Genomic DNA, 56,682 nt, shown 5'->3' on the forward strand with positions numbered 1-56,682 from the left:
GGCGCTATCAAAGGCTTTGCGATTACAACCGGTATCGGTGTCGCAACGTCAATGTTTACCGCTATTGTCGGCACCCGTGCCATCGTGAACCTGCTGTACGGCGGCAAGCGCGTCAAAAAGCTGTCTATCTGAGGAGTGCGTTGTGGCACAGGAATATACTGTTGAACAATTGAACCACGGCCGTAAAGTCTGGGACTTTATGCGCTGGGACTACTGGGCCTTCGGCATTTCAGGTTTCCTGCTGATTCTGTCCATCGTCATTATGGGCGTGAAAGGCTTTAACTGGGGACTCGATTTTACCGGTGGTACGGTAATTGAAATCTCCCTGGAAAAACCGGTCGATATGGACCAGATGCGCGAATCGCTGCAGAAAGCGGGCTTTGAAGAGCCGCTGCTGCAGAACTTCGGCAGCAGCCGCGACATCATGGTACGTATGCCTCCGGTGCACGATGCCAACGGCAGCCAGGAGCTGGGCAGTAAGGTTGTTAGCGTGATTAACGAAACAACCAGCCAGAACGCGGCGGTTAAGCGTATTGAGTTCGTCGGCCCAAGCGTAGGTGCTGACCTGGCGCAGACCGGCGCGATGGCGCTGCTGGTGGCGCTGATCTCCATTTTGGTGTACGTCGGTTTCCGCTTTGAGTGGCGACTGGCGGCCGGTGTGGTTATCGCTCTGGCGCACGACGTGGTGATCACCATGGGCATACTGTCGCTGTTCCACATTGAGATTGACCTGACGATTGTGGCATCCCTGATGTCCGTTATCGGTTACTCACTGAACGACAGTATCGTGGTATCTGACCGTATCCGTGAAAACTTCCGTAAGATCCGTCGCGGTACGCCGTACGAGATCTTTAACGTGTCGTTGACCCAGACGCTGCACCGTACCCTGATCACATCCGGTACCACCCTGATGGTGATCCTGATGCTGTTCCTCTTCGGTGGTCCGGTACTGGAAGGCTTCTCGCTGACCATGTTGATTGGTGTCACCATCGGTACGGCGTCATCTATCTACGTCGCATCCGCTCTGGCACTGAAACTCGGCATGAAGCGCGAGCACCTGCTCCAGCAGAAAGTCGAGAAAGAAGGGGCGGATCAGCCGTCCATTCTGCCGTAAGGCGACGTTTTGCGCGTTATCGAAATCCCGGTCGGTTGACCGGGATTTTTTTTTATCTGCTCCTGACAAACACTCCTGACAGTATGCTGTCAGGAGCCCTGTCGTAGACTCCTTATGAACCCAAACAACAGGCAGGAGAATGTATGAAAAGCGTCATTAACTGGTTTGAAATTCCGGTCTCGAATATGGATCGCGCTATCAAATTTTATGAGCCCGTGATGCAGCTTGCGCTGCGCCGCGAGAAAATGGACTGTGCGGAGCTGGCCGTTTTCCCGCATGAGGATCCGGGTACAGGCGGGGCACTGGCAAAATTTGACGGCGTTACACCGTCTTTGCAGGGCGCTATTATTTACCTGCATACTGACAATCTGGCGGCCACGCTCGATCGCATCGCCTCTGCGGGCGGCGAGTGCGTGTTTGGCCCGCTGGAACTGCCGCATGGCATTGGCACTATCGCCTTGTTTACCGACAGCGAGGGCAACCGCGTCGGGCTCCATCAACCTGCCTGAGAGCGGAATAAGATATGACCCGACGCGCTGACCGTTTGTTTCAGATTGTGCAGATCCTGCGGGGCAGGCGTCTGACAACGGCAGCGCATCTCGCGGACCGGCTTGGCGTGTCCGAGCGCACGGTCTACCGCGATATCCGCGACCTGTCGCTTTCCGGCGTGCCGGTGGAAGGTGAGGCGGGGAGCGGATATCGGCTGATGTCGGGATTTGACCTGCCGCCGCTGATGCTGACAAATAAGGAGTCAGAGGCGCTGATCGTCGCGATTCGCCTGCTCAAAACCTGGGGAGGGGAATCGCTGTCGCGCGAGCTGGAGTCGGCTCAGGAGAAGGTGCTGGCTATCCTGCCCGAGGAGAGTCGTCGAAAGGCGGAGCAGACGCGGATCTACGCCCCGGATTTTTGCATGCAAAGCCACTCCCGTAGCGATTTTGACATGATTCATAAGGCAATTTCCGCTCAGCGTGTGCTGGCGTTGCATTACCGCGACGAAGTTGGGCAACTCTCACAGCGTGAGGTTCAGCCGTTAGGATTGTTCTTCTGGGGGGAGCGTTGGCTGCTGGCGGCGTGGTGCGAACGGCGCGATGACTATCGCTGTTTCCGGCTCGACCGATGTCTCAATATTGTGCAGACGGAGAGGCGGTTTAGCGAGAGTGCGGACAGGTCTCTGGCAGATTTTTTGCGGAAGGTTAAGCAGTAAAAAGCCTGGCGGCGAGGTAAAAGCAAAACGGCAACGTATGTTGCCGTTCTTAGTATTTGTTCCCTCTCCCTGTGGGAGAGGGTCAGGGTGAGGGCAGCAGCCCGCACAGTCCCGCACAGGTTAGAAGTTATAACCCACAACCAGGTAACCACCCCAGCCGGTAGAGCGAACGCTGAAGTCGCCGTTGCCGAAGTTCAGGCTCGCGTCGTCGTTCCACTGACCACCGTTGTGCCAGTAACGCGCAACAACAGAGTAGTGCCAGTGATCGTAGTTCAGCGCCAGGATGTGGCTGGAGGCGATGGAGTCGTTGGTGCGCGCTTTCTTACCGTTCAGGTCGCGGAAGTCGTTGTCGCCCAGATCTGAACCCCAGTCAAAGTTGGTGAAGCCGATATAGCTCAGGTTACCGCCCCACAGCTGGGTAATTGGCACAAAGTATTTCACTTTGAAACGGTAGCCATCCCACTCGTTTTCGTTCGCGGCGCCGTAGTTCTGCCACTGGTACTTAGCATACACGTTCAGAGACAGGCTCATTGGCAGGCCGGTATCGATGTCCGTACCCAGACCCATGTACCAGGTGCTCTGGCGACCAGACTTATTGCGGCCCATGTCGTAGATGTAGTTGTTCGCGAAGTACCACTCTTTGAACGGACCAAACGCCAGGCTGGTACCGGTCAGTTTATCAATAGAGAAGCGTGGTTCAATTTCCATGAACAGTGGGGAACCGTGGTTCCAGATACCTTTCGCGTCGGTGTTACCGCCGAAGAATACCGGTGCATCCATATAGCCGTAGAAATCAAACCAGTCTTTCTTGGCGAACGCTTCGTACTCCAGGTAGGTATCGTTGCGGATCTGTGGTCCGAAACGGGTGTGGTAGCTGCCCACGACGTTAACGCTCTGGTGCCACCAGTCGGAGAGATATTGTGGTTTATCGTTTTCCGCTGCGTTAACAGTGAAAGAGGAGGAAAGTGCCAGCACGGCGCCGGCTGCAAGTAATGTTTTTTTCATAATCATGCCACTGATTGAAATTCCCTTCCGGGAGTGAAAAATGCGCGAATTGCGTTTCTAAATATTTCGTGTTTCTGCGGTGCCTATTATAGGAATCCCTGCTCACAAAAATATGTGTTGTTTCACATATCTCTCACACGCGTAATCGATTGCGTTCACGTTTGCGTACTTTAAACGGGCGGGATTGTAGCGGCAATCATTTATGTTGCCAATCCATACGAAATGTAAATGTTAGCGGAGTGACATTGCACTCCGTTGAAGGAGGGGGTTACTGCGCGGCGGGCTGGATATCGTGGATGCGGATAAAACCTAACTGATCTGGCGTGAGTCCACTCAGCTGAAGCGGGATATCAACATCGCTGGGCGCCAGTATACTCGCGGGAGCAGTGAACAACTGGTTCTTCACATTCACTTCCTGATAGCTCTCGGTTGTGCCCTGGATCTGGCCCCACTCGACGGTGCCACTGAAGGCCGGAAGCGGATCGTTGGATTCTCCCTGGATGCGTAATGTTGCGCGAGTACCATCTGCATTCGCCGCAACGTTCACCAGTGACATTTTAAGCGTGCCAATCTGGCTGTTGAGCCGCGCAGGCGTATTGGCACCAGGCAGCAGATACACCCCGCTGCTGGATTTTGCGTTCAGCGCGTTTTGTTGGGTGATCTTCACCGTTTCTTTATTCAGTTTGTCCATCGCCGTATTGAGCGTGTTGACGCTTTGTTTCATCTGGCGAACTTCGGTTTGCTGTGCACAGGCGCTAAGGGTGAAGAGGCTCCCCACCAGCAAAATCTTCAGGTAACGTCTTGTCATTGCGTTTATTTCCTTGAAATAACGGATCGCCTTAATGGTAGCCAGCCTCAACGTGTCAGACATAGATCCTTTGTCTCAAAAAGCTCTTCCTTTGTTGTCAGGCCAGATCAGGGTAAAATGAAAATTAGTTAACCACATAACAGGGATACCGTATGCATTGCCCATTCTGCTCCGCTGTGGATACCAAAGTCATCGACTCTCGTCTTGTGGGCGAAGGGTCATCCGTACGCCGTCGTCGGCAGTGTCTGGTGTGCAACGAGCGTTTCACGACCTTTGAGGTTGCAGAGCTGGTAATGCCGCGCGTGGTAAAAAGCAACGACGTGCGCGAGCCGTTTAACGAAGAGAAACTGCGCAGCGGGATGCTGAAGGCCCTGGAAAAACGCCCTGTCAGCGCGGATGACGTTGAGATGGCGTTAAACCACATAAAATCTTACCTTCGTGGTTTGGGTGAGCGTGAAGTGCCGAGCAAAATGATCGGCAACCTTGTGATGGAGCAGCTGAAAAAGCTCGATAAGGTCGCCTATATCCGCTTCGCCTCGGTCTACCGCAGCTTCGAAGACATCAAAGAGTTTGGCGAAGAGATCGCCCGCTTACAGGATTAAGCTCATGCAGGATGAGATTTACATGGCGAGAGCCATGAAGCTGGCGCAGCGCGGTCGTTTTACCACCCATCCCAACCCGAACGTCGGGTGCGTTATCGTTAAAGATGGCGAGATCGTAGGGGAAGGATTTCACTATCGTGCCGGCGAGCCGCATGCCGAGGTCCATGCGTTGCGCATGGCCGGTGAGAAGGCGCGCGGTGCCACAGCCTACGTTACGCTGGAGCCCTGCAGCCATCACGGACGCACGCCGCCGTGCTGTGAAGCGCTGATTGCGGCGGGCGTGTCGCGCGTGGTCGCTGCGATGCAGGACCCGAATCCACAGGTTGCCGGGCGCGGCCTGTATCGCCTGCAGCAGGAAGGCATTGACGTCAGCCATGGGCTGATGATGCAGGACGCGGAAGCGATCAACAAAGGCTTTCTGAAGCGCATGCGCACGGGGTTCCCGTATATTCAGCTTAAGCTGGGCGCCTCGCTGGACGGTCGTACGGCGATGGCAAACGGCGAAAGCCAGTGGATCACGTCACCACAGGCAAGGCGCGATGTGCAACGTCTTCGCGCGCAAAGCCATGCTATTCTCACCAGCAGTGAAACCGTTCTGGCTGACGATCCGGCCATGACCGTGCGCTGGGACGAGCTGAATGCGGATACTCAGACGCTTTACCCGCAGGAGAACCTGCGTCAGCCGCTGCGTATTATCATTGATAGCCAGAACCGCGTGACGCCGGAGCACCGTATTGTCCAGCAGCCGGGTGAAACCTGGATTGCCCGCACTAAAGAAGATACACGCGAATGGCCGGAAGGCGTGCGCAGTATTATGGTGCCGGAGCATAACGGTCATCTGGATCTGGTGGTGCTGATGATGCTGCTCGGCAAGCAGCAGGTGAACAGCATCTGGGTTGAAGCGGGGCCAACGCTCGCCGGTGCGCTTTTACAGGCCGGGCTAGTGGATGAGCTGATTGTTTACGTTGCGCCTAAACTGTTAGGTCACGACGCGCGCGGCCTGTTTGTGCTGCCCGGCCTTGAAAAACTGGCCGACGCACCGCAACTCAAATTTAGCGAGATTCGTCCGGTAGGCCCGGATGTCTGCCTCCACCTAACGACAGCGTAATTGCTCCTGAAATAGGGAAGCAGTGCGCAAAGTATTATGATAAAATCCGCCCCCCTGCGGGGCCAAATGAACCCGTAAAGGAAGAGTATGAACATTATTGAAGCTGCTGTAGCTACCCCGGACGCTCGCGTCGCCATCACCATTGCGCGTTTCAACAACTTCATCAACGACAGCCTGCTGGAAGGTGCGATTGACGCCCTGAAACGTATCGGCCAGGTTAAAGATGACAATATTACCGTTGTTTGGGTTCCAGGCGCTTACGAACTGCCGCTGGCGGCGGGCGCGCTGGCGAAAACCGGTAAATACGACGCGGTGATTGCGCTGGGTACCGTTATTCGTGGCGGCACTGCGCACTTCGAATACGTTGCGGGCGGTGCAAGCAACGGTCTGGCACACGTTGCGCAGGATGCTGAAATTCCTGTCGCGTTCGGCGTGCTGACCACCGAAAGTATTGAACAAGCCATCGAACGTGCTGGCACCAAAGCCGGTAACAAAGGTGCAGAAGCTGCACTGACCGCGCTTGAAATGATCAATGTATTGAAAGCCATCAAGGCCTGATTTTTTTGTAAGGGGAATTCCGTGAAACCTGCTGCTCGTCGCCGCGCCCGTGAATGTGCCGTCCAGGCACTTTACTCCTGGCAGTTGTCCCAGAACGACATCTCTGATGTTGAATACCAGTTCCTGTCAGAACAGGACGTGAAAGACGTTGACGTTCTGTACTTCCGTGAACTGCTGTCGGGAGTGGCGACTAATAGCGCGTATCTCGATGGCCTGATGAAGCCATACCTGTCCCGTCTGCTCGAAGAGCTGGGTCAGGTGGAAAAAGCAGTGTTGCGTATCGCGCTGTTTGAGCTGTCTAAACGTGATGATGTGCCGTATAAAGTGGCCATCAACGAAGCGATCGAGCTGGCGAAAACCTTCGGCGCTGAAGACAGCCACAAGTTTGTAAACGGCGTACTTGATAAAGCAGCACCTGCGATCCGTCCCCACAAAAAGTGATCCGCAAACCGGAGTCCTGCATTGCCTGACGGGCAGTGCGGCTCCGGTTTTTTCTTTTATTTGCTGAGGCATAACGTATGGCATGCGGCGAATTCTCCCTGATTGCCCGTTATTTCGACCGTGTCAGAACCTCTCGTCTTGATGTTGAAACCGGCATTGGCGATGACTGTGCACTTCTCAATATTCCCGAAAAACAGACGCTGGCAATCAGCACCGACACTCTGGTGTGCGGCCGTCATTTCTTACCGGATATCGATCCTGCCGATCTGGCGTATAAAGCCCTGGCGGTTAACGTCAGCGATCTGGCGGCGATGGGGGCCGATCCCGCGTGGCTAACGCTGGCTCTGACGCTGCCAGAGGTAGATGAAGCCTGGCTGGAAGCCTTTAGCGATGCGCTTTTTGAGCAGCTTAGCTATTACGATATGCAGCTGATTGGCGGCGACACGACTGCCGGGCCGCTGTCGATGACGCTGGCGATCCACGGCTACGTGCCGCTTGGCCGCGCGCTGAAGCGTTCAGGCGCAAAACCCGGCGACTGGATCTACGTGACCGGTACGCCGGGCGATAGCGCGGCAGGGCTGGCGATCCTTCAAAATCGTTTAACGGTTGAAGATGCTGACGATGCGGCGTATCTGGTGAAACGCCATCTGCGGCCAACGCCGCGTATTTTGCACGGCCAGGCGCTGCGCGAACGGGCAAGCTCGGCTATCGATCTCTCTGACGGGCTGATCTCCGATCTCGGCCATATCCTGAAGGCCAGCGGCGTAGGTGCGCGCGTTGACCTGGATCTCTTCCCGCTGTCTGAGCAGCTGCTTCGCCATGTGGAGCCTGAGCAGGCCCTGCGCTGGGCGCTCTCCGGTGGTGAAGACTATGAGTTGTGCTTCACGGTGCCTGAGCTCAACCGTGGAACGCTGGACGTGGCGTTAGCGCATCTCGGCGCGAAATTCACCTGCATCGGTCAGATCATGCCGGAGAGCGAAGGGCTGAAGTTTGTGAAAGACGGCGCGCCCGTCACGCTGGACTGGAAAGGGTACGATCACTTCGCGTAAGCTTTTGCCGGGTGGCAACTTCGCCTTACCCGGCCTATGTGTTTTGTTCCCTTTCTCTGTGGCAGGGCTTACTTAAACCCCACCACCGGATGCGGCTGATACGGCGTCTCCAGCTCGGCAATCTGCTCTGGCGTCAGCGTGATATCCACCGCATTCAGCAGCTCATCCAGCTGTTCTTCCCGCGACGTTCCAATAATCGGTGCCGCGACCCCGCGCTTGCCCAGCAGCCAAGCCAGCGCTACCTGGGCGCGAGTGGCACCGGTATCGTCGGCAATTCCGGCTAACCGTTCGGCAATTAGCGCATCGCTGGCTTCTGTACCGGAATAAAGATTTTTTCCCACTTCATCCGATACCAGGCGAGCCGTGGTTTCCCCCCATGGACGGGTCAGGCGGCCGCGCGCCAGCGGACTCCACGGGATCACCGCCACGCCCTCCTGATGGCACAGCGGCAGCATCTCGCGTTCTTCTTCACGATAGATCAGATTGTAGTGATCCTGCATGGTGACAAATCGCGCCCAGCCGTGCTGCGCCTGGAGAGCCAGCGCCTGGGCAAACTGCGACGCGTGCATAGACGACGCGCCGATGTAGCGAGCTTTCCCGGCTTTGACCACGTCGTTGAGCGCCTCAAGCGTCTCCTCGACTGGCGTGCTGTAATCCCAGCGGTGAATTTGCAGCAGATCGACGTAATCCATGTTCAGACGTCTGAGGCTGTCATCAATGGAGCGAAGGATCTGGGCGCGAGAAAGTCCCTGAGACAGGTCGCCTGACGGATAGAAGACCTTGGTGGCGACGACGATGTCATCCCGACGGGCAAAATCGCGCAGGGCGCGGCCGACAATCTCCTCGCTGCTGCCGTCGGAGTAGCTGTTGGCGGTGTCAAAGAAGTTAATGCCGCCCTCGATGGCGCGTTTGATAATCGGACGGCTGCTCTCTTCCGGCAGCGTCCAGGCGTGGTTTCCCCGATCGGGCTCGCCAAAGGTCATGCATCCCAGACAAAGTCGGGAAACCTTAAGGTCCGTTTTTCCTAATGTTGTGTATTGCACGGTTCCGCTCCTGCTGTTTAAACACCAGGTTTAAGCATAGCAGGAGCGGAAAAGGGGGAGGGGTCAGTCCAGCCAGGTACGGATTTTGGCTTCGATACCGGCGGCGTCCAGGCCAATAGCCGCACGGGCTTCGTCCTGAGTACCTTGCGGAATGAAGTGATCCGGCAGGCCGAGGTTCAGCACCGGCACGGCTTTACGGTTCGCCATCAGTACCTCGTTCACGCCGCTGCCCGCGCCGCCCATGATGGCGTTTTCTTCCAGCGTGACCAGCACGTCATGCGTCTCAGCCATACTCAGGATCAGAGAGTCGTCGAGCGGCTTCACAAAGCGCATGTCCACCAGGGTGGCATTCAACGCTTCAGCCGCTTTAGCCGCCTCTGGCATCAGCGTGCCGAAGTTCAGGATCGCCACTTTTTCACCGCGACGCTTCACCAGACCTTTACCGATCGGCAGTTTTTCCAGCGGCTGAAGCTCAACGCCCACCGCATTGCCGCGCGGGTAGCGAACGGCGCTTGGGCCATCCTGATAGTGGTAGCCGGTAAACAGCATCTGACGACATTCGTTCTCGTCGCTTGGCGTCATGACAACCATATCCGGAATACAGCGCAGGAACGACAGATCAAACGCGCCCTGGTGCGTCTGGCCGTCGGCACCGACGATGCCCGCACGATCGATAGCAAACAGTACCGGCAGCTTCTGAATCGCCACGTCGTGGATCACCTGATCGTAGGCGCGCTGCAGGAAGGTGGAATAGATAGCGACAACCGGCTTGTAGCCGCCAATGGCCAGGCCCGCTGCAAACGTCACCGCATGCTGCTCGGCAATGGCAACGTCAAAATACTGGTCAGGGTATTTTCTGGAGAACTCCACCATGCCGGAGCCTTCACGCATGGCAGGCGTCACAGCCATCAGCTTGTTGTCTTTGGCTGCGGTTTCGCATAGCCAGTCGCCGAAGATTTTTGAATAGCTCGGCATGCCGCCGCTGCTTTTTGGCAGACAGCCGCTGGACGGGTCGAATTTCGGCACCGCGTGGAAGGTGATCGGATCTTTTTCCGCCGGTTCGTAACCGCGCCCTTTTTTAGTCATGATATGCAGGAACTGCGGGCCTTTCAGGTCGCGCATGTTCTTGAGCGTGGTCACCAGGCCCAGCACGTCGTGACCGTCAACCGGGCCAATATAGTTAAAGCCCAGCTCTTCAAACAGGGTGCCCGGCACGACCATGCCTTTGATGTGTTCTTCGGTACGCTTGAGCAGCTCTTTAATCGGCGGTACGCCGGAGAAGACTTTCTTGCCGCCTTCGCGCAGCGAGGAGTAAAGCTTGCCGGAGAGCAGCTGCGCCAGATGGTTGTTCAGCGCGCCGACGTTCTCGGAAATCGACATTTCGTTATCGTTAAGGATAACCAGCATGTCCGGCTTGATGTCGCCCGCGTGGTTCATGGCTTCGAAGGCCATCCCTGCGGTGATGGCGCCGTCGCCAATCACGCAGACGGTGCGGCGCTGCTTGTTCTCTTTCTCGGCGGCAACGGCAATCCCGATGCCCGCAGAAATGGAGGTGGAAGAGTGGCCGACGCTCAGCACGTCATACTCGCTCTCACCGCGCCACGGGAACGGGTGCAGGCCGCCTTTCTGACGAATGGTGCCAATTTTATCGCGACGTCCGGTCAGAATTTTGTGCGGATAAGCCTGGTGCCCCACGTCCCAGATCAGCTGATCGAACGGCGTGTTATAGACGTAGTGCAGCGCCACGGTCAGCTCTACCGTGCCAAGCCCGGAGGCGAAATGGCCGCTGGAGCGGCTTACGCTGTCGAGCAGGTAGCGACGCAGCTCGTCGCACAGCTTCGGCAGGCTCTCTTTCGGCAACAGACGTAACTCCTGGGTGGAGTCAACTAACGCCAGTGTCGGGTATTTGGCAATATCAAAACTCATCAAAGGCTCATCGAGATATATAGTTTATTTATTACGCTGGATTATATAGTCCGCTAGCGCTTCCAGTGCCGAGATATCCAGCGATTGCGCGGCCAGTTCATTTAGCGACTGGCGGGCGTCGTCAATCAGATCCCGGGCTTTACGTTGGGCTTGCTCAAGGCCCAGCAGGGCGGGGTAGGTACTTTTGCCAAGCTGCTGGTCCGCACCCTGACGTTTACCCAATGTTGCAGTATCGCCCACCACATCCAGAATGTCATCCTGAACCTGGAATGCCAGACCGATACTTTCTGCGTATCTGTCCAGAATCGGCAGGGCTTTGCGCCCTTGTTCACCCGCGCTCAGCGCGCCCAGGCGAACGGCGGAACGAATCAACGCCCCTGTTTTATGGCGATGAATACGCTCCAGCTGTTCCAGATTAACCTGACGACCTTCCGCTTCAAGATCCAGCGCCTGTCCGCCGCACATGCCGGCCACGCCGCTGGCCATTGCCAGCTCGGAGATCATCGCCAGGCGGTCGCGGTCGGCCACTTCCGCCATCGGTGCATCGCTCAAAATCGAGAATGCCAGCGTTTGCAGGGCATCACCCGCCAGAATGGCATTCGCCTCGCCAAACTTGATATGGCAGGTGGGTTGACCCCGACGCAAATCGTCGTCGTCCATGGCCGGGAGATCGTCGTGGATCAGCGAGTAGGCGTGGATGCACTCCACGGCGGCTGCCGGGGCGTCCAGCGTGTTGTCGCTGATGCCAAACATATTGCCTGTGGCGTACACCAGGAACGGGCGCAGGCGCTTTCCACCCAAGAGTGCGCCATAGTGCATGGCTTCAACCAGTGGAGTGTTCTGAAAAGGCTGTGGCGCAATAAAACGGCGCAGGGCGTCGTTGGCGCGTACGACACGCGCCTGAAGCTCGATGGCAAAATCCATTTACTCGGCGTCCGGTGTGAAAGGCGTGGTTTTCGCGTCTTCGCTGTCGGAAAGCAGGATCTGCACGCGCTGCTCGGCCTGCTGCAGTTTGACCTGCCCCTGGCGCGCCAGCTGCACGCCACGCTCGAATTCATTGAGCGCCTCTTCCAGCGGGAGATCGCCGCTCTCAAGACGGGTAACGATTTGCTCCAGTTCACTCAGCGCAGTTTCGAAACTGGCCGGTGCGTCGTTCTTCTTCGGCATAGTGAATTGACTCTTATATTCTCAGCCCCGACATGGTAACGGACTCAGGGCAATTATCAAATAACGCGCAATGTGCACAGGAGCGGCGCGATGGTGGTATACTTGCGCGCCTGGATGCAGCCACGGGTGTGGGCTGCTGTACTCTTTTCCATTACAAGCCTTAATACGCTTGCCTAAGAAACATTGCCGCCATGAAGTTTATCATTAAATTGTTCCCTGAAATCACCATCAAAAGCCAATCTGTGCGTTTGCGCTTTATTAAAATTCTCACCGGGAACATTCGTAACGTATTAAAGCACTACGACGAAACCCTCGCCGTGGTGCGCCACTGGGACCACGTTGAAGTACGCGCCAAAGACGAAAATAAACGTCAGGATATTCGCGACGCGCTGACCCGTATTCCGGGGATCCACCATATCCTGGAAGTGGAAGATGTTCCGTTCAGCGATATGCACGACATCTTCGAGAAAGCGCTGGTCCAGTACCGCGATCAGATCGAAGGCAAAACCTTCTGCGTGCGCGTGAAGCGTCGCGGCAAGCACGAGTTCAGCTCTATTGAAGTGGAACGTTACGTTGGCGGCGGTTTGAACCAGCACGTTGAAACGGCGCGCGTTCGTCTGACCAACCCGGACGTGACCGTGAACCTGGAGATCGAAAACGATCGCCTGCTGCTGGTGAAAGGGCGCTATGAAGGTATCGGCGGCTTCCCGATCGGCACCCAGGAAGACGTCCTGTCCCTCATCTCCGGCGGCTTCGACTCCGGCGTCTCCAGCTATATGCTGATGCGTCGCGGCTGCCGCGTGCACTACTGCTTCTTCAACCTGGGCGGCGCGGCGCACGAAATCGGCGTTCGTCAGGTCGCGCATTATCTGTGGAACCGCTTCGGCAGTTCCCACCGCGTGCGTTTCGTGGCGATCAACTTTGAGCCGGTCGTGGGTGAAATCCTCGAGAAAGTCGACGACGGCCAGATGGGCGTGGTGCTGAAGCGTATGATGGTGCGTGCGGCGTCCAAAGTTGCCGAGCGCTACGGCGTGCAGGCGCTGGTCACCGGTGAAGCGCTGGGCCAGGTATCCAGCCAGACGCTGACCAACCTGCGTCTTATCGACAACGTGTCTGATACGCTGATCCTGCGTCCGCTGATCTCCCACGACAAAGAGCACATCATCGACCTGGCGCGCGAAATCGGCACCGAAGATTTTGCCCGCACCATGCCGGAATACTGCGGCGTGATCTCAAAAAGCCCAACGGTGAAGGCGGTGAAGGCGAAGATCGAAGCGGAAGAAGAGAACTTCGATTTCAGCATTCTGGAAAAAGTGGTGGAGGAAGCCTCCAACATCGACATCCGCGAGATTGCCCAGCAGACCGAGCAGGAAGTCGTTGAAGTTGAAACCGTGAGCGGTTTCGGCGCTAACGATGCAATTCTGGATATTCGCTCCATTGATGAGCAGGATGACAAGCCGCTGCAGGTTGAAGGCGTCGAAGTGGTTTCTCTGCCGTTCTACAAGCTGAGCACCAAATTTGGCGACCTCGACCAGAGCAAAACCTATCTGCTGTGGTGTGAGCGTGGGGTGATGAGCCGACTGCAGGCGCTGTATCTGCGCGAGCAGGGCTTTGCGAATGTGAAGGTGTATCGCCCGTAGTTTATTGCAGGGCGGGGGCGACCTGTTGCCTCCGCCCCTCTCCCACAGGGTGAGGGAGAACACCTATTCGTAATAATTATAAATCCCCGCAGGCATCACCAGCGATGACGCTACTTCGTACGCTTTCTCGCGCCCGACCAGCAGGTCAATAATCTTTAAGCCAAAATCAATCGCGGTGCCTGGCCCCTGGCTGGTCAGCAGGTTGACGCGCGGATCCCAGACGACGCGTTTATCAACCCAGTGCTCTTCCGGGATCGTATCCTTGAGCCCTGGGAAACCGGTCATGTTGCCGATGGGGAAGATATCGTGCGGAATCAGAACCGTTCCGGCGGCGGCACAGATTGCCGCGACGATGCGGCCGGATAAATGAAACTGACGCACGGTCTCGACCAGCAGCGGACTGTCGCGAAAACATTCCGCGCCTTTTAAGCCGCCGGGCAGAACGATGATGTCGTAATCGCCGTCAGCCACCTGAACAAGGGGGGCATCCGCAAGGATTTTCACCCCGCGCGAGCAGGTGATTGCCAGATTACCGTCGCTGGCGACGCTGGCGGTGGTGACCTTAATGCCGCCGCGCACCATCAAATCAATGGTGGTGACCGCTTCCATCTCTTCGCTACCAGGGGCGAGGCAGATCAGTGCTGACGCGCTCATATTCACTCTCCTTACGTTTAACCAGGTCATACAGACGGGCGTTTTCCGGCACGGCTATACCGTGCGCGCGGGCGCGTTTTAACAGATAGCCGGTGATGTAGTCGATCTCCGTGTGGCGTAATGCCCGAACATCCTGCAGCATCGAGGAGATGTTTTCTGCCGTGCTCTCAATGACCTGCTCGACATAGCAGCGCAAATCGTCGGCCGAGGTATGCAGGCCTTCCCGCCCAACGACCGCCGCGACTTCCGCACACAGCATGGCAACGTCCTGCGGATGATTTTTCAGCTCTCCGTTCGGGCAGTTCCACAGCGCCGTCAGCGGATTGATTACGCAGTTTACCGCCAGCTTGCGCCACAGCTGAGGGCGGATGTTGTTGTGCCAGGCGACGTCCGGCAGCACCTTCTGCAGCACATCGGCAAGATAGCTGTAATCTCCATCCTGAGTTCTGGCGGGCCCGATGTGCGTCACGCCGCTGGCGACATGCACGATGATGTTGCCGTCGCGACGCGCAGCGTGCGTGGTCGTCGCCATCAGCAGGGGCTGCGGGACGTTTTTCAGCTCATCAAGCGTCCCCATGCCGTTATGCAGCAGCAGAATGGGGGAAGTGGAGGGGAGCTGCGCGGCCAGCGTTTTTACCGCGTCTGAGACCTGCCACGCTTTGAGCGTCACCAGTAAAAGGTCGCTTTGCGCCAGGAAGTCAGGATCGTTCGCGGTGAGGGATTCGTTAAAGATGCTTCCGTCTTCACCAATCAGGTTTACACTGCAATAGGGCTGGGGCACGCGCAGCCAGCCCTGAACCTCATGTCCGTGCTTGCACAGCGCGGTCAGCCACAGCTGACCAAGCGCTCCGCATCCGAGCACCGTAATTTTCATTGTTCCTCCTCACCTGCAACTGCGCCAGGTGTTACAGCTTAATTATACAGCTAAGCTTCTGTTGAGTTATGCCTCGTAGCGGGTATTATGCAACGCAACAAAAGTGAAGGGAGAAGAAAAGATGCCATCTTTCGATATTGTTTCCGAAGTTGATATCCAGGAAGTTCGCAACGGCGTTGAGAACGCAACCCGCGAAGTTGAGTCACGTTTCGATTTTCGCGGCGTTGAGGCGTCGTTTGAGCTGAACGACGCAAATAAGACCATTAAGGTGCTGAGCGAGTCTGACTTCCAGGTGAATCAGCTGCTCGACATTCTGCGCGCCAAGCTGTTAAAACGCGGTATCGAAGGGACGTCTCTGGACGTGCCGGAAGAGTTTGTGCACAGCGGTAAAAACTGGTTTGTGGAAGCCAGGCTGAAGCAGGGCATCGAGAGCGCGGTGCAGAAGAAGATCGTTAAGCTCATTAAAGACAGCAAGCTGAAGGTGCAGGCGCAGATCCAGGGCGAAGAAATTCGCGTGACCGGTAAGTCCCGCGATGATCTCCAGTCCGTAATGGCACTGGTGCGCGGCGGCGATCTGGGGCAACCGTTCCAGTTTAAAAACTTCCGCGATTAATATAAAAAAGCCCGGTTTAACCGGGCTTTTTTTCACGCTTTGAGCGCCTGCTCGACTTCGAAGCGGTTGGTCATTTTACTGTCTATTTTGACGTAAGCGCTGCGCTCTTCCGGGACAATGAGCACCTCTGTTACACCCTCTTTTGCTTCAAGACGCTGCTTAAGCGAATCGCTGATTTCCACATTATCCGGGATTTCTACACGCAGGCTGCTCACGTAGCGCGGCTCTTTCATGGTGCTGGCGACCAGCAGCCAGACCGTCGCCAGTAGCGCACCGGCGAGAAACACGGTTTGTGAATCAAACAGGCCGTCCACCCAGCCGCCGAGCGAGCCGCCGATCGCCACGCCGAGAAACTGGCTGGTGGAGTAGATGCCCATCGCGGTGCCTTTATATCCGGCGGGGGACTCTTTGCTGATCAGCGACGGCAGCAGCGCTTCCATCAGGTTAAAGGCCAGGAAAAACAGCTGTACGCCGGCAATCAGTTCCCAGAAGTGCGGACCGGCACCCCAGAGCACAATTTCGGCAATCAGCAGGACCGCCACGCAGCCCACGAAGACGCGCTTCATTTTGCGCTTCACTTCGGCGTAGATGATGAACGGCACGACGGAGACAAACGAAATCAGCATCGTGACCAGATAGATTTTCCAGTGCTCAGCCGCCGGGAAACCCGCTGCGGCAAGCTGGCCGGGCAGAGCGACAAAGGTCGACATCAGCAGGATGTGCAGGCACATAATGCCAAAATTCAGCTTAAGCAGGCGCGGCTCAACAATCACTTTGCTGAAGCAGCCTTTTACCATGCCGGATTCACGGTTCAGAACGTGGTTCTTGCTGTCCGGCACGACCCACAGGGTTAAGGCAATACCGATGGTTGCCAGCACGGCAATCATCCAGAACAGGGCGTGCAGACCCAACGTGTGCGTAATGATGGGGCCCAGCACCATGGCAATCGCAAACGTCACGCCAAAGCTCACGCCGATGAACGCCATCGCTTTGGTGCGGTTTTGCTCGCGGGTTAAGTCTGAGAGTAGCGCCATCACCGCGGCGGCAATCGCGCCGGACCCTTGCAGGGCGCGGCCAAGAATAATCCCCCAGATGGAGTGGGAGAGGGCGGCAATCACGCTTCCGAGCACAAAGACCAGCAGCCCGCCGACGATCAGCGGCTTTCTGCCCACCCGGTCAGAGAGCAGGCCAAAGGGGATCTGGAAGACCGCCTGCGCCAGGCCGTAGATGCCGATCGCGAGCCCAATCAGCGCCTCGCTGGCCCCCTGCAGCGCCATACCGTACGTGGTCAGAACAGGCAGGACCATAAACATGCCAAGCATCCGTAGCGAGAAGACAGTCCCTAAGCCCCAGGTCGCGCGTAGCTCGCCTGGCGTCATTTTATAATCGTTCATTACCACCTCAGTTCAAAAGCAGGCCATAGTGTAGTGCGGGGAAGGGGCGGGGTAAATAAAGGGTTATTTAACAAATATTACATGCGTTATTAGTAGATTCAGTGAATAAAAAAGGGTGCCGAAGCACCCTTTTATTGACCTGTTTGGCTTACCAGACGTAAGTCAGCAGGTTGTGCGAATCCGGCACCATGAAGTCCACGGACATCATCACCGATAGCGAGGTGATGGCCACAATCGAGAACACAAACAGCTTGCGCGCCCAGACTTTGTCATCTTCCACTTTGTAACCGCGCAGCGCCATACCGAGCCACCAGACGCTCACCGCGGCCGCTACCGCCAGATATTTATATCCGGCGTAACCGCCCAGAGAGAGCATCAGCGTTGCCACGGCAAAGGCGATGATGTACAGCGTGATGTGGTTCTTGGCAACTGAAATGCCCTTCACGACCGGCAGAACCGGGATGTTCGCTGCCTGATAATCCTTAAAGCGGAAAATCGCGATGGCATAGGAGTGCGGCATCTGCCACAGGCTAAAGATAGCCAGCAGGATCAGCGCACCGCTGTCGAACTCGTTCGTGACCGCGCAGTAGCCAATCACCGGCGGCGCAGCGCCGGAGAGAGAACCAATCAGCGTGCCGTAGACGGAGTGGCGTTTCATATACAGGCTGTAGACGCCCACATACACCACGAACCCCATCACCCCCAGCCAGCAGGCCAGCGGGTTAGCACCAAACCACAGCAGCATAAAGCCAGCAATACCCAGCAAGGTGGCGTACACCAGCGAGACGGAAGGGGCGATCAGGCCTTTCACCAGCACCCGATTTTTGGTCCTTTCCATCTTCTTGTCGATATCCATGTCGATGTAGTTGTTAAATACACAACCGGACGCAACAACCAGTGACACACCGACCAGCGTGTAGATAAAGAGGGTGTAATCAATGCTGCCCTTAGAGGCCAGCAGGAACCCTCCGATCACGGAGATCAGGTTGCCAAAGATGATGCCTGGTTTCGTTACTTGCAGGTATTGCTTAAACATACTCGCCGCTCTTAGTGAACCATCATGTTGTAGTTGAGGTTCCACATAATCCAGATGGAACCGACTACCAGGATAGCGATGATAATCACGGTAAAGATAAAGGCGGTCATATTCCAGCCTTCATCGGACTTGGTGTTCATGTGCAGGAAGCAAACCAGATGCACCAGAATCTGAATCACCGCGGTCACCAGGATTGCACCCAGAATAACCGGCTTAGACGCAGAACCGCTCATCACCATCCAGAACGGGATCACCGTCAGGATGATCGACAGGATGAAACCTGTCATGTAGGTTTTTACGCTACCGTGGGAAGCGCCATGATCGTTTGAATGACTCATTACATCGCCCCCATCAGATATACAACAGAGAACACACAGATCCACACCACGTCCAGGAAGTGCCAGAACAGGCTCAGGCACAGGATACGGGTACGGTTAGTACTGGTCAGGCCGCGACGGGAAATCTGGAACATCAGTACTGCCATCCAGATCAGACCGGAGGTGACGTGCAGACCGTGGGTACCGACCAGCGCGAAGAACGCTGACAGGAAGCCACTGCGATCCGGGCCGAAGCCTTCCATGATCAGGTGATGGAATTCATAGATTTCCATCCCGATAAATCCAGCACCAAACAGCCAGGTCAACGCCAGCCAGGACACAACCTGGCTCTTGTTGTTTTTGTACATGGCGATAGCCGCCATGCCGTAGGTGATGGAGCTGAATAACAGCAGTGCGGTTTCAACCAGAACGAACGGCAGTTCAAAGATGTCCTTGCCAGCCGGGCCGCCCGCCGTGCCGTTCACCAGAACGGCATAGGTCGCGAACAGACAGCAGAACAGAATGCAGTCGCTCATCAGGTAGATCCAGAAACCGAAGACTTTGGTCGGTCCTGTATCGTGGTGCGCATGCTCATGCGCGTGGGCAGTTGAGTGCGCCAGAGTATCAGTTGCCATTTTTCAGCCCCGCTTTAGAAATCTCGTCGAAATGCTGGTTTTCCAGCTTCTCAACTTCACGGACTGGTACGTAGTAGTCCACGTCCTCGTCAAAGCTCTTCACAATCCAGCTGATTACGATGCCGGCGAAGCCAACAATCGCCATCCACCAGATGTGCCAGATCATTGCGAAACCAAATACCGTTGCGAAGGCGGCAATCACAATGCCCGCACCGCTGTTTTTCGGCATGTGGATCTCTTCGTAATGAGCAGGTTGCTTGTACGCTTCACCTTTTTCTTTCATTTCCCAGAATGCGTCGCGTTCATGAACCTGCGGCACGATGGCAAAGTTATAGAAAGGAGGTGGAGAAGAGGTTGCCCACTCCAGCGTACGGCCACCCCATGGGTCACCGGTCAGGTCACGATTCTGGTCGCGGTCGCGAATAGACACGTAGAACTGAATCAGCTGAGACGCGATACCACAAGCAATCAGCACGGCACCGCCCGCTGCAACCATCAGCATTGGGTGGAACTGCGGATCGATCTGCTGGCTCAGACGACGGGTCATACCCATGAAGCCCAGCACGTACAGCGGCATAAATGCTACGAAGAAGCCGATGATCCAGAACCAGAACGCGCGTTTACCCCATTTTTCGTTCAGCGTGAAGCCGAACGCTTTTGGCCACCAGTAGGTTACGCCAGCGAAGCAGCCGAAGACCACGCCACCGATGATAACGTTATGGAAGTGCGCAATCAGGAACAGGCTGTTGTGCAGAACGAAGTCAGCGCCTGGTACCGCCAGCAGTACGCCGGTCATCCCACCTACGGAGAAGGTCACGATGAAGCCGATAGTCCACAGCATTGCTGAGTGGAACACGATGCGGCCCTGGTACATGGTGAACAGCCAGTTGAAGATCTTCACCCCGGTAGGGATGGCGATAATCATGGTGGTAATACCGAAGAAGGCGTTTACGTTCGCGCCCGCACCCATGGTGAAGAAGTGGTGCAGCCAAACGATGAACGACAGAACGGTAATACACACGGTTGCCCACACCAGAGAGGTGTAACCAAACAGACGTTTACGCGAGAAGGTTGCCGCGATTTCGGAGAACACACCGAACACAGGCAGAACCAGAATGTACACTTCCGGGTGACCCCAGGCCCAAATCAGGTTGATGTACATCATCATGTTGCCACCCATATCATTCGTGAAGAAATGGGTGCCCAGGTAGCGGTCCAGGGTCAGCAGCGCGATGGTGACGGTCAGAATTGGGAAGGAGGCAATAATCAGGATGTTGGCGCACAGAGATGCCCAGGTAAATACCGGCATCTTGAACATGGTCATGCCAGGGGCACGCATCTTGATAATGGTCACGAAGAAGTTGATACCGGTCAGGGTAGTACCGACACCGGAGAGCTGAAGCGCCCAAATCCAGTAGTCGACGCCAACGCCTGGACTGTACTCAATTCCTGACAGCGGCGGGTAAGCCAGCCAGCCGGTCTGCGCGAATTCGCCCACACCCAGTGACAGGTTAACCAGGATAACGCCGACAACCGTGAACCAGAAGCTCAGGTTGTTCAGGAACGGGAACGCCACGTCGCGCGCGCCGATTTGCAGCGGAACGACAACGTTCATCAGACCGATAACCAGCGGCATCGCCACGAAGAAGATCATGATAACGCCGTGGGCGGTAAAGATCTGATCGTAGTGGTGCGGTGGCAGGAAGCCGGCTTCACCCGCAGAAGCGAGTGCCTGCTGGCTACGCATCATGATCGCATCCGCAAAGCCACGAATTAACATGACGATACCGACGATGCAGTACATGATACCGAGTTTTTTGTGGTCAACCGAAGTCAGCCACTCGTTCCACAGGTAGCTCCACTTACCGAAGTAAGTGATCAGGGCCAGTAAGGCCGCGCCACCAATGATAATTGCAGCCACCGTAACCACGATAATCGGTTCATGGTAGGGCACTGCATCCAGTGTCAATTTTCCGAACATTTTCTTCCTCGGCCCCTTAGTGAGCGGTTTCCGCGTGGCTCATGTCCATGCCTTCCATACCTTCGTGCGCGCTGTGCTCGCCTTCAGGCTGGGTCATGTCCATGCTCTTGCCGTGATCCATAAATTTGCCAATAACGTCTTTGAACAAATCTGGTTTCACATTAGAGAAGTACTCCACCTTGTTGTATTCGCTTGGTGCAGCCACTTTTTCGAACGCCGCCATGTCAGACATGGTGTTTGGAGACTGCTTCGCTTTTTCAACCCACTGGTCGAAAGCGGCACGGTCTGGCGTCGCAATAGCTTTGAACTTCATACCTGAGAAGCCCGGGCCGCTATAGCTGGCGGAGATACCATCATAGGTGCCTGCTTCATTCGCGATCAGGTGCAGGTTGGTCTGCATACCGGCCATCGCGTAAATCTGGCTACCCAGACGTGGGATGAAGAAGGAGTTCATTACGGAGTTGGAGGTCACTTTGAACTGAACCGGAGTGTTCGCCGGGAAGGCGATTTCATTCACGGTAGCAATACCCTGCTCTGGATAGATGAAGAACCATTTCCAGTCCATGGAGACCACTTCAATGGTAATAGGTTTCTCATCGTGAACCAGCGGTTTGCTTGGCTCAAGTGCGTGAGTGGTTTTCCAGGTCAGTACGGCAAGGAACAGGATGATCAGAATAGGAACCGTCCAGACCACAGCTTCCACTTTATTGGAGTGTGACCAGTTAGGGCTATACTTCGCATCTTTATTGCTCGCACGATACTTCCAGGCGAAACCAACAGCCATCAAAATGGCAGGAATAACCACAATCAACATCAGGCCAAAAGCCGTCAATATCAGTGAACGTTGTTCCAGTCCAATCTGTCCTTTGGGGTCTAGTAGTGCAGAATCGCAGCCACTGAGTAATACAGTGCCCGCGAATAATGACAACCATCCCAAACTTTTATTGTATTTCCCGAGTCTCATTTAACGACCTCAATTCCACGGAGTCTGGTGGCGTTTAAAGTGTGCGGGCATTTTACGGGAAGGTTACATTACTGTAAACATCATTAGGCCTGTGTCAGGAAGGTGTTACCGGGTTCTGCCGCACGTGTCACAAGTGTTGCAAATTATGTCGGTTTTTATGACCGAAGCCGCACGGCATGGGCTTTATAACGAAAGGACCCCCAAGCATACCCTAAAAGGGGCAATTGGTATAACCATTGTTAAAAATAAACAAAAAATTAACAATTAATTATCAATAAAAAGACATCTAAAAAACGAAAAATCAAACTCTCGTATGCTGAATCGTTTAATGAAAAATAGCGTTTTGGAGTGGGAGCCAATAATTTCCAAATCCTATCCCGCACAAATCAACAAATATTTTTTTTGCGGTTGGCGGCTATTTCACCGTTATAATTTCAGTTAGTGATTACAACGGGAAATAACCTTTCGCATTTTTCTTCAGGTCATCTGCGTTTTACGCAACGCCATGAAATCGAGCAGACCTCCGATCAGGATCCCGGCGATAGCCAGCAGGGCGCCTGCGTCCAGCAGAAGGGCTTCGAAAGGGAGTACCAGAGAGGTGCTGGCATTGATAATAAGCACCACAAGCCAGAGCGCCAGAGCGATACAGCCCGCCATTAACAGACGTAGCGCAAAACGGTAAGCGCGGCGATATTCGGTGCGCGGCATAAAATGTTCTGTCCGCTGGGTATATTCAAGCGTCTGACGGCAGACCAGCAGCAATAAAATTCCCGGCACGGCAGCCACGACCGAGAAGAGATAAAATGTTGGCCAGCCATGGGCTTCCACAAACCAGCCGGCAATCGGGCCAACGTAAACACGCCCAACGGCGGAGAGCGCCGAGAGCAGCGCGAACTGGGTAGCGGAAAACGACTTGTTGCACAGGGTCATCAGCAGGGCGACAAACGCCGCGGTTCCCATGCCGCCGCAGAGGTTTTCGAAGAACACCGCCGCGGCCATGCTGATCGTATGTTTGTCGGTAATCGACAGCAGCCAGTAGCCTGCGTTAGAGGCACCCTGAAGGATGCCGAAAATCAGCAGCGCGCGAAACAGCGTCAGGCGCTGCATCAATACGCCACCATAAAGCGCGCCGACGATGGTCGCAAACAGCCCCAGCGTTTTATTCACCACGCCGACTTCACCGGCGTCAAAGCCGACGCCCCGGATCAGGAAGGTGGTGGTGAGGCTCATGGCAAAGGCATCGCCCAGCTTATAAAGGACGATAAGCAGCAGGATCAGCCAGGCGTTGTTGCGGCCAAAGAAGTCACGGAGCGGTTCGGCGACGGCCTGCTCCAGCGAGCGGGGAACCGGGATGACGTCACTCGGTTCGGGCGCGAACAGCGTCGCGATAATGCAGGGGATCAGCAGGGCGGCCATCAGCCAGTACATGCCCTGCCAGCCGAGGTAACGATCGGCGAGCCACAGCGCCAGCCCGCCGGAGACCAGCATCCCGAGGCGATAGCCCAGCACGCTGATTGCCGCACCGGCGCCGCGCTCTTCCGCAGGTAACACGTCCGTCTTCCAGGCGTCGAACACGATATCCTGAGAGGCGGAACAGAAGGCAATCACCACCGCAAGCGCGGCCATCCAGCGAAGCTGGGTGGTGGGTTCAAGAAATCCCATCGCCGCAATAGCCAGCAGCAGCAGGATCTGCGTCATCACTAACCAGCCGCGTCGACGCCCGAGGAAAGGCGGCGTATAGCGATCCATGACCGGAGACCACAGGAACTTAAAGACATAGGCCTGGCCGACAAGCGAGAAGAAACCGATGGTTTTAAGATCTATGTTATCAACCGTCATCCACGCCTGAAGCGTGCCGGAAGTGAGTGCGAGGGGTAAACCCGAGGCGAAGCCGAGGATCAGCAGGATAGCTGATTTCGGTTGCTGGAAAATGCGTAAGTAGTGGCTGGACATGTTCTTATAAAACTGACCCGGTGATACACCGGGTCAGAGAGCGGGATTAACGCGCGTTCTGCTTGATAAAGTCGTGAATACTGGTGTCCTGCGCCATATCGGCAATGGTGTCGGTCAGCACGCTGTTCACGGCGTTAGCAATGTTCTGGTTAGAAGCCTGGAAGGCACCTTCAACAGAATAGCTGGCGCGGTAGTTTTTGGTCATCTTGTTGCCATTCTTCGCGGTGGCAATGATGGCGATATCCGCTTTGGTCGCGATGTTGTAGCGCACGTTGCCCTGTGACACGTCAGCGTACAGGTTGTTCACGATGATCTGCAGATCGACCGCGCCGCTTGGGCCAATCATGTAGCCGCGAGCGGTCATCTGTTTCTCCAGCACTTCCTGGAGCAGGAAGCGCAGGTCGCGGGACGCGGTGAGGGTAACCTGCTGGTTATCGCGGGTCACTTTTGCCAGCGCCTGATCCTGACGCTGATCGGCACCGTTAATGCTCACGGTGACGCCCATCAAGCTTGGGTCCTGCTGAGGCAGGGTGATTTTTGGTGAGACATCAATAGTGGTTGGCGGAGTAGCGCAGCCTGCCAGCATAAAAAGGGCTACCAACGGAAAGAAGAGTTTTTTTAACATTTTCGGGTTCTCAACGAATCGTAAGCATATAAAGAGAAAAATTGCCGCCATCATAACATCGCCAACGGCGAGGGGAAGTGGTCAACGCATGTAAATTCATCGCCTTGTCCGAAAACTGACCAGTTCACCGTTTTTCCCAATCCGTGTATGACAAAACGTATGAGTCTCACAGTGAACTTCATTCGTTTGAATGAGAAAATCAGACGAAAGCTAAATATTTGTTGTCAAGGTGTAATGGAAACGGTAAAAGCGGCTAACATTTAAAGGGATGGGTGACATCCTGGCGTTGTCGGAGGAGTAATTTCATGATGATACGTGAGCATATAGAAGATAAATTAAGGGCAGCGTTCAACCCTGTGTTCCTCGAAGTCGTCGACGAAAGCTATCGTCATAACGTGCCGGCAGGTTCTGAAAGCCACTTTAAAGTGGTTCTGGTTAGCGATCGCTTCACGGGAGAACGTTTCCTGAATCGACACCGCTTGATCTACAGCACCTTGACGGAAGAACTCTCCACGACCGTGCATGCGCTGGCACTGCATACCTACACCATTAAGGAATGGGAAGGCCTGCAGGATACGGTTTTCGCATCGCCTCCCTGTCGCGGTGCAGGCACTATCGCCTGATAAATCGGATTTGCAACGGCTGGAGCTTTTCCAGTATGTTGCTTACAGATTTCCTCAAAACGGCCTCCGGGCCGTTTTGTTTTGTTTGAGTTTTGAGCGGATGGTGCGATTTTAAGGCTAAAAATAGCCTTAAAGTGTGAAAAAAGCCGCAGCAACATGCCCCAACCGTTCTCGACTCACCTAAGTGATGCCGCTATAATGCCGCGTCTTATTGAATGTCTTCGGGATGATTCTGGCGACAGGGAATGTGGATCTGCACTAAGAGAGCATCCCGGTATAACAGACAGATTCAGAGTTGACCGAGCACTGTGATTTTTTTGAGGTAACAAGATGCAAGTTTCAGTTGAAACCACTCAAGGCCTTGGCCGCCGTGTAACGATTACTATCGCTGCTGACAGCATCGAAACTGCTGTGAAAAGCGAGCTGGTCAACGTAGCAAAAAAAGTACGTATTGACGGCTTCCGCAAGGGCAAAGTACCAATGAATGTTGTTGCTCAGCGTTATGGCGCTTCCGTGCGTCAGGATGTGCTGGGTGAACTGATGAGCCGTAACTTTATCGATGCGATCATCAAAGAAAAAATCAATCCGGCCGGTGCGCCGAACTACGTTCCTGGCGAATACAAACTGGGCGAAGACTTCACCTACTCCGTAGAGTTCGAAGTGTACCCGGAAGTTGAGCTGAAAGGTCTGGAATCTATCGAAGTTGAAAAACCAGTTGTTTCCGTGACTGACGAAGACGTTGACGCCATGCTGGATACCCTGCGCAAGCAGCAGGCGAACTGGAAAGAGAAAGAAGGCGCTGTTGACGCTGAAGACCGTGTCACCATCGACTTCACCGGTTCTGTAGACGGCGAAGAGTTCGAAGGCGGTAAAGCGTCTGACTTCGTACTGGCAATGGGCCAAGGGCGTATGATCCCAGGCTTCGAAGACGGTATCAAAGGCCACAAGGCTGGCGAAGAGTTCACTATCGACGTGACCTTCCCGGAAGAATACCACGCTGAAAACCTGAAAGGGAAAGCAGCGAAGTTCGTTATCAACCTGAAGAAAGTTGAAGAGCGCGAACTGCCAGAACTGACTGAAGAATTCATCAAGCGTTTCGGCGTGGAAGATGGTTCCGTAGCGGGTCTGCGTACCGAAGTGCGTAAGAACATGGAACGCGAACTGAACGGCGCGGTGCGTAACCGTGTGAAATCTCAGGCGATCGAAGGTCTGGTTAAAGCCAACGAAATCGACGTTCCAACTGCCCTGATCGACAGCGAAATCGACGTTCTGCGCCGTCAGGCTGCACAGCGTTTCGGTGGCAACCAGCAGCAAGCGATGGAACTGCCGCGCGAGCTGTTCGAAGAGCAAGCGAAACGCCGCGTTGTTGTTGGCCTGCTGCTGGGCGAAGTGATTCGTACCCACGAGCTGAAAGCTGACGAAGAGCGTGTGAAAGGCCTGATCGAAGAGATGGCTTCTGCATACGAAGATCCATCAGAAGTGATCGAGTTCTACGGTAAGAACAAAGAGCTGATGGACAACATGCGCAATGTTGCCCTGGAAGAGCAGGCTGTTGAAGCGGTACTGGCGAAAGCGAAAGTGACCGAAAAAGCGACCTCTTTCAACGAACTGATGAACCAGCAGGCGTAATTTCGCCCCAACGGTTTAAAGTTTGAACAGAAAACCCGTTGCCTTGCGGCAGCGGGTTTTTTTTATCGCAGCGATAGCCCAGGAAGAGTGCTAAAACGCCCTTTCGGTGTTAGCGTAACAACAAAAGGTTGTTATGCTTGAAATAGGGCACTGTGAACCCCATAAGTACGTAATCATGATGAATGAGACTGGCTGATAATCCGTCCGTAAGGTTACAATCAGTACAGCAGGTGTTTTCAATTTTGATCCAGGAGACGGAAATGTCATACAGTGGCGAACGAGATAACTTTGCACCCCATATGGCTCTGGTGCCAATGGTTATTGAACAGACCTCACGTGGTGAGCGTTCTTTTGATATCTATTCCCGTCTGCTCAAGGAACGCGTTATCTTTCTGACCGGCCAGGTGGAAGACCACATGGCTAACCTGATCGTGGCGCAGATGCTGTTTCTGGAAGCGGAAAACCCGGAAAAAGACATTTACCTGTACATTAACTCCCCGGGTGGCGTGATTACAGCAGGTATGTCCATTTATGACACCATGCAATTCATCAAGCCTGATGTAAGCACTATCTGTATGGGTCAGGCTGCATCTATGGGCGCGTTCCTGTTAACAGCAGGGGCGAAAGGTAAGCGTTTCTGCTTGCCAAATTCCCGCGTGATGATTCACCAGCCGCTGGGCGGTTACCAGGGGCAGGCGACGGATATCGAAATCCACGCCCGCGAAATTCTGAAAGTAAAAGCGCGCATGAATGAACTTATGGCGCAGCATACGGGTCAACCACTCGAGCAGATCGAGCGTGATACCGAGCGCGATCGCTTCCTCTCTGCTCCAGAGGCAGTTGAGTACGGCTTAGTCGACTCCGTGTTGACCCATCGTAATTGATGCCCGCGACGCGAGTGTGCCGCTATACTAAGGTAGGGCGGCACGCTGCTGATTGCAGCTTGCGTCTTAGAATGGCATTTGCGTCGTCATGTGCGGCACAAAGAACTTAAAAAGAGGTTTGGACTCATGACAGATAAACGCAAAGATGGTTCGGGCAAACTGCTGTACTGCTCTTTTTGCGGCAAAAGCCAGCATGAAGTGCGTAAACTGATTGCCGGGCCGTCCGTGTATATCTGCGACGAATGTGTCGATTTATGTAACGACATCATTCGCGAAGAGATTAAAGAAGTCGCACCGCACCGTGAGCGCAGCGCGCTGCCAACGCCGCATGAAATTCGTCATCACCTTGACGACTACGTCATCGGACAGGAGCAGGCCAAGAAAGTGCTGGCAGTAGCGGTCTACAACCACTACAAACGTCTGCGTAACGGCGACACCAGCAATGGCGTAGAACTGGGTAAAAGTAACATTCTGCTGATCGGCCCAACCGGTTCCGGTAAAACGCTGCTGGCTGAAACTCTGGCGCGCCTGCTTGATGTTCCGTTCACGATGGCGGATGCCACCACCCTGACCGAGGCCGGTTATGTGGGTGAGGACGTCGAAAACATCATCCAGAAACTGCTGCAGAAGTGCGATTACGACGTACAGAAAGCGCAGCGCGGGATTGTTTACATCGATGAGATCGACAAGATCTCCCGTAAATCAGACAACCCGTCCATTACCCGTGACGTATCGGGTGAAGGCGTACAGCAGGCACTGCTGAAACTGATTGAAGGTACGGTTGCCGCCGTTCCGCCACAGGGTGGTCGTAAACATCCGCAGCAGGAGTTCCTGCAGGTTGATACCTCCAAGATCCTGTTCATCTGTGGCGGTGCGTTTGCTGGTCTGGACAAAGTCATCTCCCACCGTGTTGAAACCGGCTCCGGCATTGGTTTTGGCGCAACGGTGAAATCGACGTCCGAAAAACCAAACGAAGGCGAACTGCTGTCTCAGGTTGAACCGGAAGATCTGATCAAATTCGGTCTGATCCCTGAATTCATCGGCCGTCTGCCGGTCGTGGCAACGCTGAATGAACTGAGCGAAGACGCGCTGATCCAGATCCTGAAAGAGCCGAAAAATGCGCTGACCAAGCAGTATCAGGCGCTGTTCAATCTGGAAGGCGTTGATCTGGAATTCCGCGACGAAGCGCTGGATGCGATTGCCAAGAAAGCGATGGTTCGTAAAACCGGTGCCCGTGGTCTGCGTTCAATTGTTGAAGCGGCACTGCTCGACACCATGTACGATCTCCCATCAATGGAAGACGTTGAGAAAGTGGTGATTGACGAGTCCGTCATTAGCGGTCAAACCAAGCCGCTGTTGATTTACGGCAAACCGGAAGCGCAGCAGGCATCTGGCGAATAATTAGCCAAATCATACAAGCAGTTAATCAAAAAGGGGGGATTTTATCTCCCCTTTTTCTTTTTCCGTATTCATAGCGTTGAATGTGTGGGAAACATCCCCATATACTGGATACATGTTAATGGTTATGTGAAGCACTGTGACATGACCAGCTTACCTGGCGGACACTAACTAAGAGAGAGCTCTATGAATCCTGAGCGTTCTGAACGCATTGAAATCCCCGTATTGCCGTTGCGCGATGTGGTGGTTTATCCGCACATGGTCATACCCTTATTTGTAGGGCGGGAAAAATCTATCCGTTGCCTTGAAGCCGCCATGGATCATGATAAAAAAATCATGCTGGTGGCGCAGAAAGAAGCATCAACGGATGAGCCGGGTGTAAACGATCTTTTCACCGTCGGGACCGTGGCCTCTATTTTGCAGATGCTGAAGCTGCCTGACGGCACCGTGAAGGTGCTGGTAGAAGGCCTGCAGCGTGCGCGTATTACCACTCTCTCAGACGACGGCGAACACTTCTCTGCCAAGGCAGAGTACCTTGATTCGCCTGAGCTTGATGAGCGCGAACAGGAAGTGCTGGTTCGCACCGCGATTAGCCAGTTTGAAGGCTATATCAAGCTGAACAAGAAAATTCCACCAGAAGTGCTGACGTCGCTGAACAGCATCGACGATCCTGCGCGTCTGGCGGACACCATCGCTGCACATATGCCGCTGAAGCTGGCTGACAAGCAGTCCGTGCTGGAAATGTCAGACGTTAACGAACGTCTGGAATACCTGATGGCGATGATGGAGTCTGAAATCGATCTGCTGCAGGTTGAGAAGCGCATTCGCAACCGCGTGAAAAAGCAGATGGAGAAATCTCAGCGCGAGTACTATCTGAATGAGCAAATGAAGGCCATTCAGAAAGAACTGGGCGAGATGGACGACGCGCCGGACGAAAACGAAGCGCTGAAGCGTAAGATTGACGCGGCCAAGATGCCGAAAGAGGCGAAAGAGAAGGCCGAAGCAGAACTGCAGAAGCTGAAAATGATGTCTCCAATGTCGGCTGAAGCGACCGTTGTTCGCGGCTACATTGAGTGGATGGTGCAGGTTCCGTGGAACGCCCGCAGCAAGGTCAAAAAAGACCTGCGTCAGGCGCAGGAAATCCTGGATACCGACCACTACGGCCTGGAGCGCGTGAAAGACCGCATTCTTGAGTACCTCGCGGTACAAAGCCGTGTAAACAAAATCAAAGGCCCAATTCTGTGCCTGGTAGGACCGCCGGGGGTGGGTAAAACCTCTCTGGGTCAGTCCATCGCCAAAGCGACCGGACGCAAGTATATCCGTATGGCGCTGGGTGGCGTACGCGATGAAGCGGAAATCCGCGGTCACCGCCGTACCTACATCGGTTCTATGCCGGGTAAACTGATCCAGAAGATGGCGAAAGTGGGGGTTAAAAACCCGCTGTTCCTGCTCGATGAGATCGACAAGATGTCGTCGGACATGCGCGGTGACCCTGCATCTGCACTGCTGGAAGTGCTTGATCCAGAACAGAACGTGGCGTTCAGCGATCACTACCTGGAAGTGGACTACGACCTGAGCGATGTGATGTTCGTGGCGACCTCCAACTCCATGAACATTCCGGCCCCGCTGCTGGACCGTATGGAAGTGATTCGTCTCTCTGGCTATACCGAAGACGAGAAGCTGAACATCGCTAAGCAGCACCTGCTGCCGAAACAGATTGAGCGTAACGCGCTGAAATCCAACGAGCTGACCGTCGAGGACAGCGCGATTATTGGCATCATTCGCTACTACACTCGCGAAGCGGGCGTGCGTAGCCTTGAGCGTGAAATCTCTAAACTGTGTCGTAAAGCGGTGAAACAGCTGCTGCTGGATAAGAGCCTGAAACACATTGTGATTAACGGCGACAATCTGCATGCGTACCTGGGCGTTCAGCGCTTTGACTACGGTCGCGCGGACAACGAAAACCGCGTTGGTCAGGTAACTGGCCTGGCATGGACGGAAGTGGGCGGCGATCTGCTGACCATCGAAACCGCCTGCGTGCCGGGCAAAGGCAAGCTGACCTACACCGGCTCGCTGGGTGAAGTGATGCAGGAATCCATCCAGGCGGCGCTGACCGTGGTGCGCGCGCGCGCGGAGAAACTGGGTATCAACCCGGATTTCTACGAAAAACGCGACATCCACGTGCACGTTCCTGAAGGGGCGACGCCGAAAGATGGCCCAAGCGCGGGTATTGCCATGTGTACCGCTCTGGTTTCCTGCCTGACTGGGAACCCGGTGCGTGCCGATGTGGCAATGACTGGTGAAATTACGCTGCGTGGCCAGGTTCTGCCGATTGGTGGTTTAAAAGAAAAACTGCTGGCGGCACACCGCGGTGGGATCAAAACCGTATTGATCCCTTACGAAAACAAACGCGATCTGGAAGAGATTCCGGACAACGTGATTGCCGACCTGCAGATCCATCCTGTGAAGCGAATTGAGGAAGTTCTCAGTCTCGCATTGCAGAATGAACCCTCCGGAATGCAGGTTGTAACCGCAAAATAGTGACCTCGCGCAAAGAGCGTCAATAAAAACAAGGCTGGTAAGTCATTTCGCACTTGCCAGCCTTTTTTTGTATAGCTAATTTAGATTGCTGATTAGGTCAGCCATCAACAACGGGTGTTGTAAGGTCATGGCAGGCCTGATATAACTGCTGCGCGGTCGCGTTGTGAAGGATTCAGGCGCGATATAAATTATAAAGAGAGGAAGAGAACAGTGAATAAATCTCAACTGATTGACAAAATTGCTGCGGGTGCTGATATTTCTAAAGCTGCAGCTGGACGTGCGTTAGATGCTTTAATTGCTTCTGTTACTGAATCTCTGCAGGCTGGGGACGACGTTGCACTGGTAGGTTTCGGTACTTTTGCTGTTAAAGAGCGTGCTGCCCGTACTGGCCGCAACCCTCAGACCGGTAAAGAGATCACCATTGCTGCTGCTAAAGTGCCGGGTTTCCGTGCAGGTAAAGCGCTGAAAGACGCAGTAAACTGATTGCTTTCCCGATTCAGGGAAGCCGGAAAGTACAAGGGCGCATCATTTGATGTGCCTTTTTTGTTTGTCCAGACCTGATTTGTGCGAGTTTATGCGAGTTGTGGGCTGACAATCGCCCCGTTTTCTTGTCACAATACGCCTTCACGCGCGACGGGCAGGATTTTCCGTCAGCGTCAGGTAACCAGTCACCTACAGCGGAGTGTTGTTACACCATGATGGACAGCTTACGCACGGCTGCTAACAGTCTCGTGCTCAAGATTATTTTCGGTATCATTATCGTGTCGTTCATATTGACCGGCGTGAGCAGTTACCTTATTGGCGGTGGCGCAAACTATGCCGCAAAAGTGAATGGCCAGGAAATCAGCCGTGGTCAGTTCGAGAATGCTTTTGCCGGTGAACGTAACCGTATGCAGCAACAGCTGGGCGACCAATTCTCTGAACTGGCAGCGAACGAAGGGTACATGAAGACCCTGCGCCAACAGACGCTGAACCGTCTTATCGACGAAGCGCTGCTTGATCAGTATGCCAAAAAACTGGGCCTTGGCATCAGTGATGAGCAGGTGAAAAAAGCCATCTTCTCCACTCAAGCCTTCCAGTCTAACGGTAAATTCGACAACGCGCGTTACAACAGCATCGTCAATCAGATGGGGATGACGGCCGACCAGTACGCTCAGGCGCTGCGTAACCAGCTGACCACCCAGCAGCTTATCAATGCCGTTGTGGGCACCGATTTCATGCTCAAAGGTGAAACGGACGAACTGGCCGCGCTGGTGGCGCAGCAGCGTGTTGTACGCGAAGCGACCATTGATGTGAACGCCCTGGCGGCGAAACAGCAGGTGAGCGATGCTGACGTTAACGCTTACTACGAGCAGAATAAGAACTCCTTTGTTTCTCCAGAGCAGTTCCGCGTGAGCTATATCAAGCTGGATGCGGCCGCGCTGCAGGAAACCGCGTCTGATGCTGAAATCCAGTCTTACTACGATCAGCATCAGGATCAGTTCACTCAGCCGCAGCGTAACCGCTACAGCGTGATTCAGACGAAAACTGAGGCCGATGCTAAAGCGGCGCTGGATGAGCTGAACAAAGGCGCTGATTTCGCGACCGTTGCGAAAGCGAAATCCACCGACATTATCTCTGCGAAAAACGGCGGTGATATGGGCTGGCTAGAAGACGCGACCACCCCTGACGAGCTGAAAAATGCCGGTCTGAAAGAGAAAGGTCAGCTTTCAGGCGTTATTAAGTCTTCCGTTGGTTTCCTGGTCGTGCGTCTGGACGACATCACTGCGGCGAAAACCAAGCCGCTGGCTGACATTCGCGATGATATCGCGGCGAAAGTGAAACAGGAAAAAGCGCTGGATGCCTATTACGCGCTGCAGCAGAAGGTGAGCGATGCTGCCAGCAACGACAACGAATCTCTGGCAGGTGCAGAGCAGGCGGCGGGCGTGAAGGCGGTTGAAACGGGCTGGTTTGGTCGTGACAACCTTCCGGAAGAGCTGAACTTTAAACCGGTTTCTGATGCTATCTTCAACGGTGGTCTGGTGGGTGAGAACGGCACGCCGGGCAGTAACTCTGACATCATTACCGTCGACGGCGATCGTGCGTTTGTGTTGCGCGTCAGCGAACACAAGCCAGAAGCGGTCAAACCGCTGGCGGAAGTGAAGGATCAGGTTATCGCTCAGGTTAAGCACAACAAAGCGGAACAGCAGGCGAAACTGGATGCTGAGAAGATTTTGTCCGATCTGAAAGCGGGTAAAGAAGACGCGCTGAAAGCGGCTGGCCTGAGCTTCGGTGAAGCGAAAACGCTGAGCCGTACCGGCCAGGACCCAATCAGCCAGGCCGCGTTTGGTCTGACGCTGCCTGCCAAGGACAAGCCAAGCTTCGGCACCACCACCGATGCACAGGGTAACGTCGTTCTGCTGGCGCTGGATGAAGTGAAAGCCGGTACCCTGCCAGAAGCGCAGAAGAAAGCGATGGTTCAGGGAATTACCCAGAACAATGCCCAGATTGCCTTCGAAGCCATGATGAGTAACCTGCGTAAAGAAGCCAAAATCAAGCTGGGTGATGTAATGACTCAGCAGCAGTAATTACGTGTCTGCTCGCAGATTTTCGTAACGCTCTGCAAAAACTAAAGGCCGCTTTCGCGGCCTTTTCCATTTCTGCAATCTGCTGTTTGTGCCGGTTTTAACTCGCGGCTATCGTGACGTGGCTGTCAACAAACAAGGAGATAACAGCATGAAATGTGGAATCAAAGCACTGTTAATTACGCTGGCTATTGCCACCACCGGGATGAGTGCGGGTGCGATGGCGTCGGCCCCCGCCGCCAAAACACAAGCTACCCAGAGCAAGTCCGACGCGGCAGCGCCGGTGCAAGGGCAAACCAAAGCGACAGACGCTGGTAAAAATGCGGATGATGACGGTACGCGGGTCAGTATCAATTCAGCCTCAGCGGAAGATCTCGCCCGCGCGATGAATGGCGTGGGCCTGAAAAAAGCGCAGGCCATCGTCAGCTACCGCGAAGAGTATGGTCCTTTCAAAACTGTCGACGATCTCAAGCAGGTGCCGGGCATGGGCAGCGCGCTGGTTGAGCGCAACCTCTCACACCTGACGTTGTAATTACGCAATTTCTTGCACTGCGGCAAAATTTTGCCAGGATAAAGAGGTCATACCAGTTATGACCTCTCTTCCTACAATAACAGTAAAGGCTATTGCGCTATGCAGACAAAAATCAAAGTACGCGGTTTTCATCTCGACGTTTATCAGCATGTGAACAATGCTCGCTATCTTGAGTTTCTTGAAGAAGCGCGCTGGGACGGGCTGGAAAATAGCGAAAGCTTTCAGTGGCTGACCGCGCACAACATCGCGTTTGTGGTCGTCAATATCAACATCAACTACCGCCGTCCGGCCGTGCTGGGTGATGTGCTCACGGTCACCAGCCAGGTGCAGCAAATCAATGGCAAAAGCGGGGTGTTAAGCCAGGTGGTGACGCTCGATCCAGAAGGGCAGGTGGTGGCTGATGCGTTGATCACTTTTGTCTGTATCGATCTGAAAACGCAGAAAGCGCTGCCGCTGGAAGGGGAGTTGCGTGAAAAGCTGGAGTTGATGATCGCGTAAGACTTGTTAAGGCGTACTCGTGCTGTCGACACCCGTTTTGTGACAGCACGGTCAAGTAGCCCTATTTTAGGCCGGTCTTTTTCTGCATCGCGGCCATCACGCCGGATTTATCGGCAAGATAGTGGTTCAGCCCGTTAGCGCGCAGATTACAGGCCGCACACTGGCCGCAACCGTCGCCTTTGATACCGTTATAGCAGGTGAGCGTTTCGCTGCGAACAAGGTCCAGCTTGCCCCAGTAGTCCGCCAGCGCCCAGGTTTCGGCTTTATCCAGCCACATGAGCGGAGTTTCAAAGCGCGTCTCTTTCGCCATCCCCAGATTAACGGCGTGGTTTAACGCTTTCACGAACTCATCACGGCAGTCCGGGTAGCCGGAGAAGTCGGTCTCGCACACGCCTGTGATCACCGCTTCGGCCTTTACCTGATAGGCGTAGATCGCCGTCAGGGTCAGGAAGAGGATATTACGGCCCGGCACGAAGGTATTCGGAATGCCGCTGGCATCGGGTTCATAGTCTGGCACAGGAATACTGTCGCGAGTGAGGCTGCTCACGGCCAGTTCATTTAACAGCGTAACGTCCAGCACCTTGTGCGCGCGTGCGCCCAGTTTCAGGGCTAGTTCACGAGCAACGTCGATTTCAGCGCGATGACGCTGACCATAATCGAAAGTGACACAGTGAACTTCATCGTACTGATGAAGGGCCTGGACCAGGCAGGTAGTAGAGTCTTGTCCTCCGCTGAACACGACGACGGCACGTTTCATAAATCATCTCGACTGTTACGGTAAAAACGTTATGTTACCGTCTGACCACGACGGCGACCAGCTTCTTCACGAGTTGGGAGCGGCAGCCAGGCTTCGGTAAAGTCAAACCAGCCGCGGGTGTTGAGGCGTATACCATTCACGCCAGGCGGAGCACTGATTTGGTATTGATAATTAAAGAGTGGCGTAAGCACCGCACTCTCCATTAGCCGGTTAAAGATGGCTTGCAGCCCCGCGTGTCTATCCTGAGCCTCGGCCTGTGTCTGTACCGCATCCAGCGTGGCTTGCAGATGAGCGTAAGCCGGAGCGCTAAGAACGTGCGGCCAGAGGGCATCGCAGCGCAGCCACTGTTCAAGCGTATATTCCGGCGCTTCGCCAATCAGCCTGTCCCCCATCATGATGTCTGCATCGGCAAGCTCCAGGCATCCGTCCCACGTCTTGGCGTCGTGAAAGATGACGGTCAGTTCACACCCCTGTAGCGCCAGGTATGCCTTCAACTGGCTGGCCATGGTGTGAAGCTCAACAGGGAGATGGTAAACCAGCGTCAACGCTTCAGGGAGGGGTACGTCCGATAAATCAGGCCATTCGGGGATGGTCCACCCGGGAAGCAGCTCCTGGGTGGGCGTGATGAGCCCTTCGTTTAGCGGAAGTGTGTGAAGAAGCCTGGAGAGATGAATGATATTGATAAGCCGCTTCGCCTGGATCTCACTCAGGCGCGCGCTCTGTTTAAGCGTGAGGTAGCAGAACCCCAGGCTGGTGCTGCTGCTTACCAGCCGCAGACTTTCCAGCTCGTCGGCCTCGCCGATCGCGATTTGCACCGGGTGACGACAGCTGGTGCCCAGGCTGTAATCAAAAAGCTGGGGAGTGATCCAGTATTCGATGGCTTTGAGCAGCGAATGGCTCAGGTGATACTGCTCATGGCTTTCCAGACGAACCAGGTCGGGCTCAAAAGCGGCCAGCCGAAAGGGGCCACTGCCAACCGCAGGATGGTCGGGATGCGCCAGACGGCTACAGTAGGTTGCCAGCCTGTGCGGCAGCCAGTAGTCCGGTTGATGCAGCGTAAACGTCAGACACTGAGGATGCGTTGTTTCGATACATAAGACGCTCTGAAACAGAGTGCGCAGGGCAGGAAGCGTCAACAGCGCTGTCAGACTTCGCTGGAGTTGTGCCGTTTCTATTTTATCGCCGTTATGCCAGTGCAGGGTGGAGCGAATGTAGAAATGCCAGCGCAGGCCGTCATCAGAGACATCCCAGTGATGCGCCAGATCGCCCGTGGGTTCACTGCTGTTACCGTTAAAACGCGTAAGGCCTGAGAACACCTGTCCCGCCAGATGCTGCTCTGCCCGGCCCGGTAAAAACCCCGGCTGAAGCGGCTCCAGAGAGCGATAGTAGGGGATGCGCAGCGTCGGCGTGTCGTTTTGCCACTGCCCGCCCAAAAAAGGATGCAGTAATGACCGCAGCGCTTCAGGGGCAAGCTGGGCCAATTCCAGCGCGTTATGCTGCTGCCCGCTTTTCAGCGCCTCTTCCATCATCGCATTGCGCAGTGACTCCGGGGCGACATGGAACGTTAGCTCACCGCGCTTACCGCGGCCAGACTGCGCTCGCCAGCTGAGCCAGCCCGCCTCCTGGGCCTGGCGCAGCAGGGTTCGGACATGCCGCTCGCTACAAAAACAGCGGGCGGCCAGCTCGCTGATGGTGACCTGTTGCGTTGCACCCTGAGAAGGCTGCCAGAGGCGGTGATACTGGTTGAGTCGATTGAGCTGGCGCATAAAAAACCCGGAACAATAATTTTCATCTATTCACTATTACTTCCGTATATCTCACACGATACTGTTGCACAAGTTAACCGCATCACATTTCGGGAGTAATCATGGCTCGGCTCGCTGTATTTGATATGGACGGTACGCTGTTAATGCCGGATCACCGTTTAGGGGAAAAAACCCTGAACACGCTGAAGCGCCTGCGCGAGCGTGATGTCACCCTGACGTTTGCCACCGGGCGTCATGTGCTGGAGATGCGCCATTTGCTGGGGGCGTTCTCCCTCGACGCTTTTCTGATCACCGGCAACGGGACGCGAATTCACTCCGTAGAAGGGGATGTGCTGCACCGGCAGGATCTCAACCCGGAAGTCGCGGATATCGTGCTGCACAGTACCTGGGACACGCAGGCCAGCGTCCACGTCTTTAACGATCGCGGCTGGTTCACCGGAAGCGAAATCCCGGAATTATTGCATGCGCATGTTTACAGCGGTTTCAAATACCAGCTTATCGATCTGCGTCGGATCCCCGCCCATGCGGTAACCAAGATCTGCTTCTGCGGCGATCATGACGATCTGTGCCGCTTAAGGATTCAGCTGAATGAGGCGCTGGGCGACCGGGCGCATCTGACCTTCTCGGCGGTAGATTGTCTGGAAGTGCTGCCGGTGGGCTGTAACAAAGGCTCCGCTCTGGCGGTGCTGAGCGACCACCTTGGCTTAACGCTGCAGGAGTGTATGGCGTTTGGTGACGCCATGAACGACCGCGAAATGCTCGGTAGCGTAGGTCGCGGTCTGATCATGGGGAATGCGATGGCGCAGCTGAAAGCAGAACTTCCCCATCTGCCGGTTATTGGCCACTGCCGCAATGAAGCAGTGTCCCATTTTTTGACGCATTGGCTGGACAACAACAATCTCCCGTATTCCCCCGAATAGTGAGACCCTTCCAGCAAGCCAGACTTCGGTCTGGCTTTTTTTATTTCACCAGGTCTGCAATCTGCGCTTTCCACGGGGCGATATCGCCGATGTTGGCCTGCACCCACTCTGCGTTGTAGTAGGTATCGAGATAACGCTCGCCGCTGTCGCACAGCAGCGTGACGATGGAACCGGTGCGGCCCTCTTCGCGCATACGGGCGGCAAGCTGCAGTGCGCCCCACATATTTGTGCCCGTCGATGCGCCCACCTTGCGGCCCAGCTGCGTCTCCAGCCAGTGAGCAGTGGCCACGCTGACGGCATCCGGCACGCGCATCATCTCGTCCACCACATCGGGGATGAAAGACGGCTCGACGCGCGGACGGCCAATGCCTTCAATTTTGCTGCCTACCGGGCTGCGCAGGCCAGCATCGCGGTTTTGCCAGTAGTCGAGGAACACGGAGTTCTGCGGGTCAACCACCATCAGCTGGGTATCGTAGCCCTGACAGCGGATGTAGCGTCCGATCGTGGCTGACGTGCCGCCGGTACCGGCGCTCATGACAATGTAGGACGGAACCGGATGCGGTTCGTGGGTCATCTGGCGGAAGATACTGTCGGCAATGTTGTTATTCCCGCGCCAGTCCGTCGCGCGCTCGGCGAAGGTGAACTGGTCCATATAGTGGCCGTTCAGCTCGCGGGCCAGCATTTCGGAGGCGGCGTAGATTTCGCAGGCGCTTTCCACAAAGTGGCAGCGTCCGCCGTAAAATTCGATCTGTTCGATTTTGCGTTTTGCGGTGCAGGACGGCATCACCGCGATAAACGGCAGACCCAGCAGGCGGGCGAAATAGGCTTCTGACACCGCCGTTGAACCGGACGAAGATTCAATAATAGTGGTGCCTTCTTTAATCCAGCCGTTACATAAACCGTATAAAAACAGCGAACGCGCCAGGCGATGCTTCAGGCTGCCGGTGGGATGAGTGCTTTCATCTTTCAGATAGAGCTGAATGCCGTCAAATCCCGGCAGGGAAAGGCGAATCAGATGCGTATCCGCCGAGCGCTGATAGTCGGCATTGATTTCGCTGATCGCATGTTTAACCCAGGTGCTATTCATCATCGTTATCCGTTTGTCATTTTGTGCCTAGGATAGCGAAAAGCACAGAAAAAATTGTTGCTATCTGGCCTTTAAAATAGAATGAAGAGAGAAAAATTTTCTCTGTGAGGTGGGTATGCTAGATAAAATTGACCGCAAGCTCCTTTCATTGCTGCAAAATGACTGTACCCTCTCTTTGCAGGCGCTGGCAGATGCCGTTAATCTGACCACCACTCCGTGCTGGAAGCGCCTTAAGAAGCTGGAAGATGACGGCATTCTTCTGGGGCGCGTCGCGTTGTTAGATCCCGAAAAGCTGGGGCTTGGGCTGACGGCATTTGTGCTGATAAAAACCCAGCATCACAGCAGCGAGTGGTATTGCCGCTTCGTTACTCAGGTGTCTGAGATGCCCGAGGTGCTCGGTTTCTGGCGTATGGCCGGAGAGTATGATTACCTGATGCGCGTCCAGGTGGCCGACATGAAGCGCTATGATGATTTCTACAAGCGGCTGGTGAACAGCGTACCGGGTTTGTCGGACGTCACCTCAAGCTTTGCCATGGAACAGATTAAATACACCACAGCATTACCCATTGAATAACTTCGTAAAATACCTTCAGGAACAAACCGCGTGCGATTATTTGCCCAATTAAGCTGGTACTTTCGTCGGGAGTGGCAACGCTACCTCGGTGCAGTCGCCCTGCTTATTATTATTGCCATCCTGCAGCTGATCCCGCCGAAAGTGGTGGGATACGTCGTGGATGGCGTCACCGAACAGCATTACACCACCGCACGGGTGTTGATGTGGGTCGGCACGCTGGTGCTGACGGCGGTCATTGTTTATCTGCTGCGCTACGTCTGGCGCGTGCTGCTGTTTGGTGCGTCCTATCAGCTGGCCGTTGAGCTACGTGAAGATTTTTACCGCCAGCTGAGCCGACAGCATCCCGAATTTTATCTGCGTCATCGCACCGGGGATCTCATCGCCCGTGCGACGAACGACGTCGATCGCGTGGTCTTTGCCGCCGGGGAAGGGGTGCTGACGCTGGTGGACTCGCTGGTGATGGGCTGCGCGGTGCTGATCGTGATGTCCACACAGATCAGCTGGCAGCTGACCCTGCTTGCCCTGCTGCCGATGCCGATCATGGCGCTGGCGATCAATCGCTATGGCGAACAGCTGCACGAGCGCTTTAAGCTGGCCCAGGCGGCGTTTTCATCTCTGAACGATCGCACCCAGGAGAGCATGACCAGCATCCGCATGATCAAAGCGTTTGGTCTGGAAGACCGTCAGTCTGCGCTGTTTGCCGCCGATGCGGCAGACACGGGGGCGAAAAACATGCGCGTCGCGCGTATCGACGCCCGTTTTGACCCGACGATTTATATCGCAATCGGCATGGCAAATATGCTGGCCATTGGCGGCGGAAGCTGGATGGTGGTGCAGGGCACGCTTACCCTGGGGCAATTGACCAGCTTTGCGATGTATCTGGGTCTCATGATCTGGCCGATGCTGGCGCTGGCCTGGATGTTTAACATCGTGGAGCGCGGCAGCGCCGCCTACAGCCGAATTCGCGCCATGCTGGCCGAAGCGCCGGTGGTCATCGACGGCAGTGAAGCCGTACCGGAAGGGCGCGGCGTCATGACCGTCGACGTCCGCAAGTTTGTCTATCCGCATACGGAGCATCCGGTGCTGGAGAACGTCAGCTTTACCCTGCAGCCAGGGCAAATGTTGGGCATCTGCGGCCCGACGGGATCCGGCAAAAGTACCGTGCTCTCTCTGCTTCAGCGCCACTTTGACGTCACCGAAGGCGATATCCGCTTCCACGATATTCCCCTGACCAGACTGCTGCTGGACGAGTGGCGCGGTCGCCTGGCGGTCGTCAGCCAGACGCCGTTTTTATTTTCGGACACCGTGGCGAACAACATCGCCCTGGGACGCCCTGGGGCGACGCAGGACGAGATTGAACATGTGGCGCGTCTGGCCAGCGTACATGATGATATTTTGCGTCTGCCGCAGGGGTACGAAACGGAAGTCGGGGAACGCGGCGTTATGCTGTCCGGCGGGCAAAAGCAGCGTATCTCCATTGCCCGCGCGCTGCTGCTGAATGCTGAAATCCTGATCCTGGATGATGCCCTTTCTGCCGTGGACGGCCGTACCGAGCATCAGATCCTGCATAACCTGCGCCAGTGGGGTGACGGACGCACGGTGATTATCAGCGCCCACCGTTTGTCGGCGCTCACTGAAGCCAGCGAAATTGTGGTCTTACAGCACGGGCACATTGCCCAGCGCGGGCAGCATGAAACGCTTGCCGAGCAGCCGGGCTGGTATCGCGATATGTACCGCTATCAACAGCTTGAGGCGGCGCTGGACGATGCGCCGGAGCAGGATGAGGAGGCCGCCAATGCGTAAGCTCGGAACGATGTGGCCGACGCTCAAACGTCTGCTGGCCTACGGCTCGCCGTGGCGTAAACCGCTCTCCGTGGCCGTGCTTTTACTCTGGATTGCGGCGATTGCTGAGGTGAGCGGTCCGCTGCTCATCAGCTATTTTATCGACAACATGGTCGCCAAAAGCTACCTTCCGCTGGGGCTGGTGGCGGGCTTAGGCGTGGCCTACGTTGGCCTGCAGCTGGCGGCGGCAGGGCTGCACTATGCTCAGTCGCTGCTGTTTAACCGCGCAGCCGTGGGCGTTGTTCAGCAGCTGCGTACGGATGTGATGGACGCGGCGCTTCGCCAGCCGCTCAGCGAGTTTGATATCCAGCCGGTCGGGCAGGTGATTTCGCGCGTGACCAACGATACCGAGGTGATCCGCGATCTGTACGTTACCGTGGTCGCGACGGTGTTACGCAGCGCGGCGCTGATTGGCGCGATGCTGGTGGCGATGTTCAGCCTCGACTGGCGCATGGCGCTGGTGGCGATCACCATCTTCCCGGCGGTGCTGATTGTCATGGTCATTTACCAGCGCTACAGCACGCCGATCGTGCGTCGGGTGCGCGCGTATCTGGCCGACATCAACGATGGCTTCAACGAAGTGATCAACGGCATGAGCGTCATCCAGCAGTTCCGCCAGCAGGCGCGCTTTGGCGAACGCATGGGTGAAGCCAGCCGTTCGCACTACATGGCGCGTATGCAGACGCTGCGGCTTGATGGTTTCCTGCTGCGTCCGCTGCTGAGCCTTTTCTCGGCGCTGGTGCTTTGCGGGCTGCTGATGCTCTTCGGGCTGAGCTCAAACGGTACGATTGAAGTGGGCGTGCTGTACGCCTTTATCAGCTATCTCGGACGCCTTAACGAGCCGCTGATAGAGCTCACCACCCAGCAATCGATGCTGCAGCAGGCGGTGGTCGCCGGTGAGCGCGTGTTTGAGCTGATGGACAGGCCGCGCCAGGCCTACGGCAATGACGAGCGTCCTCTGCAAAGCGGGACTATCGCCTTTGATAACGTCTCGTTTGCCTATCGCGAAGACCGGCTGGTGCTGCAGGACATCACGCTTGACGTTCCGTCGCGCGGTTTCGTGGCGCTGGTGGGGCATACCGGCAGCGGTAAGAGCACGCTCGCCAGCCTGTTGATGGGCTATTACCCGGTCACGCACGGCGAAATCCGCCTCGACGGGCGCCCGCTCGCGTCTCTCAGCCACACCGTGTTGCGTAAAGGCGTCGCGATGGTGCAGCAGGATCCGGTCGTGCTGGCCGATACTTTCTACGCGAACGTGACCCTTGGCCGAGACTACTCCCAGGAGCAAGTCTGGGACGTGCTGGAAAAAGTGCAGCTGGCAGAGCTGGCGCGCGGGTTTAGCGATGGGATCAATACCAAACTGGGCGAGCAAGGGAACAATCTCTCCGTCGGTCAAAAGCAGCTTCTGGCGCTGGCGCGGGTGCTGATTGAAACCCCGCAGATCCTGATTCTGGATGAAGCCACTGCCAGTATTGACTCCGGCACCGAGCAGGCCATCCAGCAGGCGCTGGCCGCCGTACGCGACCATACGACGCTGGTGGTGATTGCCCACCGTCTTTCCACCATCGTCGATGCCGATACCATTCTGGTGCTGCATCGCGGACAGGCCGTTGAACGCGGTACCCACCGTGAACTGCTGGAAGCAAAAGGGCGCTACTGGCAGATGTACCAGCTGCAGCTGGCGGGCGAAGAGCTGGCGGCCAGCGTGCGCGATGAAGAGTCGCTTAGCGCCTGATGCACCAAAATGAGGCGACGCGCTAACAGTCATTCCTGTTGGTGCAAAACGGAAACGCACCCTGCACCGGCATGGTGCGTTTTTTTTTCACCGGTTCGTTAACCAGAACCGTGCAACGCTCGTTATGCCGCTTTTCCCCCTGGTTTTCATTTCTGGCACACCCCTTGCAATACCTTCTGCGTAAGCTGCGGCCATTACCGAATTCTGACTGGAGGGGATCTATGAAGCTGGTTACGGTTGTAATCAAACCATTCAAACTCGAAGACGTGCGTGAAGCGTTGTCTTCAATGGGTATTCAGGGACTGACTGTCACCGAAGTGAAAGGCTTTGGTCGTCAGAAGGGTCATGCCGAGCTTTATCGCGGGGCGGAATACAGCGTTAACTTTCTGCCAAAAGTAAAAATTGATGTCGCGATTGCTGACGATCAGCTTGATGAAGTCATTGATGTCATTAGCAAAGCGGCCTATACCGGCAAAATTGGCGACGGCAAAATTTTCGTTGCCGAACTGCAGCGCGTCATTCGCATCCGTACCGGCGAATCTGACGAAGCGGCTCTGTAAGTAACTCCTGGCACACAGTGATAGGGATCGAGAAAATGAAGATAGCAACACTCAAAACGGGTCTGGGTTCGCTGGCGCTGCTGCCGGGCCTGGCGCTGGCTGCTACCCCTGCGGTGGTCGACAAAGCCGATAACGCCTTTATGATGATCAGCACCGCGCTGGTGCTGTTCATGTCAATTCCGGGCATTGCGCTGTTCTACGGCGGCCTGATCCGTGGCAAAAACGTTCTCTCCATGCTGACGCAGGTAGCCGTGACGTTCGCACTGGTCTGCGTGCTGTGGGTGGTTTACGGTTACTCGCTGGCGTTCGGCACGGGCAACGCGTTCTTTGGTAACTTCGACTGGGTGATGCTGAAAAATATTGAGCTGACCGCGCTGATGGGCAGCTTCTATCAGTATATCCACGTTGCGTTCCAGGGCTCCTTCGCCTGCATTACCGTCGGGCTGATTGTGGGCGCGCTCGCCGAGCGTATTCGTTTCTCTGCCGTGCTGATCTTCGTGGTGGTCTGGATGACGCTCTCCTATGTGCCGATTGCGCACATGGTCTGGGGTGGCGGTCTGCTGGCAACGCACGGCGCGCTGGACTTCGCGGGCGGTACGGTTGTTCACATCAACGCCGCGGTAGCGGGCCTGGTGGGCGCCTACCTGATTGGCAAACGCGTGGGCTTCGGTAAAGAAGCGTTCAAACCGCACAACCTGCCGATGGTGTTTACCGGTACGGCTATCCTCTACTTTGGCTGGTTTGGCTTCAACGCCGGCTCGGCAAGTGCAGCAAACGAAATCGCCGCGCTGGCCTTCGTGAACACCGTTGTGGCCACGGCGGGTGCAATCCTCTCCTGGGTGTTTGGCGAGTGGGCTGTACGCGGTAAACCGTCTCTGCTGGGTGCCTGTTCGGGTGCCATTGCCGGTTTGGTTGGCATTACGCCAGCGTGTGGTTATGTCGGCGTGGGTGGCGCGCTGCTGGTCGGCCTGGTGTCCGGTCTGGCGGGTCTGTGGGGCGTGACCGCACTGAAACGTGTGCTGCGCGTTGACGACCCATGCGATGTGTTTGGTGTTCACGGCGTGTGCGGTATCGTGGGTTGTATCATGACCGGTATCTTCGCCGCGAAATCGCTCGGTGGCGTGGGCTACGCAGAAGGCGTGACCATGGTTCATCAGGTGCTGGTGCAGCTGGAAAGTATTGCAATCACCGTTGTCTGGTCTGCCGTTGTCGCTTTCATTGGCTATAAGCTGGCGGATATGACGGTGGGTCTGCGCGTACCGGAAGAGCAGGAGCGCGAAGGTCTGGACGTCAACAGCCACGGCGAGAATGCGTATAACGCCTGATAAACAGCAAAACGGCAACTTCGGTTGCCGTTTTTAATGTCTATTCCCTCTCCCGGTGGGAGAGGGTCAGGGTGAGGGCATCAGGCTGTACACAATCACCCGCGATTACGCATTACCCCTTCCTGCACCGTAGACGCGACCAGCACGCCGTCCTGAGTATAAAACTCCCCACGCACAAACCCACGCGCGCTCGACGCTGACGTACTCTCCACGCTGTAAAGCAGCCACTCATTCATGTTGAACGGACGGTGGAACCACATGGAGTGATCGATCGTCGCAACCTGCATCCCTTTTTCCAGGAAACCAACGCCGTGCGGCTGCAGCGCCACCGGCAGGAAGTTGAAATCTGACGCATAGCCCAGCAGATACTGATGCACGCGGAAATCTTCCGGCACGGTCCCGTTAGCCCGGATCCAGACCTGGCGCTTCGGCTCGGCGGTATGGCCTTTCATCGGGTTGTGGAACTCAACCGGGCGGATCTCCAGCGGCTTATCGCAGAGAAACTTCTCTTTGACCTGCGGCGGAAGCAGATGCGCCAGCGCGCGGGCGATATCCGTCTCTGACTTTAAAGAGTCGGGTGACGGAGCCGGGGGCATCACTTTTTGATGCTCGTAGCCGGATTCCGGCGCCTGGAAAGAGGCGGTCATGTAAAAGATCGGCTTGCCGCTCTGAATGGCCGCTACGCGGCGTGCGCTGAAGCTGTTGCCGTCTCGCAGGACTTCAACGTCATACACAATCGGTTTTGCGCTATCGCCAGGGCGTAAGAAGTAGCTGTGGAATGAATGCACCAGACGGTCTGCCGGGACAGTCTCCTTTGCTGCGTACAGTGCCTGTCCGACGACTTGCCCCCCGAAGACCTGGCGTAAGCCGAGATCTTCGCTCTGTCCGCGAAAGAGTCCTTCCTCAATTTTTTCCAGATTCAGTAATGTCAGCAGATTGTTCAGTGCCTGACTCATAGTTGTCCTCAATAAACGCCGTAGCGAAAGATAGGCAGAGTATAACGCAGAAATGAAAGTGGTCCGATGGGTAGAATAATCTGAATATCGGCACGTTTTCAGGCATAAATCGGTGATCTGTGCCACACTTAGATACGTTATGTGATTGAAACGACATCGGATGGGATCGATCCCGCTGGTGCATTGATAAGGAGACTTCAATGAAACTCGTGCCCATGCTAAGTGGTGTAGCTATTGCGGTGGCGTTGTCCGCCTGTGCCGGTAAGAGTGCCCAGGTGCCGGTACCAGCAGCCGACCCGAACGGGATTAATACCCTTTCACAGCAATCCATTCAGCAGCCTAATGTTTCCGGTACCATCTGGATTAAACAGAAAGTTGCGCTGCCGCCGGATGCGGTATTAACCGTAACGCTGTCTGATGCTTCTCTGGCCGACGCACCGTCGAAAGTTGTGGCCCAGCGTGCCGTTCGTACTGAAGGCAAGCAGGCGCCGTTTAGCTTCGTGTTGCCGTATAACCCGTCGGACGTGCAGCCTAACGCCCGTATCCTGCTGAGCGCAGCGGTAACCATCAACGGCAAGCTGGTGTTTATCACCGATACGGTCCAGGAAGCGATCAACAACGGTGGGACAAAAATCGACCTGAACCTGGTGCCGGTACAGCAGACCGAAGTGCCGGTCGCACCGCAGACCAATCAGCCGTCCCTGCCAACCCCACCGACTCAGATGTAATTTCTGCATTTCCCCTCTCCTCCGGGAGAGGGGTCAATACACCCAGCGAAACTTCTGCAAATCGATCTGACCCGACCCTGACACCTGCACCCCTTCTGAAAGTAACGCCTGACGCTGACGCTGAAGATCCGGCCCGGTGAGCGAAATGGCGCCATGACGATTCACCACCCGATGCCAGGGCAGCGTACTGCCTTCCGGCAGCCGTTTCAGGACGCCGCCAACCTGTCGCGCCGCGCGCGGGGAACCGGCCAGACGCGCGACATCACCATAGGTGGTGACGTAGCCTTCCGGGATTGAGGCCACGATTTGCCATACGCGCTGTGGAAAGGAGTCGTGTTCGTCCATACCTTTACCTCTAGGGAGTGTCTGGAAAGCTATGGTAAACGAAGATCTTCATGATTGCTGCGCCTGTTTGTGCAAGAAACCAGCATCCGGTTTCTGGTCGCTTGCAATTGGGTCTTAGCACAGGGATAATGCGCCAGCGCGTTGGTTATCAACGCTCTCAATGGGGGCTCTGTTGGTTCTCCCGCAACGCTACTCTGTTCACCAGGTCAGGTCCGGAAGGAAGCAGCCAGGGCAGACGACGTGTGTGCCGGGATGTAGCTGGCAGGGCCCCCACCCATTTGTGGCCTCATAAGATTCTTCTGCTTCACCTCTCCCTTACATCATTTCTCCACAATAAAACTACGTCTATATTGTGTAATATATATTTCATTGAAATGAAATATTATTGTCATAAACCTGTAATAATAGACTGTCATTTTATAATCGGACGGTTATTTTCTTCCATAACTCAAAAAAATATATATCTGGATAACATTGTTAAGTTCGTGTATTAAATAAAGTACTTATTCCGAAGGGAAGTGACAAACATGGCTACAGCGGTATTAAACGTTAAGATTGATGACGCGCTAAAAGAAAGACTTCGCCACTATGCGGAAGTCAATAACGAGAATTTAAGCGTGACGACAGAGAAACTGCTGCTGCTGGCGTTCGAAGCAGTAGAAGAGGCGGGAGTATCGGAAGAGGATATTGATAATCAGCATACGGAAGAAGAGAGTGTTTCTCCTTTTACTCCTAAAGAAATCAAGGCTCTACGTAAACTTCTGAAGAAGAGAAAATGAAACAACAACTGTCAACCGCCAGTGACTACAACGAGGCCTGCGATCTGTTGCGTTCAGGCTACGTGAAGCATGTACGTCTTGGCTGGAATGTTGGAAGCGATGAGTTCTTTCGTATTGCGTCTGACTGGTGTGATACGGGTGCAAAAATAAAGAAAGACGGTGATAACTTCGTTATTTCACTAAAAGGCTTTCCTATTCCACCTCAGCATTAAACCCTGACCAGTGAAAACTGCTGACTGCATATGTTACAGTCAGCAGTTTTTATTTTATGATCTGCTTCAAATATTTTAATATTAGATCACGCTGCGTTTTAACGATGGCACGTTTTTATTCAGGGCGAGCCATAACGGTTTGATCCTCAGTAACGCCTGCTCAAGCTCTGTCGATTCCAGCGAGAAGGGCATACGTAAATAGCGGTCAAACGCCCCTGATAAACCAAATCGCGTCCCGGTTCCCAGGTTAATCCCGATTATTTCTGCCCGTGCGGCAAGCTGTGTCGCCAGCATGCCCGGGAGCTCTATCCAGTAAGAGAGCCCGCCTTCCGCCTCGTGGAATTTCCACTCCGGGAAATGTTCACGCAGCAGTTCACCACAGCGATCGCGCCGTTCTGCCAGCATCTTCCGACGGGCGGGCAGAAACGTCTCGCTGTTATTAATGAGCCATTGCATTGCCAGCTGTTCCAGCAGCGGCGAGCCTAAATCCAGGGTATCCCGCGTCTGGGCAAGCGTGGCGATGATGCGCGATGAGGCACGGATCCAGCCGAGACGCAGCCCGCCCCAGAAGCTTTTACCGGCAGAGCCTAAGGTGATGACGGTGGCCTGCGGGTTAAAGGCGGCCAGCGGTGGCGGGGGAGGCGCATCAAACCAGAGATCCACCATCGTTTCATCCACCACCAGCGCCGTGCGGGTTTGGGCTGCAATATCCGTGATGGCCTGACGGGTGGCGATATCCATACAGCGCCCGGTCGGATTATGAAAATCTGGCATCAGGTAGGCCAGGCGCGGCGCCGTCTGGGCAAGCGTTGCGGCAAAGCCATCCGTATCCCAGCCGGTTTCCGGCAGCGACACCCCGACTGGCCGACATTGCGCCCCCTGAATGGCGGCAATCGCCAGCGGATAGGTGGGATGATCGACCACGACGCGGTCCCCCGGCCCGGTCATCATCCGCAGTACCAGCGCAAAGCCGCTGACGGCACCATTGACCACCATCACTTCATCTGCGCGGGTGGGAAGACCCCGCGCGGTGTAGCGCGCAGCGATGGCCTCCCGCAGCGTCGGCAGCCCAAGCTGATCGTAGCCCGTCAGCGAGAGATGCGGGGTAATGGCCGTGAGCGCATGGGTATAAGCCTGATGGATCTCCGGCCCGGCATTCAGGGCGGCAGTGGAGAGATCCAGTGCGGCGCTCGCCGCTGAAAGGGTAGGAACGGCGCGCGTGTCAGGGAGAATGACCCGTGACCCGCTGCCGTGGCGGCTTTCAAGGTACCCTTCTTCACGCAGGTGGGCGAGGGCGCTGCTGACGGTGGTTCGGCTCACGTCCAGCGCGGAGGCCAGCTCACGCTCGCCCGGTAGACGCGTATTCAAAGCCAGACGTCCATCGAGGATTAACAAACGCAGCGCGTCGGCCAGCTGTCGCCAGAGCGGGGTGCGGGATGAGGCTTGCTGCCAGTGGCCTAAAAGGCGTACCAGAGACTGACTTCCGAAACGACGTGATGACATATGCAGTCCACTATTTGAAAACTGGATATTAATCATAGTGCCATTTTAGGTCAGGATGAAAGCCTGGTTCACTGGAGAAGATAAAAATGGTACGTCGTCTGCTACAACTCTATGTCGGTTTAGGACTGTATGGCCTTTCCACCGCGATGTTTATTCGTTCCGATTTGGGTGTCGATCCCTGGGATGTGTTTCACCTCGGGGTGGGGATGCAGCTGGGGATGACTATCGGGACGGTAATCATTGTGACCGGCGCTGCGGTGCTGCTGCTGTGGATCCCGCTGCGCCAGATGCCGGGCCTTGGCACGATCAGCAACGTGATTTGTATCGGTCTGGCGGCGGACGCCAGCATGGCGCTTATCCCGGAACTGGATTCGCTAGCCGTTCGAATCGCTTTCCTGGTGTCGGGCATCGTGATGAACGCGATTGCGACCAGCATGTACATCGGGGCCGGTTTCGGGCCTGGCCCGCGCGACGGCCTGATGACAGGCATTCACGCCCGGCTGGGGTGGTCCATTCGCAGCGTGCGTACCTCAATTGAAGTGTCCGTTCTGCTGATTGGGTGCGTGCTTGGCGGCACGTTTGGGGTGGGAACCGTACTGTATGCTCTGACCATTGGCCCGCTTATCCAGCTCTGTCTGCCCTGGTTCCGCCAGAAGCCACGCATTGCGGAAATACCCCAGCCGGAGCGGGTTGTTTAATTTTGCGAAGCGCTCACATGTTTTAACGGCGTCGCTGTGCCAGAATAGACGCTTCGAAAATCGCGATGCCAGAAAGCATGAAAGCAATCACTCTCTATGATGTCGCCCTCCTTGCAGGGGTTTCTTATCAGACCGTTTCCCGCGTCATTAACGACGCGGAACATGTGTCTGCCCGCACGCGAGAAAAGGTGCAGCAGGCGATGGCGGAGCTGCACTACGTTCCTAACCTTCGGGCGCAGCAGCTGGCGGGGAAACGCACCCGTACGCTGGGCCTCATCACCACCGACCTGGCCCTGCACGCGCCTTCGCAAATTGTGTCGGCGGTCAAATCGCGTGCGGCGGAACAGGGGGCGAGCGTCCTGATTTCCATGGTGGAGCAACCCCGGCAGTGTCAGGCCGCGCTTCAGACGCTGCTGGCACAGCGGGTAGACGCGCTGCTGGTGAATGTGCCGCTTGACGATCCACTCGCCGAAGAGCTCGGGGCGCTGGCGTCACCCGTCCCGGTGCTGTTCCTCGATGTGGCGCCCTCAGCGCGGGTAAACAGCCTCGTGTTTAACGCGGAGCAGGGGGCGCGTCTGGGCGTTGAGCATCTGCTTTCGCTGGGGCACCAGCGCATTGCCCTGCTGAGCGGGCCGGAAAGCTCGGTCTCTGCGCGGGCGCGCCTGGCGGGCTGGAAAGCGACGCTGGCGCAGGCGGGTCTTAACGCGGCGGCTGTGGCCTACGGTGACTGGAGCGCGGCCAGCGGTTATGAGAAGGGACACGTGCTGCTGTCGGGGGCGGCATTACCGGACGCGATTCTGGTGGCGAACGATCAGATGGCGCTCGGGGTGATGCGCGCCTGCGCGGAAAAAGGTATCGCAATCCCTGGCCAGCTTTCGGTGGTTGGGTTTGACGATACGGCCGACAGCGCCTGGTTCTCCCCGCCGCTGACGACCATTCGTCAGGCGTTTCGCGAGGCGGGCGAACGCAGCGTGGAGTGGCTGCTGGCGTCTTCCGGGGGCGAAGCGTGCCGGCAGGTTCAGCTGCCGGTGACGCTGGTTACTCGTCATTCCAGCGCGCGGCGCAACCCTAAGCAGGCCGAACGCGAGGATCTGGCGCAGCAGCTCAGAAGCCTGGCACTGCTTGCCGAGCAGATTGCCCGCAAATAAAACTTTGTGATCGGACTCGCTACCCCGCGATTGAACGCTTTACCGTTGCCCGGTGCCAGGGCATGTTAACCAAAATTGTGAGCGCTTCGCAAAGAGGTTACTATGTCCACCACTTCACCGCTGACCCTCAGCGCCATTCTGGCCCGTCGGGACTGGGAAAATCCTGGCGTCACCCAGTGGAATCGTCTGGCCGCACACGCGCCGTTGCACAGCTGGCGCAATGAGCCCTCTGCCAGAGAGGACGCTGGATCCGCCAGCAGGCACTCTCTCAACGGGCTATGGCGGTTTAGCTATTTTTCTGCGCCGGAGCGGGTTCCTCAGGCATGGGTAACCGAAGATTGCGCAGATGCCGTTGCGATGCCCGTGCCGTCTAACTGGCAGATGCAGGGGTTCGACACGCCCATCTATACCAATGTCACCTATCCCATCCCCGTTAACCCGCCTTTCGTGCCGCAGGAAAACCCGACCGGTTGTTACTCGCTCACATTTGAGGTGGATGATGCCTGGCTCCGGAGCGGGCAGACCCGCATCATCTTCGAAGGCGTGAACTCGGCGTTCCATCTCTGGTGCAACGGTCAGTGGATGGGCTATTCCCAGGACAGCCGATTGCCCGCTGAGTTTGACCTCTCGGCGGCATTACGCCCCGGGCAGAACCGCCTGGCGGTCATGGTATTGCGCTGGTGCGACGGCAGCTATCTGGAAGATCAGGACATGTGGCGCATGAGCGGCATCTTCCGCGATGTGACCTTGCTGCATAAACCCGATACGCAGATTGCCGATTATCACGTGGTGACGGACCTGAATGCGGAGCTGGACCGCGCGGTGCTGAAGGTGGATGTCACGCTGGCAGGCGCTGGCTTTGCGGACGGCGAGGTGGTCATGACCCTGTGGCGCACGGGTGAAAAATGCGCCAGCGTTTCCCGGCGTCCAGGATCGGCCATCGTCGACGAGCGCGGCAGCTGGGCAGAGCGCTTAACGGCGGCGATCCCCGTTGACCAGCCCGCGCTCTGGAGCGCTGAAACGCCAGAACTGTATCGCCTGACGATTGCGCTTCTTAACCCGCAGGGTGAGGTGCTGGAGGTTGAGGCGTGCGACGTGGGCTTCCGCCGCGTTGAGATTAGCAATGGCCTGCTGAAGCTTAACGGTAAACCGCTGCTGATCCGCGGGGTTAACCGGCACGAGCATCACCCGGAAAACGGCCAGGTGATGGACGAAGCGACCATGCGCCGCGATATCGAAATCATGAAGCAGCACAACTTCAACGCCGTGCGCTGCTCGCACTACCCGAACCATCCCATGTGGTACCGGCTTTGCGACCGCTACGGGCTGTACGTCGTTGACGAAGCCAATATCGAAACGCACGGCATGGTGCCGATGAGCCGCCTTGCTGACGATCCGCGCTGGCTGCCCGCCATGAGCGAGCGCGTGACCCGCATGGTGCAGCGCGATCGTAATCATCCTTCGGTTATCATCTGGTCTCTGGGCAATGAGTCGGGCCACGGCGCGAATCACGATGCGCTGTACCGCTGGCTGAAAACCACCGATCCTACGCGCCCGGTGCAGTATGAAGGCGGCGGCGCGAACACGGCGGCGACCGATATTGTCTGTCCGATGTACGCCCGGGTCGATCGGGATCAGCCCTTCCCGGCTGTGCCTAAATGGTCAATCAAGAAATGGATCGGCATGCCGGACGAAACGCGCCCGCTGATCCTCTGTGAATACGCCCACGCGATGGGAAATAGCTTCGGCGGGTTTGCGAAATACTGGGAAGCGTTTCGTAGCCATCCTCGCCTGCAGGGCGGGTTTGTCTGGGACTGGGTCGATCAGGCCCTGACGAAACGGGACGAAAAGGGCAACGCGTTCTGGGCCTACGGCGGAGACTTCGGCGATAAGCCGAACGATCGGCAGTTCTGTCTAAACGGGCTGGTGTTCCCCGATCGCTCGCCGCATCCGGCGCTGTACGAGGCGCAGCGCGCCCAGCAGTTCTTTACCTTTACGCGGGTCAGCACCTCTCCGCTGGTGATTGAGGTGCAAAGCGGCTACCTGTTCCGCCACACCGATAACGAAGTGCTGAACTGGACGGTTGCCCGGGACGGGGACGTGCTGGCCGCGGGCGAGGTGACGCTCTCGATGGCGCCTGAAGGCATCCAGCGTCTGGAGATTGACCTGCCGGCGCTGAACGCCGGGCCGGGTGAGGTCTGGCTGAACGTTGAAGTCCGCCAGCCGCGGGCAACGCCGTGGGCGCCGGCAGACCATCGCTGCGCGTGGGAGCAGTGGCCGCTTCCGGCTCCGCTCTTTCTTGCTCCGCCGCTCCCGGCGGGCGAGCCTCCAGTGTTAACGCAAACCGATCGCATCCTGGAGATCGCCCATCGTCAACAGCGCTGGCAGTTCGATTGCGCAACCGGAAACCTGTCCCAGTGGTGGCGAAACGGCGTTGAAACGCTCCTTTCACCTCTGACGGACAACGTCAGCCGCGCGCCGCTGGATAATGACATTGGCGTGAGTGAAGCGACGCAAATCGATCCGAACGCCTGGGTTGAACGCTGGAAAGCGGCGGGCATGTACGATCTCACCTCGCGCGTGCTGCACTGTGAGGCTGAGCAGCACGCAGGCGAGGTGGTGGTCACAACCCAGCACGCGCTTGAGTATCGCGGCAAAGCCCTGTTCATGAGCCGTAAAGTCTGGCGGGTGGACGATCGGGGCGTTCTGCATGGCGATATTCAGATTGATGTTGCGTCTGATATTCCTGAACCCGCGCGCGTTGGCCTGAGCGTTCATCTTGCCGAAACGCCGGAAAACGTTCACTGGCTGGGTCTGGGGCCGCATGAAAACTACCCGGACAGAAAGCTGGCGGCGCAGCAGGGGCGCTGGACATTACCTCTCGAGGCCATGCACACGCCGTATATCTTCCCGACGGAAAATGGTTTGCGCTGCGATACCCGGGAGCTTGTTGTGGGAACGCATCAGCTGAACGGCCGGTTCCATTTCTCGGTGAGCCGCTACGGCCAGCAGCAGCTGCGTGAGACCACCCATCATCACCTGCTGCGGGAAGAGCCGGGATGCTGGCTCAATCTCGATGCGTTCCATATGGGCGTGGGCGGCGACGACTCCTGGAGCCCCAGCGTCTCGCCGGAATTCCTCCTGCAGACACGCCAGCTTCGCTATACCTTCAGCTGGCAGCAGAACCCTTAACTGCCCATGAAGATGCGGCCACAGAGCGTGGCCGCAGTTTTACGCCAGAATGCCGCTCAGGCCATGCAGGCTCATGTAAATCCCTACTATGGTAATCAGCGCAGCGGAGATCCAAGGCGCTTTACGGGAGAATTCGCTAAACCCGGGCCAGCGTTTGGTCGCGTGCTTGAGGCTTAAGGCGGCAATCGCGCCGGAAGCGACCAGCGTTAACGCCAGACCAATACTGAAGCTGAACACCAGCGTCGCGCCGAGGGCGAAATGCTTCAGCTGCAGGCAGATCAGCAGCACGGTGATGGACGCCGGGCAGGGGATAAGCCCGCCGGTCAGGCCAAACATCACGATCTGTCCTGTGGTGACATTTTGACCGCTGAAGCGCCGGTTAATATCCTGCGCGTGAGCGCGCTGGTGGGCGTCCTGCCACTCTTCTTCAACCAGCGAGTGTTCATGGTGATGATGATGATCATGATGGTGGTCATGGTCATGGTCATGGTGGTGGTCATGGTCATGGTGGTGGTAATCATGATCGTGATGATGATGATCGTGCGGCTGGCTCTCTTTCCAGGTTCGCCACGCCATCCACAGGGCGATCGCAACGATCAGCACTCCGGAGATCAGCTGGAACCAGGGTTCGGACGTGTGCGCATCCCAGCCCCGACCAAACCATAATCCCGCCATCGCAACGAGCCAGACCACCGCCGTATGGGAGAGCGTGGCCGCCAGGCCGAGCAACACCGCCTGTTTCAGCGTGCCGCGGATGGCCACAATAAAGGCGGCCATCATTGTTTTTGAATGGCCCGGTTCCAGGCCATGTAGCGCACCGAGCAGGATAGCGCTGGGAACAAACAGCCAGGCATTGCCCTGCGGAAGAAGTGAAGCAAAATCGGTCATGGGAAATTCCGGAGTGGAAAGCGTGCGGAGATACTACTCCCCCCCAGTAGCTCAATACTACCCCCCAGTAGAAAAATACTCAGGGGGAGTAGAGCGTGATATGCTTTAAAAGCCAAAAAATAAGGAATACAGAGATGTCACATACCGTTCGCGACAAGAAGATGTTACTGACTCGCCTGAAGAAAATTCAGGGGCAGAGCACCGCGCTGGAAAAAATGCTCAACAGCGATCACGAATGCGCCGAGGTGTTACAGCAGCTGGCGGCGATCCGCGGGGCGGTCAATGGC

56 protein-coding genes and 1 other RNA gene (2 of these 57 cut by a window edge) are annotated in these 56,682 nt (G+C 55.9%); 34 read left to right on the forward strand and 23 right to left on the reverse strand.

Annotation, left to right across the window (positions count from 1 at the left end; genetic code table 11):
- The 4 genes from secD to SPG90_RS00555 form a co-directional block, all read left to right on the forward strand.
- Positions 1–132: the end of a protein translocase subunit SecD gene (gene secD, locus SPG90_RS00540; protein ID WP_071957349.1), read on the forward strand. Its footprint begins 1,716 nt before the window's first position; only the last 132 of its 1,848 coding nucleotides appear in the window; its start codon lies beyond the left edge, outside the window; it ends in the stop codon at positions 130–132.
- A 10-nt stretch (positions 133–142) separates the two neighbouring features.
- The gene (gene secF / locus SPG90_RS00545) at positions 143–1,114 is read left to right on the forward strand and encodes a protein translocase subunit SecF (RefSeq protein WP_008503342.1); all 972 of its coding nucleotides are present in this window, start codon (positions 143–145) and stop codon (positions 1,112–1,114) included.
- Positions 1,115–1,257: 143 nt separating this feature from the next.
- Entirely contained in the window at positions 1,258–1,623 is a 366-nt protein-coding gene (locus tag SPG90_RS00550; RefSeq protein WP_047173806.1) for a VOC family protein, read from the forward strand.
- 14 nt (positions 1,624–1,637) lie between these two features.
- On the forward strand, positions 1,638–2,318 hold the full coding sequence (locus SPG90_RS00555) for a helix-turn-helix transcriptional regulator (protein ID WP_045400660.1): 681 nt from the start codon (positions 1,638–1,640) through the stop codon (positions 2,316–2,318).
- Between the two features lie 120 nt (positions 2,319–2,438).
- Here the strand turns inward: SPG90_RS00555 and SPG90_RS00560 are convergent, their stop codons facing one another.
- Together SPG90_RS00560 and SPG90_RS00565 are read right to left on the reverse strand one after the other, a co-directional pair.
- Complete coding sequence (locus SPG90_RS00560) at positions 2,439–3,323, reverse strand: nucleoside-specific channel-forming protein Tsx (RefSeq protein WP_025756198.1); 885 nt, start codon at positions 3,321–3,323, stop codon at positions 2,439–2,441.
- A 268-nt stretch (positions 3,324–3,591) separates the two neighbouring features.
- A complete protein-coding gene (locus SPG90_RS00565) occupies positions 3,592–4,131 on the reverse strand; it encodes a DUF3251 domain-containing protein (RefSeq protein WP_023310555.1) in 540 nt (179 codons plus the stop codon).
- Between the two features lie 152 nt (positions 4,132–4,283).
- Here SPG90_RS00565 and nrdR point away from each other — a divergent pair, with 152 nt between their 5' ends.
- From nrdR to thiL, 5 genes are all read left to right on the forward strand, one after another.
- The gene (gene nrdR / locus SPG90_RS00570) at positions 4,284–4,733 is read left to right on the forward strand and encodes a transcriptional regulator NrdR (RefSeq protein ID WP_008503337.1); all 450 of its coding nucleotides are present in this window, start codon (positions 4,284–4,286) and stop codon (positions 4,731–4,733) included.
- 4 nt (positions 4,734–4,737) lie between these two features.
- A complete protein-coding gene (ribD, locus tag SPG90_RS00575) occupies positions 4,738–5,841 on the forward strand; it encodes a bifunctional diaminohydroxyphosphoribosylaminopyrimidine deaminase/5-amino-6-(5-phosphoribosylamino)uracil reductase RibD (protein ID WP_047173807.1) in 1,104 nt (367 codons plus the stop codon).
- An 87-nt stretch (positions 5,842–5,928) separates the two neighbouring features.
- Positions 5,929–6,399 (forward strand): 6,7-dimethyl-8-ribityllumazine synthase, encoded by a 471-nt coding sequence (gene ribE / locus SPG90_RS00580; protein WP_006176874.1) that lies wholly within the window; start codon positions 5,929–5,931, stop codon positions 6,397–6,399.
- A gap of 21 nt (positions 6,400–6,420) precedes the next feature.
- Positions 6,421–6,840, forward strand: coding sequence for a transcription antitermination factor NusB (gene nusB, locus SPG90_RS00585; protein WP_024906809.1), 420 nt, complete (start codon positions 6,421–6,423; stop codon positions 6,838–6,840).
- A gap of 77 nt (positions 6,841–6,917) precedes the next feature.
- On the forward strand, positions 6,918–7,889 hold the full coding sequence (gene thiL, locus SPG90_RS00590; protein WP_033144764.1) for a thiamine-phosphate kinase: 972 nt from the start codon (positions 6,918–6,920) through the stop codon (positions 7,887–7,889).
- 68 nt (positions 7,890–7,957) lie between these two features.
- On the opposite strand, the gene SPG90_RS00595 is transcribed toward thiL, so the two are convergent.
- The 4 genes from SPG90_RS00595 to xseB form a co-directional block, all read right to left on the reverse strand.
- Positions 7,958–8,932, reverse strand: coding sequence for an aldo/keto reductase (locus SPG90_RS00595; RefSeq protein WP_064791216.1), 975 nt, complete (start codon positions 8,930–8,932; stop codon positions 7,958–7,960).
- A 63-nt stretch (positions 8,933–8,995) separates the two neighbouring features.
- Positions 8,996–10,858: a 1-deoxy-D-xylulose-5-phosphate synthase gene (dxs, locus tag SPG90_RS00600; protein ID WP_047173808.1), complete on the reverse strand. Its 1,863-nt coding sequence runs from the start codon at positions 10,856–10,858 to the stop codon at positions 8,996–8,998.
- Positions 10,859–10,882: 24 nt separating this feature from the next.
- Positions 10,883–11,782, reverse strand: a complete 900-nt coding sequence (gene ispA, locus SPG90_RS00605; RefSeq protein WP_064791217.1) for a (2E,6E)-farnesyl diphosphate synthase — start codon at positions 11,780–11,782, stop codon at positions 10,883–10,885.
- Positions 11,783–12,025 carry an exodeoxyribonuclease VII small subunit gene (gene xseB / locus SPG90_RS00610; RefSeq protein WP_008503331.1) on the reverse strand — a complete coding sequence of 81 codons (243 nt, stop codon included), beginning with the start codon at positions 12,023–12,025 and terminating at the stop codon, positions 11,783–11,785.
- A gap of 191 nt (positions 12,026–12,216) precedes the next feature.
- On the opposite strand from xseB, the gene thiI reads away from it, so the two are divergent.
- Positions 12,217–13,665: a tRNA uracil 4-sulfurtransferase ThiI gene (thiI, locus tag SPG90_RS00615; RefSeq protein ID WP_023310562.1), complete on the forward strand. Its 1,449-nt coding sequence runs from the start codon at positions 12,217–12,219 to the stop codon at positions 13,663–13,665.
- A 63-nt stretch (positions 13,666–13,728) separates the two neighbouring features.
- On the opposite strand, the gene yajL is transcribed toward thiI, so the two are convergent.
- Complete coding sequence (gene yajL, locus SPG90_RS00620) at positions 13,729–14,319, reverse strand: protein deglycase YajL (RefSeq protein WP_023310563.1); 591 nt, start codon at positions 14,317–14,319, stop codon at positions 13,729–13,731.
- Positions 14,282–15,193, reverse strand: a complete 912-nt coding sequence (gene panE, locus SPG90_RS00625) for a 2-dehydropantoate 2-reductase (protein ID WP_045400674.1) — start codon at positions 15,191–15,193, stop codon at positions 14,282–14,284. Before panE ends, yajL begins: the two co-directional genes overlap by 38 nt.
- A 121-nt stretch (positions 15,194–15,314) precedes the next feature.
- On the opposite strand from panE, the gene SPG90_RS00630 reads away from it, so the two are divergent.
- Positions 15,315–15,806 (forward strand): YajQ family cyclic di-GMP-binding protein, encoded by a 492-nt coding sequence (locus SPG90_RS00630; protein ID WP_033144770.1) that lies wholly within the window; start codon positions 15,315–15,317, stop codon positions 15,804–15,806.
- Positions 15,807–15,838: 32 nt separating this feature from the next.
- On the opposite strand, the gene SPG90_RS00635 is transcribed toward SPG90_RS00630, so the two are convergent.
- The 8 genes from SPG90_RS00635 to SPG90_RS00670 form a co-directional block, all read right to left on the reverse strand.
- Positions 15,839–17,200, reverse strand: coding sequence for an MFS transporter (locus SPG90_RS00635; protein WP_047173810.1), 1,362 nt, complete (start codon positions 17,198–17,200; stop codon positions 15,839–15,841).
- Between the two features lie 148 nt (positions 17,201–17,348).
- Positions 17,349–18,236, reverse strand: a complete 888-nt coding sequence (cyoE, locus tag SPG90_RS00640; RefSeq protein ID WP_013095848.1) for a heme o synthase — start codon at positions 18,234–18,236, stop codon at positions 17,349–17,351.
- A gap of 11 nt (positions 18,237–18,247) precedes the next feature.
- Positions 18,248–18,574, reverse strand: a complete 327-nt coding sequence (locus SPG90_RS00645) for a cytochrome o ubiquinol oxidase subunit IV (RefSeq protein ID WP_006176899.1) — start codon at positions 18,572–18,574, stop codon at positions 18,248–18,250.
- Entirely contained in the window at positions 18,574–19,188 is a 615-nt protein-coding gene (locus SPG90_RS00650; protein ID WP_014168863.1) for a cytochrome o ubiquinol oxidase subunit III, read from the reverse strand. The genes SPG90_RS00645 and SPG90_RS00650 overlap by 1 nt, the downstream gene beginning before the upstream one ends.
- Positions 19,178–21,169, reverse strand: coding sequence for a cytochrome o ubiquinol oxidase subunit I (cyoB, locus tag SPG90_RS00655; RefSeq protein WP_014168864.1), 1,992 nt, complete (start codon positions 21,167–21,169; stop codon positions 19,178–19,180). Before cyoB ends, SPG90_RS00650 begins: the two co-directional genes overlap by 11 nt.
- A gap of 16 nt (positions 21,170–21,185) precedes the next feature.
- The gene (cyoA, locus tag SPG90_RS00660) at positions 21,186–22,133 is read right to left on the reverse strand and encodes a cytochrome o ubiquinol oxidase subunit II (protein ID WP_014882770.1); all 948 of its coding nucleotides are present in this window, start codon (positions 22,131–22,133) and stop codon (positions 21,186–21,188) included.
- Between the two features lie 477 nt (positions 22,134–22,610).
- On the reverse strand, positions 22,611–24,086 hold the full coding sequence (gene ampG, locus SPG90_RS00665) for a muropeptide MFS transporter AmpG (RefSeq protein WP_047173811.1): 1,476 nt from the start codon (positions 24,084–24,086) through the stop codon (positions 22,611–22,613).
- 46 nt (positions 24,087–24,132) lie between these two features.
- Positions 24,133–24,711, reverse strand: a complete 579-nt coding sequence (locus tag SPG90_RS00670; protein ID WP_023310568.1) for a lipoprotein — start codon at positions 24,709–24,711, stop codon at positions 24,133–24,135.
- 305 nt (positions 24,712–25,016) lie between these two features.
- Between SPG90_RS00670 and bolA the strand changes: the two genes are divergently transcribed.
- From bolA to SPG90_RS00715, 9 genes are all read left to right on the forward strand, one after another.
- Positions 25,017–25,334 (forward strand): transcriptional regulator BolA, encoded by a 318-nt coding sequence (gene bolA / locus SPG90_RS00675; protein WP_021241655.1) that lies wholly within the window; start codon positions 25,017–25,019, stop codon positions 25,332–25,334.
- 330 nt (positions 25,335–25,664) lie between these two features.
- Complete coding sequence (tig, locus tag SPG90_RS00680) at positions 25,665–26,963, forward strand: trigger factor (RefSeq protein ID WP_126302957.1); 1,299 nt, start codon at positions 25,665–25,667, stop codon at positions 26,961–26,963.
- A gap of 260 nt (positions 26,964–27,223) precedes the next feature.
- The gene (gene clpP, locus SPG90_RS00685) at positions 27,224–27,847 is read left to right on the forward strand and encodes an ATP-dependent Clp endopeptidase proteolytic subunit ClpP (RefSeq protein WP_010428105.1); all 624 of its coding nucleotides are present in this window, start codon (positions 27,224–27,226) and stop codon (positions 27,845–27,847) included.
- A gap of 126 nt (positions 27,848–27,973) precedes the next feature.
- Positions 27,974–29,248 carry an ATP-dependent protease ATP-binding subunit ClpX gene (gene clpX / locus SPG90_RS00690; protein ID WP_023310570.1) on the forward strand — a complete coding sequence of 425 codons (1,275 nt, stop codon included), beginning with the start codon at positions 27,974–27,976 and terminating at the stop codon, positions 29,246–29,248.
- 183 nt (positions 29,249–29,431) lie between these two features.
- On the forward strand, positions 29,432–31,786 hold the full coding sequence (lon, locus tag SPG90_RS00695) for an endopeptidase La (protein ID WP_045400678.1): 2,355 nt from the start codon (positions 29,432–29,434) through the stop codon (positions 31,784–31,786).
- Between the two features lie 210 nt (positions 31,787–31,996).
- The gene (hupB, locus tag SPG90_RS00700; protein WP_002444653.1) at positions 31,997–32,269 is read left to right on the forward strand and encodes a nucleoid-associated protein HU-beta; all 273 of its coding nucleotides are present in this window, start codon (positions 31,997–31,999) and stop codon (positions 32,267–32,269) included.
- Between the two features lie 212 nt (positions 32,270–32,481).
- Complete coding sequence (ppiD, locus tag SPG90_RS00705; RefSeq protein ID WP_126302956.1) at positions 32,482–34,353, forward strand: peptidylprolyl isomerase; 1,872 nt, start codon at positions 32,482–32,484, stop codon at positions 34,351–34,353.
- Between the two features lie 148 nt (positions 34,354–34,501).
- Entirely contained in the window at positions 34,502–34,882 is a 381-nt protein-coding gene (locus tag SPG90_RS00710) for a helix-hairpin-helix domain-containing protein (protein ID WP_045400681.1), read from the forward strand.
- Between the two features lie 99 nt (positions 34,883–34,981).
- Positions 34,982–35,380 (forward strand): YbgC/FadM family acyl-CoA thioesterase, encoded by a 399-nt coding sequence (locus SPG90_RS00715; RefSeq protein WP_024906822.1) that lies wholly within the window; start codon positions 34,982–34,984, stop codon positions 35,378–35,380.
- A gap of 61 nt (positions 35,381–35,441) precedes the next feature.
- Here SPG90_RS00715 and queC read toward each other — a convergent pair whose 3' ends face one another.
- Entirely contained in the window at positions 35,442–36,137 is a 696-nt protein-coding gene (queC, locus tag SPG90_RS00720) for a 7-cyano-7-deazaguanine synthase QueC (protein WP_023310577.1), read from the reverse strand.
- 29 nt (positions 36,138–36,166) lie between these two features.
- On the reverse strand, positions 36,167–37,903 hold the full coding sequence (locus SPG90_RS00725) for an SgrR family transcriptional regulator (RefSeq protein WP_045400832.1): 1,737 nt from the start codon (positions 37,901–37,903) through the stop codon (positions 36,167–36,169).
- A gap of 101 nt (positions 37,904–38,004) precedes the next feature.
- Between SPG90_RS00725 and cof the strand changes: the two genes are divergently transcribed.
- Positions 38,005–38,823, forward strand: a complete 819-nt coding sequence (gene cof, locus SPG90_RS00730; RefSeq protein ID WP_126302955.1) for an HMP-PP phosphatase — start codon at positions 38,005–38,007, stop codon at positions 38,821–38,823.
- A gap of 40 nt (positions 38,824–38,863) precedes the next feature.
- Here cof and SPG90_RS00735 read toward each other — a convergent pair whose 3' ends face one another.
- A complete protein-coding gene (locus SPG90_RS00735; protein WP_241238555.1) occupies positions 38,864–39,913 on the reverse strand; it encodes a PLP-dependent cysteine synthase family protein in 1,050 nt (349 codons plus the stop codon).
- Between the two features lie 112 nt (positions 39,914–40,025).
- Between SPG90_RS00735 and SPG90_RS00740 the strand changes: the two genes are divergently transcribed.
- From SPG90_RS00740 to amtB, 5 genes are all read left to right on the forward strand, one after another.
- The gene (locus SPG90_RS00740; protein ID WP_023310581.1) at positions 40,026–40,484 is read left to right on the forward strand and encodes an Lrp/AsnC family transcriptional regulator; all 459 of its coding nucleotides are present in this window, start codon (positions 40,026–40,028) and stop codon (positions 40,482–40,484) included.
- A 30-nt stretch (positions 40,485–40,514) separates the two neighbouring features.
- Complete coding sequence (locus tag SPG90_RS00745; RefSeq protein WP_047173816.1) at positions 40,515–42,287, forward strand: SmdA family multidrug ABC transporter permease/ATP-binding protein; 1,773 nt, start codon at positions 40,515–40,517, stop codon at positions 42,285–42,287.
- Positions 42,280–44,061, forward strand: coding sequence for a SmdB family multidrug efflux ABC transporter permease/ATP-binding protein (locus tag SPG90_RS00750; RefSeq protein ID WP_039263947.1), 1,782 nt, complete (start codon positions 42,280–42,282; stop codon positions 44,059–44,061). The genes SPG90_RS00745 and SPG90_RS00750 overlap by 8 nt, the downstream gene beginning before the upstream one ends.
- A 221-nt stretch (positions 44,062–44,282) precedes the next feature.
- Entirely contained in the window at positions 44,283–44,621 is a 339-nt protein-coding gene (glnK, locus tag SPG90_RS00755) for a P-II family nitrogen regulator (protein WP_008503304.1), read from the forward strand.
- Between the two features lie 35 nt (positions 44,622–44,656).
- The gene (gene amtB / locus SPG90_RS00760; RefSeq protein WP_023310584.1) at positions 44,657–45,946 is read left to right on the forward strand and encodes an ammonium transporter AmtB; all 1,290 of its coding nucleotides are present in this window, start codon (positions 44,657–44,659) and stop codon (positions 45,944–45,946) included.
- Between the two features lie 95 nt (positions 45,947–46,041).
- Here amtB and tesB read toward each other — a convergent pair whose 3' ends face one another.
- Positions 46,042–46,902 (reverse strand): acyl-CoA thioesterase II, encoded by an 861-nt coding sequence (gene tesB / locus SPG90_RS00765; protein ID WP_045400695.1) that lies wholly within the window; start codon positions 46,900–46,902, stop codon positions 46,042–46,044.
- Between the two features lie 200 nt (positions 46,903–47,102).
- Here tesB and SPG90_RS00770 point away from each other — a divergent pair, with 200 nt between their 5' ends.
- Positions 47,103–47,630: a YbaY family lipoprotein gene (locus SPG90_RS00770; RefSeq protein WP_008503301.1), complete on the forward strand. Its 528-nt coding sequence runs from the start codon at positions 47,103–47,105 to the stop codon at positions 47,628–47,630.
- A gap of 33 nt (positions 47,631–47,663) precedes the next feature.
- Here the strand turns inward: SPG90_RS00770 and SPG90_RS00775 are convergent, their stop codons facing one another.
- The gene (locus SPG90_RS00775) at positions 47,664–47,975 is read right to left on the reverse strand and encodes an MGMT family protein (RefSeq protein ID WP_029741631.1); all 312 of its coding nucleotides are present in this window, start codon (positions 47,973–47,975) and stop codon (positions 47,664–47,666) included.
- 170 nt (positions 47,976–48,145) lie between these two features.
- On the opposite strand from SPG90_RS00775, the gene ffs reads away from it, so the two are divergent.
- From ffs to SPG90_RS00790, 3 genes are all read left to right on the forward strand, one after another.
- Positions 48,146–48,242: signal recognition particle sRNA small type (gene ffs, locus SPG90_RS00780), an RNA gene on the forward strand.
- A gap of 260 nt (positions 48,243–48,502) precedes the next feature.
- Entirely contained in the window at positions 48,503–48,754 is a 252-nt protein-coding gene (locus SPG90_RS00785) for a hypothetical protein (RefSeq protein WP_023310587.1), read from the forward strand.
- Positions 48,751–48,966 (forward strand): hypothetical protein, encoded by a 216-nt coding sequence (locus tag SPG90_RS00790; protein ID WP_023310588.1) that lies wholly within the window; start codon positions 48,751–48,753, stop codon positions 48,964–48,966. Before SPG90_RS00785 ends, SPG90_RS00790 begins: the two co-directional genes overlap by 4 nt.
- Before the next feature lie 81 nt (positions 48,967–49,047).
- Here SPG90_RS00790 and SPG90_RS00795 read toward each other — a convergent pair whose 3' ends face one another.
- Positions 49,048–50,469, reverse strand: coding sequence for a PLP-dependent aminotransferase family protein (locus tag SPG90_RS00795; RefSeq protein WP_063409824.1), 1,422 nt, complete (start codon positions 50,467–50,469; stop codon positions 49,048–49,050).
- 86 nt (positions 50,470–50,555) lie between these two features.
- Between SPG90_RS00795 and SPG90_RS00800 the strand changes: the two genes are divergently transcribed.
- From SPG90_RS00800 to SPG90_RS00810, 3 genes are all read left to right on the forward strand, one after another.
- Positions 50,556–51,167, forward strand: coding sequence for a YczE/YyaS/YitT family protein (locus SPG90_RS00800; RefSeq protein ID WP_047173818.1), 612 nt, complete (start codon positions 50,556–50,558; stop codon positions 51,165–51,167).
- Positions 51,168–51,244: 77 nt separating this feature from the next.
- Positions 51,245–52,315, forward strand: coding sequence for a LacI family DNA-binding transcriptional regulator (locus SPG90_RS00805; protein ID WP_045400700.1), 1,071 nt, complete (start codon positions 51,245–51,247; stop codon positions 52,313–52,315).
- Between the two features lie 102 nt (positions 52,316–52,417).
- Positions 52,418–55,507: a beta-galactosidase gene (locus SPG90_RS00810; protein WP_322407832.1), complete on the forward strand. Its 3,090-nt coding sequence runs from the start codon at positions 52,418–52,420 to the stop codon at positions 55,505–55,507.
- A gap of 39 nt (positions 55,508–55,546) precedes the next feature.
- On the opposite strand, the gene SPG90_RS00815 is transcribed toward SPG90_RS00810, so the two are convergent.
- Positions 55,547–56,395, reverse strand: coding sequence for a nickel/cobalt efflux protein RcnA (locus SPG90_RS00815; protein WP_322407833.1), 849 nt, complete (start codon positions 56,393–56,395; stop codon positions 55,547–55,549).
- A gap of 134 nt (positions 56,396–56,529) precedes the next feature.
- Between SPG90_RS00815 and SPG90_RS00820 the strand changes: the two genes are divergently transcribed.
- On the forward strand, positions 56,530–56,682 hold the 5' portion of the coding sequence (locus tag SPG90_RS00820) for a metal-sensing transcriptional repressor (RefSeq protein ID WP_023310594.1). 120 nt of this gene lie beyond the right edge of the window; only the first 153 of its 273 coding nucleotides appear in the window; it begins with the start codon at positions 56,530–56,532; its stop codon lies off the right edge, out of view.

Origin of the sequence: Enterobacter sp. D2 (assembly GCF_034427575.1) — a bacterium.
In the GTDB taxonomy this organism is placed as follows: domain Bacteria; phylum Pseudomonadota; class Gammaproteobacteria; order Enterobacterales; family Enterobacteriaceae; genus Enterobacter; species Enterobacter cloacae_M.

Coding starts and splice junctions, on each gene's coding strand:
- lon (WP_045400678.1), top strand. CDS start 29,432: ATGAATCCTGAGCGTTCTGAACGCATTGAAATCCCCGTATTGCCGTTG.
- SPG90_RS00715 (WP_024906822.1), top strand. CDS start 34,982: ATGCAGACAAAAATCAAAGTACGCGGTTTTCATCTCGACGTTTATCAG.
- SPG90_RS00775 (WP_029741631.1), bottom strand. CDS start 47,975: ATGGACGAACACGACTCCTTTCCACAGCGCGTATGGCAAATCGTGGCC.
- SPG90_RS00670 (WP_023310568.1), bottom strand. CDS start 24,711: ATGTTAAAAAAACTCTTCTTTCCGTTGGTAGCCCTTTTTATGCTGGCA.
- clpX (WP_023310570.1), top strand. CDS start 27,974: ATGACAGATAAACGCAAAGATGGTTCGGGCAAACTGCTGTACTGCTCT.
- ampG (WP_047173811.1), bottom strand. CDS start 24,086: ATGTCCAGCCACTACTTACGCATTTTCCAGCAACCGAAATCAGCTATC.
- cyoB (WP_014168864.1), bottom strand. CDS start 21,169: ATGTTCGGAAAATTGACACTGGATGCAGTGCCCTACCATGAACCGATT.
- nrdR (WP_008503337.1), top strand. CDS start 4,284: ATGCATTGCCCATTCTGCTCCGCTGTGGATACCAAAGTCATCGACTCT.
- yajL (WP_023310563.1), bottom strand. CDS start 14,319: ATGAGCGCGTCAGCACTGATCTGCCTCGCCCCTGGTAGCGAAGAGATG.
- SPG90_RS00795 (WP_063409824.1), bottom strand. CDS start 50,469: ATGTCATCACGTCGTTTCGGAAGTCAGTCTCTGGTACGCCTTTTAGGC.
- SPG90_RS00735 (WP_241238555.1), bottom strand. CDS start 39,913: ATGATGAATAGCACCTGGGTTAAACATGCGATCAGCGAAATCAATGCC.
- SPG90_RS00565 (WP_023310555.1), bottom strand. CDS start 4,131: ATGACAAGACGTTACCTGAAGATTTTGCTGGTGGGGAGCCTCTTCACC.
- SPG90_RS00645 (WP_006176899.1), bottom strand. CDS start 18,574: ATGAGTCATTCAAACGATCATGGCGCTTCCCACGGTAGCGTAAAAACC.
- SPG90_RS00710 (WP_045400681.1), top strand. CDS start 34,502: ATGAAATGTGGAATCAAAGCACTGTTAATTACGCTGGCTATTGCCACC.
- ispA (WP_064791217.1), bottom strand. CDS start 11,782: ATGGATTTTGCCATCGAGCTTCAGGCGCGTGTCGTACGCGCCAACGAC.
- clpP (WP_010428105.1), top strand. CDS start 27,224: ATGTCATACAGTGGCGAACGAGATAACTTTGCACCCCATATGGCTCTG.
- thiI (WP_023310562.1), top strand. CDS start 12,217: ATGAAGTTTATCATTAAATTGTTCCCTGAAATCACCATCAAAAGCCAA.
- SPG90_RS00550 (WP_047173806.1), top strand. CDS start 1,258: ATGAAAAGCGTCATTAACTGGTTTGAAATTCCGGTCTCGAATATGGAT.
- cyoA (WP_014882770.1), bottom strand. CDS start 22,133: ATGAGACTCGGGAAATACAATAAAAGTTTGGGATGGTTGTCATTATTC.
- xseB (WP_008503331.1), bottom strand. CDS start 12,025: ATGCCGAAGAAGAACGACGCACCGGCCAGTTTCGAAACTGCGCTGAGT.
- SPG90_RS00650 (WP_014168863.1), bottom strand. CDS start 19,188: ATGGCAACTGATACTCTGGCGCACTCAACTGCCCACGCGCATGAGCAT.
- tig (WP_126302957.1), top strand. CDS start 25,665: ATGCAAGTTTCAGTTGAAACCACTCAAGGCCTTGGCCGCCGTGTAACG.
- ppiD (WP_126302956.1), top strand. CDS start 32,482: ATGATGGACAGCTTACGCACGGCTGCTAACAGTCTCGTGCTCAAGATT.
- SPG90_RS00810 (WP_322407832.1), top strand. CDS start 52,418: ATGTCCACCACTTCACCGCTGACCCTCAGCGCCATTCTGGCCCGTCGG.
- SPG90_RS00750 (WP_039263947.1), top strand. CDS start 42,280: ATGCGTAAGCTCGGAACGATGTGGCCGACGCTCAAACGTCTGCTGGCC.
- bolA (WP_021241655.1), top strand. CDS start 25,017: ATGATGATACGTGAGCATATAGAAGATAAATTAAGGGCAGCGTTCAAC.
- SPG90_RS00790 (WP_023310588.1), top strand. CDS start 48,751: ATGAAACAACAACTGTCAACCGCCAGTGACTACAACGAGGCCTGCGAT.
- SPG90_RS00560 (WP_025756198.1), bottom strand. CDS start 3,323: ATGAAAAAAACATTACTTGCAGCCGGCGCCGTGCTGGCACTTTCCTCC.
- amtB (WP_023310584.1), top strand. CDS start 44,657: ATGAAGATAGCAACACTCAAAACGGGTCTGGGTTCGCTGGCGCTGCTG.
- queC (WP_023310577.1), bottom strand. CDS start 36,137: ATGAAACGTGCCGTCGTCGTGTTCAGCGGAGGACAAGACTCTACTACC.
- SPG90_RS00725 (WP_045400832.1), bottom strand. CDS start 37,903: ATGCGCCAGCTCAATCGACTCAACCAGTATCACCGCCTCTGGCAGCCT.
- thiL (WP_033144764.1), top strand. CDS start 6,918: ATGGCATGCGGCGAATTCTCCCTGATTGCCCGTTATTTCGACCGTGTC.
- cof (WP_126302955.1), top strand. CDS start 38,005: ATGGCTCGGCTCGCTGTATTTGATATGGACGGTACGCTGTTAATGCCG.
- ribE (WP_006176874.1), top strand. CDS start 5,929: ATGAACATTATTGAAGCTGCTGTAGCTACCCCGGACGCTCGCGTCGCC.
- SPG90_RS00800 (WP_047173818.1), top strand. CDS start 50,556: ATGGTACGTCGTCTGCTACAACTCTATGTCGGTTTAGGACTGTATGGC.
- SPG90_RS00805 (WP_045400700.1), top strand. CDS start 51,245: ATGAAAGCAATCACTCTCTATGATGTCGCCCTCCTTGCAGGGGTTTCT.
- ribD (WP_047173807.1), top strand. CDS start 4,738: ATGCAGGATGAGATTTACATGGCGAGAGCCATGAAGCTGGCGCAGCGC.
- panE (WP_045400674.1), bottom strand. CDS start 15,193: ATGAAAATTACGGTGCTCGGATGCGGAGCGCTTGGTCAGCTGTGGCTG.
- dxs (WP_047173808.1), bottom strand. CDS start 10,858: ATGAGTTTTGATATTGCCAAATACCCGACACTGGCGTTAGTTGACTCC.
- SPG90_RS00630 (WP_033144770.1), top strand. CDS start 15,315: ATGCCATCTTTCGATATTGTTTCCGAAGTTGATATCCAGGAAGTTCGC.
- SPG90_RS00740 (WP_023310581.1), top strand. CDS start 40,026: ATGCTAGATAAAATTGACCGCAAGCTCCTTTCATTGCTGCAAAATGAC.
- glnK (WP_008503304.1), top strand. CDS start 44,283: ATGAAGCTGGTTACGGTTGTAATCAAACCATTCAAACTCGAAGACGTG.
- SPG90_RS00555 (WP_045400660.1), top strand. CDS start 1,638: ATGACCCGACGCGCTGACCGTTTGTTTCAGATTGTGCAGATCCTGCGG.
- cyoE (WP_013095848.1), bottom strand. CDS start 18,236: ATGTTTAAGCAATACCTGCAAGTAACGAAACCAGGCATCATCTTTGGC.
- tesB (WP_045400695.1), bottom strand. CDS start 46,902: ATGAGTCAGGCACTGAACAATCTGCTGACATTACTGAATCTGGAAAAA.
- SPG90_RS00635 (WP_047173810.1), bottom strand. CDS start 17,200: ATGAACGATTATAAAATGACGCCAGGCGAGCTACGCGCGACCTGGGGC.
- SPG90_RS00815 (WP_322407833.1), bottom strand. CDS start 56,395: ATGACCGATTTTGCTTCACTTCTTCCGCAGGGCAATGCCTGGCTGTTT.
- SPG90_RS00785 (WP_023310587.1), top strand. CDS start 48,503: ATGGCTACAGCGGTATTAAACGTTAAGATTGATGACGCGCTAAAAGAA.
- SPG90_RS00770 (WP_008503301.1), top strand. CDS start 47,103: ATGAAACTCGTGCCCATGCTAAGTGGTGTAGCTATTGCGGTGGCGTTG.